The following is a 55,039-nucleotide window of genomic DNA, read 5'->3' as shown; positions in this document are numbered from 1 at the left end:
CCTGAGCGGACCACCTCACCCGACCGAGTTCGGGCGGGTAACGTTCCGGCCGGTCGGCCATTCTGAGTTCCGGTAGCCGGCCGAAGACGCCGGCAGAAGCTTGGTGCGCCCGCTGGGGCTCGAACCCAGGACCCCAAGATTAAAAGTCTCGTGCTCTACCGACTGAGCTACAGGCGCCCCGGAAATGTGCCTCGGAACCCGACCAATGGAAGGCCGGGCCCCGAAGGTCAAGCGGAGATCAGGCCACGCCCGCAGGGCGCATCTTCACGATCCGGTCCGGGTTCTGGACCGTGCCGGAACCGCCGGCGCCGCGCTTGATCTTGTCCACCAGCTCCATGCCCGAGGTCACGCGGCCGAAGATCGTGTACTGGCCGTCCAGGCTCGGATAGGGGCCGAACATGATGAAGAACTGGCTGTTGGCGCTGTTCGGGTTCTGGGTACGCGCCATGCCCAGGGTGCCGCGCTGGAAGCGGGCCTTGGCGGGAGGCGAGAACTCGGCGGGAAGGTCCGGCAGCTCGCTGCCGCCCGTGCCCGTGCCGGTCGGGTCGCCGCCCTGGGCCATGAAGCCCTCGATCACGCGGTGGAAGGGCGTGTTGTCGTAGAAGCCCTGGGCCGCGAGCGTCGTGATCCGCTCGACATGCTTGGGCGCGAGCTCGGGCAGCAGCTCGATGGTGACCGTGCCGTCCTTCAGCTCAAGCGTCAGCGTGTTTGCGGGCGCGTTCGCCGAGGTGTTCTCCTCGGGCGGAACGGCAGGCGTGGTCTCGTCGCTCATCTCTGGTCTCGGTTCCAAGTTCTCGGCCGGCGGGCAATGCCGCACCGGCCCGGTGGTTAGGAGTTGAGGCGGATCAGGCCGGTACGTCGGCCGCGACGCGCGCCCGCACGATCCGGTCGGGGCCCTGCACCATGCCGCTGCCACCGGCGCCCTTCTTGATCTTGTCCACGTTGTCCATGCCGGACAGGACGCGACCCCAAATCGTGTAGTTGCCGTCGAGCGAAGGCGCCGGCGCGAAGCAGATGAAGAACTGGCTGTTCGCCGTGTTCGGCGCCGCGGTCTTCGCCATGCCACAGGTCCCGCGCAGGAAGCGCGCGCGGGTGGCGGGCACGAACTCGTCGGGCAGATTCGGCAAAGGGCTGCCGCCCGTGCCGGTACCGGTCGGGTCGCCGCCCTGGGCCATGAAGCCATCGATCACGCGGTGGAACGGCGTGTTGTTGTAGAAGCCCTGGCGAGCCAGGACCTTGATCCGCTCGACATGCCGCGGAGCGAGGTCGGGACGCATCTCGATGACGACCTGGCCGTCCTTGAGATCCAGCAGCAGGGTGTTCTCGCGGTCCGCCTGGGCCAGGGCCGGCCGGCCGATCGCCACCAGCCCGAGCCCGGCCGTCGCCGCAAGTGGCGTCCCAAGAAGCGTGCGCCGACGCATCTGCATGTCCTGTCCCTTGTCCCGTTCCGGCAGCCTCACGCCCCGCGGCCGACCCGCTTCAGCGTGCGCTCGAGCGTCAATTGGGGCACGAAGGAGGAAATGTCTCCCCCCAGCCGCGCGATCTCCTTCACGAAGCGCGAGGATATGAACTGGTTCGTCTCGCTGGCCATGAGGAAGACCGTCTCCACCTCGTGGTCCAGCCGACGGTTCATCCCGGCCATCTGGATCTCGTAATCGAAGTCGGAAACGGCTCGCAGACCGCGGACAATCATCCCCGCCCCGTGCTCCCGCGCCAGGGTGACCAGTAGACCCTCGAAGGGGACCACCTCGATCGTGGCGCCGGTGCTGTGGGCGATGCTGCCCGTCTCGGCCCGGACCAGTTCCACCCGCTCCTCGATCGGGAAGATCGGCCCCTTCCCTGCATTCATCGCCACCCCGATCACGAGGCGATCCAGCAGGCGCGCCGCCCGATGGATCACGTCGATATGCCCGTTGGTGACGGGATCGAATGTGCCGGGATAAACGCCGACCCGCTCAGGCATCCGCATCCCCGATTTCCGATGAGCCGGCTTCGATCGCGCCAGCCCCGGTTGCACCCGCTTCGGTCGGAACGGCCTCGGCCGTGCTGCCGTCGTCCACCACTGGGAAGCAGGAGGTCACCGCCTCACCCTTGTCCAGGCGGAAGAGGGTGACGCCCGCAGCCCCACGGCCCATGACGCGCACCTGGTCGGCCGGCATGCGGATGAGGCGGCCGTTGTCAGTCACCAGCATCACGTCGTCGCCGTGCCGCACAGGGAAGGTGGCGACCACCGCATGCCCCTTGTTGCGGCCCAGCGGGATGCTGCCAACCCCCTGCCCGCCCCGGCCTGTGCGGCGGTACTCGAAGGCCGAGGTCCGCTTACCGAAGCCCGTATCGGTGACGACGAGGAGGATCTCCTCGGAATCAGCCAGTTCCTGTGTGCGCTCGGGGCTCAGCACAACCTCCTCGGTGCTCTCCTCAAGCTCCTCGGCGGCCGCGGTGGCCTCGGCGGCCTCCTCGGCCGTCACCTCGCCCTGGGCACGGCGGCGGGCGGCGGCGACCTTGAGATAAGCCGCGCGCTCATCGGGCGTCGCCGGCACCCGGCGCAGCACCGAGAGCGCGATCACCGCATCGCCCTTTCCAATCAGCCGGATGCCACGAACGCCCGTGGAATCACGCCCGGCGAAGACGCGCAGCACCCCCTCCTCCGCGGTGAAGCGGATGGCGCGGCCGAGGCGTGTGGCCAGCAGAATGTCGTCGCCCTCGCGGCAGGTCTGCACTCCGACCAGACTGTCGCCCTCGTCCAGCTTCATGGCGATGAGGCCGGCCGCGCGGACATTGCGGAAATCCGACAGCTTGTTGCGGCGGACATTGCCGAGCACCGTCGCGAAGACGAGGTGCAGGTTCTCCCACAGGCTCTCATCCTGCGGCAGCGGCAGCACCGCCGTGACGGTCTCGCCATCCTGCAGCTGCAACAGCTGGCGCAGCGACCGGCCGCGCGCAGTCGGCCCGGCCTCGGGAAGGCGCCACACCTTTTCGCGGAAGGCGATGCCGCGGCTGGTGAAGAACAGCACGTGCTGATGCGTATGCGCGTTGAAGCTGCGGATGACGACGTCATCTTCCCGCGTGCCCGCCGCGCTGCGGCCACGTCCGCCGCGGTTCTGGGCGCGGAAGGTCTCCAGCGGCGTGCGCTTCACATAGCCGTCGCGGGTGATCGTCACGACCATCAGCCCGGGCTCGATCAGGCTCTCGTCGTCCTGGTCGGCCAGCCCGTCCACGATCGCGGTCATGCGCGGCACGGCGATCTGCGCGCGCACCTCCGCCAGCTCCTGCGCCATCAGTTCCAGGCGCCGGGGACGGGAGGACAGGATCTCCAGCAGCTCGCGAATGCTGACCGCGATCTCGTCCAGTTCCTGGTTGATCTTATCGCGCTCGAGCCCGGTCAGGCGGCGGAGCGTCAGCTCCAAGATGCCGCGCGCCTGCGCCTCGGTCAGGCGGACCGTGTCCTCATGGACGATGTTACCGGCGTCGTCCACCAGCGCCAGCAGGCTGCCGATATCACCCGCCGGCCAATCCTTGGCCATCAGTGCCTCGCGCGCGGCGGCGGCGTCGTTGCTGGCGCGGATGACGCGGATGACCTCGTCGATATTGGCGACCGCGATCGCCAGACCGATCAGGATGTGGCCGCGATCGCGCGCCTTGTTCAGGCGGAACCGGCTGCGGCGGCTGATCACCTCCTCGCGGAAGCGGATGAACACCTGCAGCGCGTCGCGCAGGCCCATCTGGCGCGGCGTTCCGTCGTCCAGCGCCAGGAAATTCACAGGGAAGGATGTCTGGAGGTTCGTGAAGCGGTAGAGCTGGTTCAGCACCACCTCCGCCGTCGCGTCCTTCTTAATCTCGATGACGATCCGCATGCCGTCGCGGTCGCTCTCATCCCGCAGGTCGGAGATGCCCTCCACCTGCTTGGCCCGTGCCAGCTCGGCGATGCGCTCGATCAGCGTCGCCTTGTTCACCTGGTACGGCACTTCGGAGACGATGATGGCGGAACGCCCGCCGCGCATCTCCTCGATCTCGCAGCGTGCGCGTACGGGGATGGACCCGCGCCCGGTCTCGAAGGCGGCGCGGATGCCCGCGCGGCCGAGGATAAGGCCGCCCGTCGGGAAGTCCGGCCCCGGCATGATCTCCAGCAGCCGCTCCAGCGTCACATCCGGATCGGCGATCATGGCAAGCGTCGCGTCGATCACCTCGCCCGGGTTGTGCGGCGGGATGTTGGTCGCCATGCCGACGGCGATGCCGTTGGAGCCGTTGACCAGCAGGTTCGGATAGGCAGCCGGTAGGACGCGCGGCTCTTCCGCGCTCTCGTCGTAGTTCGGCTGGAAGTCGACCGTGTCCTCGTCGATCCCGGCGAGCAGCGCGGTCGCGGACTTCGCCAGCCGCGCCTCGGTGTAGCGCATAGCCGCGGCGGGATCGCCGTCCATGCTGCCGAAATTGCCCTGGCCGTCGATCAGCGGCACGCGCATGGAGAAGGGCTGCGCCATGCGGACCATGGCGTCATAGATCGCGCTGTCACCATGCGGGTGGTACTTACCCATCACGTCGCCGACCACGCGGGCCGACTTCTTGTAGGGCTTGTCGGCCGTGAAGCCGTTCTCGTTCATGGCGAAGAGGATGCGGCGGTGCACGGGCTTCAGCCCGTCCCGCGCATCCGGCAGCGCGCGCGCCACGATCACGCTCATCGCGTAATCGAGGTAGGAGCGCCGCATCTCCTCCTCGAGGGTCACCGGCTGTGTCTCGTCGAACGGCCGCTCGTCCTGCGGGCCGCCGCCTTCCGTCTCGCTCACTTATCTTCTTCCAATTCGATCAGAAACGGCCGGGTCGGGAGTGGCCGGCTCAGAACGGGATATCGTCGTCGAGGTCGGCCTTCGGCGCGTCCCAGCCGCCACCACCGCCGCCGCTACGGGGCTTGGCCGCTCCGCCGCCGGAGCGTGCACCGCCACCGTAGCCACCGCCCGAGGAGCCGCCGCGCTCGCCCCGGTCACCGCCGAAACTACCACCGCCCTCATCTCCGCCGCCACCGCCCTGGCTGCGGCCGCCGATCAGCGAGATCTCGCCGCGGAACTGCCTCAGCACGATCTCGGTGGTGTACTTCTCCACCCCGGCCTGATCGGTCCACTTCCGCGTCTCGAGCTGGCCTTCCAGATAAACCTGGTTGCCCTTCTTCAGGTAGCGCTCGGCGATCTCGCCCAGCTTCTCGTTGAAGATGGCCACCGAGTGCCACTCAGTGCGCTCCTGCTGGTTGCCCTCACGGTCCTTGTAGCGCTCCGAGGTGGCGACCCGCAGGTTCACCACCTTGCCGCCGTTCTGGAAGTTCCGCACCTCGGGGTCGCGCCCCAGCGTGCCGAGGATGATCACCTTGTTGACGCCGGCCATGCCACCCACATCCCTGTCCGGCCGGGAAGCGCCAGTCTTGGCGGCCCGGGCCGGAACCTCTCTATCACATGTGTCGGCGCCGCGTGCCCGGCACCTGGGGGGAGCCGCGCGAATCGCCATGGTCCGCCCGGGTTTCCCAGGCGGGTCGTGGAAACTACCCCCCGGGGGCCGGCGAGGCCACCCCCCGAGGGGCTGGGAGGAGGGCGCCCCCCGGCGACCTCTTCCCGTCACCATTATATGGTGGCACAACCTCGTGAACACAATGCGAACAAAAGGTCGGATTGCCCGTGCCTGACAGCTTGCCCGACAACCTGACCGAAACGACAGCCAATCGCCTGGCCAACCAAGGCGCCCTTGAAGTCGGCAGCGGCGGGTACATCCGCATCCGCGGCGCCCGGCAGCACAACCTCAAGAACATCGACCTCGACATCCCCAAGGGGACGCTGACGGTCATCACCGGCCTCTCCGGCTCCGGCAAGTCGTCGCTGGCCTTCGACACCATCTATGCCGAGGGCCAGCGCCGCTACGTGGAGAGCCTCTCGGCTTATGCGCGCCAGTTCCTGGAACTGCAGCAGAAGCCGGATGTGGACAGCATCGAGGGCCTATCGCCGGCCATCTCGATCGAGCAGAAGACCACCTCCCACAACCCCCGCTCCACCGTCGGCACGGTCACCGAGATTGCCGACTACATGCGCTTGCTCTGGGCGCGTGTGGGCATCCCCTACTCCCCCACCACCGGCCTGCCGATCGAGGCCCAGACCGTCTCCCAGATGGTGGACCGGACCCTGGCCATGCCCGAGGGATCCCGCCTTCTGGTGTTGGCGCCCATCGCCCGCGGAAAGAAGGGCGAGTGGAAGAAGGAAATCGCCGAGCTCCAGCGCCGAGGCTTCGAGCGGGTGAAGGTGAACGGCACCCTCTACCGGATTGAGGAGGTGCCCGCCCTCGACAAGAAGAAGAAGCATGACATCGAGGCGGTGGTGGACCGCGTCGTTGTCCGCGAAGGCGCCCAGCAGCGCCTAGCCGACAGCTTCGAGACCGCCCTCGGCCTCTCGGACGGCGTGGTCTACTTGGAGGGTGCCGATAACGGGGAACGGACGGTATTCTCCTCCCGCTTCGCCTGCCCGGAATCCGGCTTCACCATCGAGGAGATCGAGCCCCGGCTTTTCTCCTTCAACTCGCCTCAGGGCGCCTGCCCGGAATGCGACGGGCTCGGCACCGAGACCTTCTTCGACGCCGCCCTGGTGGTACCGGATGACGAGAAGACCATCGCCGAAGGCGCCGTCGCGGCCTGGGCCGGCGGCTCCTCCTCGCCCTATTACGACCAGACGCTCGAAAGCCTGGCCCGGCACTTCAAGGTCTCCGCGAACACGCCCTGGGCCGATCTTACCAAGCTGGTCCGCGAGGCTATCCTGCATGGCACCAGCGATGTGGTGACCCTGAAGTACAAGGACGGCCTGCGCTCCTATGAGGTGAAGAAGGCCTTTGAGGGCGTTATCCCCAATCTCGAGCGGCGTCTGCGCGAGACGGACAACCCCTGGGTCCGCGAGGACCTGACCCGCTATCAGTCCAACCGCCCCTGCCATGTGTGCAACGGCGCCCGGCTGAAGCCAGAGGCGCTCGCCGTGAAGGTGGCGGGGCTGAACATCGCCCAGTCCTCCGACCTCTCCATCCGCAAGGCCATGGAGTGGTTCGCTACCGTCTTTGACCAGCTCTCCCCGCAGCGACAGGAGATCGCACGCCGTATCCTGCGCGAGATCAACGACCGCCTGCGATTTCTTGTCGACGTAGGGCTGGACTACCTCTCCCTTGCCCGCGGCTCCGCCAGCCTGTCCGGCGGTGAGAGCCAGCGCATCCGGCTGGCCTCCCAGATCGGCTCGGGCCTGACCGGTGTGCTCTATGTGCTGGATGAGCCCTCCATCGGCCTGCACCAGCGCGACAACGAGCGCCTGCTCGGCACCCTTCGTCGCCTGCGGGACATCGGCAATACCGTGCTGGTCGTGGAGCACGACGAGGACGCGATCCGCGCGGCCGACTTCCTGGTGGATATCGGCCCCGCTGCCGGCGCCGGGGGTGGCCGCATCATCGCCCAGGGCACGCCGGAAGAGGTGGCCGCCAACCCCGACAGCATAACGGGCGCCTACATGTCAGGCCGCCGATCGGTCCCGATCCCGGCTGAGCGACGCAGGCCCGATCCGAAGCGAATGCTGAAGGTAGTTGGTGCCTCCGGGAACAACCTGAAGGCGGTCGATGCCAGCCTGCCGCTAGGCACCTTTACCTGCGTTACAGGCGTCTCCGGCGGCGGTAAGTCCACGCTGGTGATCGAGACCCTCTACAAGGCGGCCGCGCGCCGCCTGATGGGCGCGGGCACGGTCCCGTCCCCCTATGAGCGGCTGGAGGGACTAGAGCATCTCGATAAGATCATCGACATTGACCAGTCGCCGATCGGCCGAACCCCACGCTCCAACCCGGCAACCTATACTGGCCTATTCGCGCCCATCCGCGACTGGTTCTCCGAACTGCCCGACTCACGGGCGCGCGGCTACAAGGCTGGCCGCTTCTCATTCAATGTGAAGGGTGGCCGCTGCGAGGCCTGCCAGGGTGACGGTCTCATCAAGATCGAGATGCACTTCCTGCCGGACGTCTACGTCACCTGCGACACCTGCAAGGGCAAGCGGTACAATCGCGAGACGCTGGAGGTGAAGTTCCGCGGCAAGTCCATCTCCGACGTGCTGGAGATGACGGTGGATGAGGGCCTGGAGTTCTTCTCCGCCGTGCCCTCCATCCGTGACAAGCTGAGGGTGCTGACCGAGGTTGGCCTAGGCTATATCCATCTCGGCCAGCAAGCGACGACGCTCTCGGGCGGCGAGGCGCAGCGCATCAAGCTCTCCAAGGAACTGGCCCGCCGGGCCACCGGCCGCACCCTCTACATCCTCGACGAGCCGACCACCGGCCTGCACTTCGAGGACGTCCGCAAGCTGCTGGAAGTGCTGCACGCCCTGGTCGCCCAGGGCAACACGGTGGTGGTGATCGAGCACAACCTGGAGGTCATCAAGACCGCTGATTGGCTGCTCGACATGGGCCCGGAGGGCGGCGATGGGGGCGGGCGCATCGTGGCCGAGGGCACGCCGGAGCAGGTGGCCGCCAGCCCCGAGAGCCACACCGGTCGCTTCCTCGCGCCGCTCCTGGCAGGACGGGCGATCGCGGCGCCCGTGAAGAAGCGTAAGAAGGCCTGACGGGCGCGCGGCCGGTTCAGACCCGGCCGCGCCACCCCGCCCAGGCGACTGCCAGCCGGTCGCCCAGGCCGCGAGATCCGGGGATGGTGGCGGGGCTCCAGCCGGGCGCCAGAACACGGCGCAGGTCACGCTCGGCGAGCACGGCCGGCAGGGCCGCGGCCACGGCCTGCCTCGGCAAGCCTGCCAGGTCCTGGCGCCCCTCCTTTAAGAGCGACAGGCCCTCCCCGGCCAGCCGCCTTGCCTCATCGACCGCCCCCGGGCCTTGCGGCAGGGGATCACGCCCCTGTGCAGCCAGTACCCCTGCACTTCGCAGCGTGCCGCCCAGGCCATACGCGGTCCCGACCTGCCGCAGCGCCTCCATCGCGCTCTCCGGCGCGCCCAGCACCCGGCCTATCTCGGCGGCCAATCCGCCCGCCGTACCCCGCAGCCGCTGAGCGAGCGGCACGGCATCCGCCCCGCCCTCATCAACCTCGCGCGCCTCGATCATTGCCTCAAGTGCCGCGGGATCCAGCCGGCCCGAGCGGATGACCGCGGAAAGCGGCGTGGCGACCTCGTGCCGCCGCGCAGGGGCGCCGGCGGCAGCCTCCTCGACCACTTCGCGCCACCACTGCAAGCGGATCAGCGCCATCATGGGCTCGCGCACGGCTTCGCGCGCACGGGCCAGCTCATGGTTGAAGGCGATCAGCGCGAAAACGGCATCCCGCAGCTCTGCCGGCGCGAACAGCGCGCAGAGAAAACGGTCCGGATCATTCTGCCGGACCAGCCCCGCAATGTCGGGGAGCGCATTCGCCTCGGTCATCGTCGCCCCTTGGACCGGCCGCGCCGGGCTGGCAAGCGCGCCCGCGCCCGCATCCGTCTCGCGGCGGATTGAGACCTCGCACCCTTGGCCGCGCCCCCGAGAGGCACGACATTGCGCTGCGAATCACCGCTAGGAGACGCCTCATGGCCTTCAGCCTGCCCCCCCTGCCCTATGATCCCGGCGCCCTCGCCGCCCGTGGCATGCAGCAGGAGACGCTGGAGCTGCACCACGGCAAGCACCACCAGGCCTATGTCACCGCGCTGAACGGACTGATCGAGAGCAAGGGCCTGCAGGGCAAAACGCTCGAGCAGATCGTGGCCGAGGCCGGCAAGGCGGGCGCTGACGGCACCCCCGTGCTGAACCAGGCCGGCCAACACTGGAACCACCTGCTGTTCTGGCAGGTGATGTCTCCCAATGGTGGCGACGACAAGATCCCCGGCGCGCTTGCCTCCAAGATCGAGACCGACCTCGGCGGGCTGCAGAAGTTCAAGGACGATTTCAAGCTGGCCGGCGTGACCCAGTTCGGCTCGGGCTGGGCCTGGCTGATCCAGGATGCCTCCGGCAAGCTGAAGATCACCAAGACCCCGAACGGCTCCAACCCTCTCGCAACCGGTGAGGGCACGCCGCTGCTCGGCGTCGATGTGTGGGAGCACTCCTACTATCTCGACTTCCGCAACCGCCGTCCGGACTACCTGACCAACTGGCTCGACAAGCTGGTGAACTGGGAGTTCGTGGCCTCCCTGCTCGACAAGGGCATGACCTCCGGCCAGACGGCCTGATTCGGGGATCGCGTAGCGATCCTCCAAAAAGGGCCGTCCATTGGGGTGGCCCCTCAACGAAAAAGGGCGCCGCGGGTCCTCCCCGCGGCGCCCTTCTCATTTCCGACGTGCCGGATCAGCCCTTGGCGGGTGTGACGTCGTTCGCGGGCGTCGGGCGGATCACGCTGCCAATCGTGGTGCGCACGAGGGTCACGCGCACATTCGGCGCGATCTCGGCCTCGATCTCGTCCGAGCCCTCCTTCACATTGGTGATTTTGGCGACCAGGCCGCCACCGGTCACCACGCGGTCGCCCCGCTTGAGCTGGCCGAGCATGTCCCGGTGCTCCTTCATCTTCCGCTGCTGCGGGCGGATGAGGATGAAATAGAACACCACGAAAATGAGGATCAGCGGTGCGAACTGCATGATTATGCCGGTCGCGCCGCCGGCGGCCGCATCCTGGGCGTAGGCCGGGGAGATGAACATTGGGGCTGGGCTTCCGTCCGCGCGTTGTGGGGTGGCGCGTAACCACCCAGGGCCATCTGGCCGCCGGCGCCGGTCACGCGCTCAGTTGACAAGCTGAAGCGGGCAACGCTTCACGGGGCGGAAACTAGCTGCCCGCCCCCCCGCGTCAAGTTGAGGCGGAAGGGCACCCCAGAGCGCTGCCAGGAAACACCGATGGACGAAGCCCTGCTGACCCGCATCGCGGAGGCGCTGGAGCGCATCGCTCCCGCCACCCATGCCGTGCCCAGGCTGGACGGCGCGGACGCCTTCATCTGGCACCCCTCCCCCCATTCCACCAACGGCGCCCGCCTCGCCCCTGTCCGCCGCGTCTCGGCGGTGGACATCTCTCTTCTGCAGGGTGTGGAAGCGCAGAAGACCCTGCTGCTGGAAAACACACTCCGCTTCGCCCGCGGCCTGCCGGCAAACAACGCCATGCTCTGGGGCGCCCGCGGCATGGGCAAGTCCTCCCTGGTGAAGGCGGCCCATGCCCAGGCCAATGCCGAGATCCCCGGCAGCCTCGCCCTAATCGAGATCGCACGGGAGGACATTACCACCCTGCCCGAGCTGCTGGAGATCCTGCGAGAGCAGCCCCGCCGCGTCCTCGTCTTCTGCGACGACCTCTCCTTCGAACGGGAGGATGCCGACTACAAGGCGCTGAAATCGGTGCTGGACGGTGGCATCGCCGGGCGCCCGCAGAACGTGGTATTCTACGCCACCTCGAACCGCCGCCACCTGATGCCGCGGGACATGATAGAGAACGAGCAGCAGAAGGCGATCCACGCAAGCGAGTCGGTGGAGGAAAAGGTCTCGCTTTCCGATCGCTTCGGCCTATGGATCGGCTTCCACAACTGCGACCAGCCCACCTACTTCGCCATGGTCGAGGGCTACGCGAGGGCGCTCGGCCTGCCAATCGAGCGCGATGCACTGCTGGCCCGCGCGAAGGAATGGACCATCACCCGCGGCGCGCGCTCCGGCCGCGTCGCTTGGCAGTTCGCGCTCGACATGGCCGGCGAGTTGGGCGTGAAGGTGAAGGCTTGAGCCGGGAGGGCGCCCGGCGCGGCCCGGACGGCCGGTTCCTGAACCCGGACGGCCGTCCGTCCGGCAACTCGCTCGGCGAGGTCTGGCGCATGATGCGCGAGGGTTCCGGCACACCCTGGCCCCGTCACGTCGTCGACGCGCCCGAACCGATGCCGGCCGAGCCCCCGCCCGGCCATGCCGCCATCACCTTTATCGGCCATGCCACCTTCCTCATCCGCATCGCCGGCGGCCCGACCCTGCTAGCGGACCCGATCTGGTCCGAGCGCTGCAGCCCCGTTTCATTTCTCGGTCCCCGCCGCGCCCGCGCACCGGGGCTGGCGCTAGAAGCGCTGCCGCCGATCGATGCGGTCCTGCTTTCCCACAACCACTACGATCACCTGGATGTCCCGACCCTCCGGCGGCTGGCAGTTCCTCGCATCATCACCGGCCTGAACAACGCGCCCATCCTCGCCCGCAACGGTATTCCTGGGGCAGAGGAGCTGGACTGGTGGGGCGAGACCACCATCGGCGACACCGCCATCACCTACATCCCCGCGCATCATTTCTCCGCCCGCGGCATACACGACCGCGGCCGCGCCCTGTGGGGCGGCTTTGCCATCCGCGGCGCGGCGGGCTCGATCCTCTTCGCGGGGGACACAGCGTATGGCGCCCATCTCTCCGGAATCGGGAAGGAACTGGGCCCTTTCTCAATCGGTTTGATCCCGATCGGCGCCTACGAGCCGAACTGGTTCATGCGATCGGTCCACATGAATCCGGGGGAGGCGGTGCGGGCCCGGTCCGATCTCCGCGTCCGCACCGCAATCGCCATGCATTTCGGCACGTTCAAGCTGACTCAGGAGGGCATCGACGAGCCCCCGCGCGCCCTGGTGGCGGCCTGTCACGAAGCAGGGCTGGCAATGGGCGACTTCATCGTCCCGCGCTTTGGCGAGACGATCACTCTGCCGCTCTGAGGAGCTAGCGGGCGGTTCCGAAAATCCGCTGCTCCACCTTGTCGCCCACCCGCAGGCCCAGCCGCTCCGCCGTGCCGGCCGCCAGTTCCAGCGTTGCCCGCACCGGGCCGTTCGAGCTGACCGTGGCCAGGCTGCGCGGTACGGTCCGCTCCGCGATCCGCAGGATCACGCCGGACTGTGTGATGAACACCATGTCGAGCGAGGTGATGGTGTTGCGCATCCACATGCTGCTCTCGCGCGGCTGTCCCCAATCGAACAGCATGCCCTCTTTCTCGCCAACGGAGGGGCGGAACATCAGCCCGACCATTTGCTGCTGTGGGTCGAGCGCCATTTCCACCTGGAACTCATGCCGCTTGCCGTCGCGGGTGACGATGACCAGCGGCTCGGTCGGCAACTTGGGCTGAGGCCCGTCCTGCGCCAGGGCAGCGGCGGGGGCGAGGGCCAGGAGGCCGAGAAGAAGGCGGCGGTTCATCGCTGGGGCATCCCCTCAGGCACCACGGTTTTCACCAGGGTCTGATCCAGCGCCTCGTATTCGTGATAGCCGATTGCCTCGTAGAGCTGGGTGCGGGTCTGCATTCGCTCCACCATGCCCTGGGTGCCACCGTCGCGATTGATGGCGGCATAAAGCTCCTCCATCGCGCGGTTCGCGACCCGGGTGGCCGAGACCGGCCAGATCACCATGGAGTACCCCATCTCCTCGAACTCCTTGTCTGTGAAGAAGGGGGTGCGGCCGAACTCGGTCATGTTGGCCAGCAGCTTCACTCCTGGCATCCGGCGGGCGAACTCGCGGAACATCTCGGCGGTGTTCAGCGCTTCGGGGAAGATCGCATCGGCGCCGGCCTCCAGGTACAGTTTGGCCCGGGCCACCGCCCCGTCCATTCCCTCGCTCGCCGCCGCATCGGTCCGGGCAATGACCACAAGGTGCCGCCGCGCCTTGCGGGCGGCTGCCACCTTGGCCGCCATGTCATGCGCATCGGCCAGCTTCTTGTCGTTCAGATGCCCGCACTTCTTGGGCAGCAGCTGGTCCTCGAGATGCACGGCGCCCGCCCCCGCCTCCTCGAAGGCGCGGACCATGTGCATGACGTTCAGGGCCTCGCCATAACCCGTGTCGCCATCCACCAGCACCGGGAGGGCGGAGGCACGGGCCACCTGGCGGATATGCCAGCATACGTCGTCCACCGTGATCATTCCGAGATCCGGCAGGCCCATCCCAGCGGACATCGCCGCGCCAGACATATAAAGCGCCTCGAACCCCGCCCGCTTGGCCAGAAGAGCCGCCATCCCCGTCTGCGCGCCCGGCAGGCGCAGGATGCCCGGGCGCTCCAGCAGGGCACGGAAGCGGGTGCCGGCCGGGGCATCCGGCAGGTCGTCACCGATCACATAGGGCATGCTCTTCTCCCGGGATGGGTCTCGCGGGCGAACGGGCGACGCCCCGACCGCATAGTCTGAAGCTACCACCCGGCTTTTGAAGCGGCCAGATACGTCCGGTCGTCCCTGCCGCGACTGCCCTCCGCCCCGCGAGGCCTTTCCCACGCGCCGCCCTGCGCCTAGGTTGCGCCGCGAGGTGGAACAGCGCTGCGGCGCGCCACGGCACGAGAACGATGGAGCAGCACGCATGGACATGACGGGCAGCCGCCGCATCGAGGCGCCGCGCCAGCGGGTCTGGGAAGCGCTGAACGACCCCGCCATGCTCCAGGCCTCGATCCCCGGCTGCGAGTCGGTCGAGCGCACGGGGCCCGATAGCTTTCAAGCAAAGGTGGCCGTGCGGATCGGCCCGATGTCCGCCAAGTTCGGCGGCAAGGTGACGCTCATTAACGTCAACCCGCCGGCCGGCTACACCATCACCGGCGAGGGCTCGGGCGGCGCCATGGGCTTTGCCCGCGGTGGGGCCGATGTCTCGCTCGTGGAGGAAGGCCCCTCCACCACCACGCTCAACTACAATGTGAAGGCTCAGGTGGGCGGCAAGATGGCCCAGCTGGGCGCCCGGCTCGTTGACAGCACAGCGCGCCAGATGGCCGACCAGTTCTTCGACCGCTTCGCCGCCCAGCTCGCACCCGCAACCCCGACCACCACGGACACCATGGCTGCTACTGACACCGTTCCCAGCGTTCCCGGCACGATGGTGCCCGAGCCGGAGCCCGGCACCCGGCGCCCCGGCACCAGCGTCAACTCCACACCGCAGACGGCCATGGCTTCGGTGCGGGACGGCGGCATCGGCGCTATGCTCGCCGCCATCCCGCGCGAGCCCTACGGTCTCCCGATCACCCTGTGGATCGGCACTGTGGTCTGGCTGGGCATCATGGCGCTGCTCTTCGTCCTTGGCTGACGCGTCACCCGTGGCGGGGCCCCCGGCCGACGTCTCCGCCACCCAGGCCCTCCTCGAGGCCGGCGGCTACGTCGCCGACAGGGCGCTCGCGACCACAGTGCACCTCGCCCTGGCGATGGGTCGCCCCATCCTGCTGGAGGGCGAGCCCGGCACTGGCAAGACCGAGATCGCCAAGGTCCTGGCCGCCCAGCTGCCGCGGCGACTGGTGCGGCTGCAATGCCATGATGGCATGGACCTGGCCTCTGCAGCCTATGAGTGGAACCACGCCCGCCAGCTGATGGCGATCCGCCTGGCCGAGACCTCAGACGAGGCCGATCGCGCCACACTGGAGCGCGGGCTGTATGACCGCCGCTTCCTCGAACCGCGCCCGCTGCTGCAGGCAATCGAGGGCAGCCCTGCCTTGCTCCTGATCGACGAGTTGGACCGGGCGGACGAGCCCTTCGAGGCCTTTCTCCTTGAAGTCCTGGCTGACTTCCAGATTACCGTCCCCGAACTCGGCACCATCCGCGCCGAGACACCTCCCGTGGTGGTCATCACATCGAACCGCACGCGGGAGGTGCACGACGCCATCCGCCGGCGCTGCCTCTATCACTGGGTGGATTACCCCGACGCCGCGCGCGAACGTGCCATCCTAGCCCGACGCGCGCCGGAGGTGCCTGCGGCACTTTCCGCCCAGGTGGTCGCCTTTGTGCAGGGCCTGCGGAGCGGAGACGCCTTCTTCAAGCCGCCCGGGGTCGCCGAGACGGTGGACTGGGCCCGTGCCCTCACCGCCCTGGACCGGCGCGAGCTGGAACCGGCCACGGCCGAGGCCACGCTGGGCGTGTTGCTGAAGTACCAGGACGATATCGCCAAGCTGCGCGGGGCCGAACTGGCCCGCCGGGTGGAGGAGGCGCGCGAGGCGACGGCGTGAACGCCCTTGCGCCCAATCTGATGGCCTTCGGCCGGGTGTTGCGCCGAGCCGGACTGCCTGTCGGCCCTGCAGAGGGCCTCTCCGCCGCGGTAGCCCTCGCCCATATCCCACTTTCTGACCGCGAGGCGTTCCGCGCTGCCCTGCGCGCGACCATGGTCCATCGGCGCGACCACTTCGAGGTTTTCGACGCCGCTTTCGACTTGTTCTGGCGCAACCCGGATGCTCCCATCCGCGCCTCCTCACCCGACGACGAGCCGCCGGACGGTATCCCTCCCGTTGCTCGCCGGGTGTCTGATGCCATGCCTGGCGCGAGCCCGCCCCAGCCTGGTGGCGAGCCCGAACGGCGCGAAGACTCCGCCCTCACGGTCAGTGACGCCGAACGGCTGAACCGGCTTGATTTTGAAGCAATGACGGCCGAGGATCTGGAGGCGGCCAAGCGCGAGATCCGCCGCCTGTCCCTCCCCCTCGAGGAACGTCCAACGCGACGTTTCCGGCCAGACCCGTCCGGCCCACGCGTGGACTTACGTGCAACCATTCGCGCCTCAATGCGGCTCGGGGGCGAGATCGCCACCATCTCCCGCCGCCGCCGGGTTACTCGCCCGCCGCCACTGGTCCTGCTGTGCGACGTGTCGGGAAGTATGGCCCGTTACGCACAGATTTTGCTGCATTTTATGCATGCGGTAGAGAACCATCGAAGCCGTGTCCACAGCTTCGTCTTCGGCACGCGTCTGACCAATATCACTCGCGCTTTGCGGAACCGGGATCCGGAGGTCGCCTTCCAGGCCGTCTCCCACATCCTGCCGGACTGGTCGGGCGGAACCCGGATCGGCGAGGCGCTCGACCGCTTCAACCACCTTTGGGCCCGTCGCGTGCTCGGCCAGGGTGCAGTGGTGCTGCTGATCACCGATGGGCTGGATCGCGGCGGTGCCGAGGGGCTGTCGGAGGCGGCCGAACGCCTCTCCCACTCCTGCCGACGGCTGATCTGGCTGAACCCGCTCCTGCGATATGCCGGGTTCCAGCCCCGCGCCGCCGGCATACGCGCCCTCCTCCCGCATGTGCACGAGCATCGCCAAGTGCATAACCTGAACAGCCTGCGCACCCTGGTCGCCACGCTTTCGGCCGATGGGGAGCGCAACAGGAGGCCCCGATGAGCGGAACCGAGGATATCCTGGAAACCGCCCGCGCATGGCGCGCGGAAGGAGAGCGGGTGGCGCTGGCCACCGTGGTGGAAACCTGGGGCTCCTCCCCACGCCCAGCCGGCTCACGCCTCGCGGTCACCGAGACCGGCCGCCTTGCCGGCTCTGTCTCCGGCGGATGTATCGAGGGGGCGGTGGCCGATATCGCCCGGCAAGTGATGAAGGACGGCAAGCCCCAACTGCTCGATTTCGGCATCACTGACGAGCGCGCCTGGGAAGTCGGCCTCGCTTGCGGCGGCAAGCTGAAGGTTTTTGTGGAACCGCTGGCGTGACACCTGACACCCTCGAGGTTCTGCAGGCTGCCCGCACAGCCCGCCGCCCCGTCGCTTTGCTCACGCGAATGCCGGACGGCGCGCAGAGCCTCTACCCCGACCAGCCTGCCCTTCCCGCCCTGGCCGACGCCGCCGAAGCCGCCCTGCGGGACGACAAGGCCGGGCCGGTAACGGTTGAGGGCGAGACCTGGTTCGTTCAGCCCCAGACCCCACCGCCCCGGCTGATCATCGTCGGCGCGGTGCATGTCGCCCAGGCGCTGGTGCCCATGGCGGCCATGGTGGGCCTGGCGGTCACGGTGGTGGACCCCCGCCGCGCCTTCGCTACCGAGGAACGTTTTACCGCCGACGCGACGCTGATGGATGAGTGGCCGGATGACGCGCTGACGGCGCTCAAGCCCGATCTCCGCACCGCCATCGTCACCCTGACCCACGACCCCAAGCTGGACGATCCGGCGCTCGACGTGGCCTTGCGCTCTGACGCCTTTTACATCGGCGCCCTCGGCAGCCGCCGAACCCATGCCAAGCGTGTGGAGCGCCTGGCCGAGGCCGGTCATTCCGCCGAGGCGATTGCCCGCATCCGCGCGCCGGTTGGGCTCGATATCGGCGCGGTCACTGCACCGGAGATCGCCCTTTCCGTCATTGCCCAGGTCGTCGCGGCCCGGCGCGGTAAGCCGCTATGATCTTCGGCCCCACCCGGCTGGAGGAGGCGCGCGGTGCCGTCCTCGCCCACACCCTCCGCCTGCCCGGACGCGTGCTGAAGAAGGGCACGGTACTGGATGCAGAGGCCATCGAGGCCTTGCGCGCCGGAGGTCATCCGGAGGTCATCGCTGCCCGGCTCGAATCCGGCGACGTGCCGGAGGACGAGGCGGCGGACCGGATGGCCAATGCCATCCTTCGTCCCCTTATCGCCCGCACCCGTGCCGCCACGGGCCGTGTGAACCTCGTTGCCGAGACCCAGGGCCTGCTGCGCGTGGACGCGGCCATGGTGGACCGGCTGAACGCGCTGGATGAGAGCCTCACCCTCGCTACCCTGGCCGACTTCACGGTGGTGCAGCCCAAGGACATGCTGGCGACACTAAAGGTCATCCCCTTCGCCGTTCCCGCCGGCGCGCTGCAGGTGGCCGAGGCCATGCTGCGCGGCGCCCCCGCTCTCTCGCTCCATCCCTTCCGCCCGCTGAAGGTCGGCTTGGTCAGCTCTGAGCTGCCGGGAATGAAGGAAGCGGTGATCGAGAACGGCATCGACGCCACCCGCACCCGCATCGAGGCGTTGGCCGGCACGCTGCTGGCGCCCGAGCGCTGCGCCCATGACACCGCCGCCGTCGCCGAAGCCCTAGCCCGGCTGCGCAAGGCCGGGGCCGAACTGCTGCTGGTAATGGGCGCCTCCGCCGTGGTGGACAGGCGGGACGTGGCACCGGCTGCCATCATCCGGGCCGGCGGCGTGATCGAGCATTTCGGCATGCCCGTGGACCCCGGGAACCTTCTCTGCCTGGGACGGATCGGGGAAATCCCGGCCATGGTCCTGCCGGGCTGCGCCCGCAGCCCGAAGGTGAACGGCTTCGACTGGGTGCTTGAACGGCTGTTTGCGGGCATTCCCGTCACCCCGAAAGCCATTATGCGGATGGGCGTAGGCGGTCTTTTGAAGGAGATCGAAACGCGTCCCCTTCCCCGCGGAGAGGCCCCGCGCAGCGCCCCTGTGGTTCCGCCACGCCGCCCGCGGAAGGTGGCGGCGCTGATTCTCGCGGCCGGCCGGTCACGCCGGATGGCGCCGCTGAACAAGCTGATGGTCACCGACAAGGCAGGCCAAGCGATGATCGCGCGGGTGGTGGACAACGCTCTCGCCAGCCGCGCCCGCCCGGTTCTCGTCGTCACCGGCCACGAGCACGAGAAGGTGGAGGAGGCGCTCTCCGGCCGCCCCGTTTTGATGACCCATGCCGAGGGATACGCCGAAGGGCTTTCAGCCTCCCTCAAAGCCGGCATCGCGGCCCTGCCGTCGGATGTGGAAGGGGTGCTGGTGATGCTCGGCGACATGCCCCTGGTCAGCACAGCCATGCTGGACCGCATCATTGCTGGCTTCGACCCAGAGGAGGGCCGCGCGATCGTCCAGCCGACCTTCCGCGGCAAGCAGGGGAATCCCGTACTCTGGTCGCGCGAGTTCTTCGGGGAGATCCTCTCCATTTCAGGCGATGTCGGCGCCCGCCACCTGACCGGCCGCCATGCCGACCGGCTGCACAACGTGGAGATGGCGGATGACGGCGTGCTGCGCGACTTCGACACCGCGGACACGCTGAAGGGGTTGTAACGCGGTCAAGACCTGACGTTCTGGCAGCGGCATCCCACCTGATCGGGAATGCCGACCGCTCTCGCCATTCCCTTCACCCCGGACGCCACTCCCGCCGTTGCGCCCCGTGCCCTCCTTCGTGCGTGGGACATGGCGCGGGACGCCGCGACGGCCGCGCTGGAAGGCCCACCGCGCTACTTCCGCTTCAAGGGCCGCAACGCCACCGACCCCGCGCTCGACCTCGTGCTGGAGGACCGCGATGCCTGCTGCTGGGCCGAGGCGCTGGATCGCCGCATCGGACTCGACCATGCCGAGGGCGTGGCTATCCTCCTTCGCCTCCTTGCCCTGCTGGAGGTAATGGGCCGAGCCCCCTGGATGCGGGGAATGTTCGACATCGGGCGGGAGGGAACGGTGCTTCATCCCGATCTTCTGCGCGCCGCCGCCACGCAGCCCCTGGACGAGGCCGCCCGCTTCGATGAAGAGGGATTGCGCCACCGCCTCGCGCGGCCGCGCCTGACGACGTCAGCCCTGGCGAAAAACGAGCCCACCGGAGCAACGCCCGCATGAAACCCCTGCCCTTCGCGCTGCTCCCCCTTCTGATGGCGGCTTGTGCCGGGCCAGCACCCCAGGCCGCCGGCGGCGGCGGGGCGCAAGGCGCCCGCGCCGGTGTGAGCGCCGCCTGCACCGCCGAGGCCGAGCGCGTGGTGCGCTACCGCGACCGCGGCCAGTTGATGCGGCAGGACGACTACAACGCCCGGATCGGAACGAGCTCTTATCTGGGCCCGCAGGTCATCACCGACCAGATCGCCCAGGTCTATGACCGCGACCGGATGGCGGCCGAATGCTCGCGCAACACGGGCGTGGCCGACCCGTCTCGCCCCGCGGCCGCCAGCCCTGCCGCGGCCACGCCCGAATCGAGCTCTGCTCCTGCCAGCGGAGGTCGGCGGAGGCGCTGAGGCGCCTTGCCCTCCCCCCTTTCCAGAATTGTTGCCGGCCCGCTCAGCCGGGCGCTCGCTACCCGGAACGCGCGCATCTTCTTCGGCGCCAGCCTTGGCGCCTGGACCGGGCTCTGGATGCACCGGATCGGCGTCGCCTGGCTGGCCTGGGAGCTGACGCGCAGCGCCGCCTGGGTCGGGCTGATCGCCTTTGCCGACCTGGCACCGGCCGTGCTGGTCAGCCCCGTCGCCGGTGCCGTGGCGGATCGGGTGGACCGGGTTCGGCTCACCATGCTGTCCCAGGGCGTGATCGGCCTCGAGGCGTTGACCGTCGCTGCCCTTGCCGCCACCGGCCAGATCTCCATCGGCCTGCTTTTCGCGCTTGAAATGGTCAGCGGCACCGCCGCTTGCTTCACCCAGCCAGCACGTCAGACCCTCATTCCCGCCCTCGTCGCGCGGGAGGACCTGCCCGCCGCGGTCGCGGCCAACAGCCTTCTGTTCAATGTGGCGCGCTTCGTCGGGCCGGGTCTGGCGGGGCCGATCATCGCCGGATGGGGCGTCGCGCCCGCCATCCTCTGCAACGCGATCGGCCAGGGATACGCCGTTCTCTCCATGCCCTGGCTGCGGGTGGACCCGGACCAGCGGCGCGGACACCCAGCCACCACTTCGCTCCTCGCCGAAACGGTCGAGGGCCTGCGCTACGCCGCCCGGCATCCCGGCCTGGGTCCGATCATGGCCTTTTCAGCCGTCTCCTCGATCCTGCTGCGCGGGGTGCAGGAGATCCTGCCTCCGTATGTCGAGCGGCTGTTCGGCCGTGGCGCTGAGTCGATGGCGATGCTCACGGCGTCATTCGCAGTGGGCGCTTTGGTCTCGGGGATCGCGGTCGCTTCGCGCGGGCGGCTGACGGGCACGACCCGGATTGCCGTGCTCGGGATCCTTGCCCAGGCTGCCGCGACAGCAGGCTTCGTGGCGACCGGCCATTTCGGCTTTGCGCTGCTCTGCGGCGCAGCCATCGGGGCCAGCGCCTCCGCGCACGGGATTTCCGTGCAGATCCTGGCCCAGACCGCGGCGGCACCGTCGATGCGCGGGCGGGTGATGTCGCTTTGGGCATTGGTCACGCGCGCCTGCCCGGCAATTGGCGCGCTCGCGCTCGGCCTTGCTGGCGAGGCGCTGGGGCTTCGCCTGCCCACCCTTGTGGCGGTCGGGCTCGCCCTGATCGTCTTTGCATGGGGCGTTTCCCGCATTGGCCGGATCGCGGCCTCGCTGGAATCTCCCGCCGCCAGAAAAGCCGAGGAGGCGCTGTGATGCTGAATGCCGCACTGATCGGGATGGGACGTTGGGGGCAGACCCTGGTGAACAGCGTGCAGGGGCGGAACGGGGCGGGCATCCGCTTCGTCGCCGGCGCCACGCGCACGCCGGAGAAGGCGCAGAGCTGGGCTGCGGAGAAGGGCTTGGATCTTTTGCCCGACTTCAACGCGGTGCTGGCTGACCCACGCGTTCAGGCGGTGGTGCTCGCCACGCCTCATGGCCAGCATGCCGAGCAGGTGATCTCCGCCGCCCGCGCGGGAAAGCACGTCTTTGTCGAAAAGCCCTTCACGCTGTCCAAGGCCAGCGCGGAAGCCGCGGTGGAGGCCTGCCAGAACGCCGGCGTAGTGCTGGCGCTCGGCCACAACCGCCGCTTCCTGCCTGCCGTCGCCGAGATGAAGCGCCTGCTGGCCGAGGGCGCCCTGGGCACCCTACTGCATCTGGAAGGCCAGATCAGCGGCGCCAATGCCGATAGCTGGAAGCCCGGCATGTGGCGAGCCGACCCGCATCAGAGCCCGCTTGGCGGCATGGGCGCGATGGGCATCCACATGATCGACATGCTGATCAATCTCGCCGGCCCGATCGAGCGCGTCTCGGTCATCAGCCAGGCCCAGGTACTCACTAATGGGCTGGACGACACCACCGCCATGCTCTGCCGCTTCCGGGCCGGACCCACGGGCCTGTTCGCCACCCTCGCCTCCGCCCCGCGGGTCTGGCGGGTGGCGCTGTTCGGCAGCCAGGGACGGGTGGAGCAGCGGGATCCCGAAACCCTCGTCTTCCAGCCAAGAGACGGCCAGGGCTGGGAGCGCCGGTTCGAGTCGACCGACATTGAGCGCTCTGAATTGGAAGCCTTTGCAGCCGCCGTGGCCGGCGGGCCGGCTTATCCGCTTCCGCTGGATGAGGCCGTCCATGGAGTCAGCGTCTTCGAGACAATGATCCACGCGAATGCCAGCGGAGGGCCGGCGCTGGTTGCTTGATAGAGCTGCGGCGACCGCCCTTGGGTTGCAGCCTCTTTGTAGGACCTGAGGCGTGGACAGGTCTGGCAGGTGCTAGGGGAGGCGGGTGCGAGCACACCATAGCCTTACCCCAAGTAGCGGCTCGAACGGCAATTCCCGCAGCTGGCAGTTCCGCCCTGCCCCGATCCGCTCTAGAAGCCCCGCGCCATTCCGGCCTCGGAGCTTTCAAACATGAGCGCGATCCTTCGCAAGGGCGTCGGCCCGGTCCTCTCGACCTCGGTCGAGTATCACGGCTTCGTCTACCTCGCCGGCATCACCGCCGATGACCTGTCCCAGGACGTGTCCGGCCAGACCCAGCAGATCCTGAACAAGATCGACGCCGCGCTCGAGGAGCACGGCACCGATAAGACGCGCCTGCTCCAGGCCCAGGTGTGGCTCAAGGACATTCGCGACCGCGACGCGCTGAACAAGCTTTGGGTGAGCTGGCTCCCCGAGGGCGGCGCCCCCGTGCGCGCCTGCGTTGAGGCGAACATGGCGGATCCGCGCCATCTCGTTGAGATTATGGTCTCTGCCTGCCGCTGAGGCTGAAAGGAATGACGCCGGATTCCGGCGTCATTCCACCTGCCGCCTGTGTCTGATCGGCCGCAACACTGTGGCATGCTCCTGCTGCTTGGCGTTTCAGTAGGAATGCCATCCCGATCGCGTTTCCATGAGTGGGCTCCTCCAGCCGAATCACACCTCGTTGCGACCTGAAACACAGGCGAAGGTTGTCCGGGTTTCACCACCCAAGGATAACACGTCCGTGACAACGCCAGTGATGGCGGCGCCGGCCAAACCGGCCAGAGGGGTACGGGCTTGATCCTGGGGGACTACATGCAGGCAAAAAGCACTGCCGTTGCGATCTTCGCCGCTTGCGGCCTGGTCCTCGCACCGCAGCTGAGCTCCACGGCCGAGGCCTCCTCTCCTAGCCGGGGTGGTGCGAAGCACGTTTCCGCTTCCCGCTCTGCCGCGCCGACGGCCCGCCGCGTTGAAGCGTCCCGGGCCGAGCCCGTCCGGGCCCAACGCGCCAGCACCAAGGCCTTCGCTTTCCGCCACGGCGCCAGCCGGCGCGAGGCACCCAGCCAGGCCGCGTCCTATAGCGGCGGCAGCATCTCCTGCGTTCCCTATGTGCGCATGGTCACCGGCATGCAGGTGACCGGCAACGGCGGTACTTGGTGGAACAATGCCGCCGGCATGTACCAGCGCGGACAGCGCCCTGAGGCCGGCTCGGTCCTGGTTTTCCGCTCGTCGGGCGGCATGCGGTCCGGCCATGTGGCCGTGGTAGAGCGCCAGGTGAGCGCCCGCGAGATCCGCATTCACCATGCGAACTGGGAGGGCCCCGGCATCCGGAAGGGCACCGTGACCCAGAACATCTCCGTCGTGGACGTCTCGGACTCCAATGACTGGACCGCAGTTCGGGTACAGGTCGGGCATGACTCCGACACCTACGGCCGGACCTATCCAACCTACGGCTTCATCTTCAACCGCCCCGAGGGCGCCGCGGCGCCGCGTGGCCCGATGATGGTGCGCGGCGGCCGCGATATGCAGGAGGTGGCCGAGGCGCCCGCGCCCAGCTCCCACCTCCGGTTCATCAACACCTCGGTCGGTGGACTTGGGGTCGAGAGCAGCCGCTGAACGGCGGTCCTGTCAGGGGGACAGGCAAAAGGGGTGGCGGACCACGGTCCGCCACCCCTTTTCGATTCCGGCTACCCGAGGGTGCGGGCGGGCGCTTCAGGCTTCGCTGCGAACCCAGTCGGCAGCATCGGCAAGCTCCACGCGGTTCCGGCCGTTCGCCTTGGCCCGATAGAGCGCGAGGTCAGCGGTGGCGGCCAGTTCGTCCACGGTGCAATCCGGCACCGCGACGGCAACGCCGATGCTGATGCTGATCTCGAGTGAGCGGTCGCCCACCTGAACCGGGGTGTCGCAGATCGAGAGACGAAGCCGCTCCGCCACCATCTCGGCGTCGTCGGCGGGCTGCGGTGCCATGGCGACGACGAACTCCTCACCCCCGAAGCGCGCCACCACGTCCACGGCGCGCAGATGCAGGCGTAGGCGCTCGGCCACCTCCCGGAGTACGGCATCACCGAAAGCGTGGCCGTAGGTGTCGTTAACCGATTTGAAGCGGTCCACGTCGATTAGCAGAAGGGTGGCGCCGCCGGCGCGTAGCAGACCTTCCAGATGGCGAGTGACGTAGCGGCGGTTCCGCAGCCCCGTCAGGCTGTCCGTTACCGCCATTTCCAGGCTGCGTTGCAGGTCTGCCCGCAGCCGCTCCTGGTAGCGCTTGCGGCGGATCTGGTTTCGGGCACGGGCGCGCAGCTCGTTGGCGTCCACCGGGCGCAGCACGTGGTCGTTCGCGCCCAGATCAAATCCGCGCAGCACCTGGTTCCGTTGGTCGGCATCAGCCACCAACAGCACGGGCACCTCGCGCATGGAGGTCTGAGCGCGCATGCGGGAGGCGAGGCGCAGCCCCTCGCCATCATCCAGCCAGAGGCTGAGAACAGCCAGGTCGAAATCCTCGTGCAGCAGCCGTTCCCAGGCGACGTTCACATCGGCCGCGCGCGTTACCACGATGCCGTCCTGAGCCAGGATGCTGGCGAGCGCGACGGCCTCGGAATCGTCCTCGGTCGCGAGCAGGGCGTGCGATCCGGCAACACTGCGCGCGGGGTCGGGCATCGGCTCGAAGCCGAGGTCCTTGGCCGTCTCGGCCCGGAGCCGGAAGGCGTCCAGCACCTGCTTGGTGCGGAGCAGGGCCCGGAGCCGCGCGAAGAGGGTGGCATGATCAACGGGCTTGGAAAGAAAATCGTCGGCCCCTGCCTCAAGGCCACGGACGCGTTCCGCCTGATCGACGAGCGCGGTGATCATCACTACCGGGATATGGACGGTGAGCGGTGAGGCCTTCAGAAGCCGGCAAACCTCGTAGCCATCCATCCCGGGCATCATGACGTCCAACAGGATAACGTCCGGGCCCCAGGACTGGGCGAGACGCAGGGCTTCAGCCCCGGAATTGGCCAGGGACACCTCATAATACTCGGCGTTCAGCCGGGCCTCGAGGAGCTTCAGATTGGCAGCAATATCGTCGACGACCAGAACACGGGCGGTCATTGTCCGGCTATCCCGCTTTGATCGAAACAGGCACGTATGTAGACGTCCTGTGTCAGGATAGCCCTGTAACCCATTGTTTTTGCGGCCATTAAGAAGAGGAAGCCATCAGGATAGGACGACTCCCGCACCATCGAACGCCCAGCCTGTTCTCGTGAACATCGATACACAAGACTTCCGCCGAGAGAAATGGGATTCGCGGTACTGATGCAACGACCCGGTTCCCTATCGAGCGATGCGGAATATCCGGGCTTGTCGGTCGCGGCGCTCCGTCCTCCGTCAGCGTCGGTTGAACTGCGTCGCGCCGAAAAGGTTATCGCGCTCGGTCGCCGACATCGGCCCCTGCCGCTGCCGATCCGCCAGCACGGCAAGCCCGCGCTGCACAGCTGGGCGAGAGGCGATCGCGTCGAGCCATCTGCCGACAGCCGGGAATTCGGCGATGTCGATGCCGCGGCGATCAGGGGTGCGGACCCATGGGAAGCTGGCGATGTCGGCGATCGAGTATTCTTCGCCCGCTAGGTAGGTCGCTTCCGACAGCCGCTTCTCGAGCACTCCGTACAGCCTGCGAACCTCCTTGGAATACCGGTCCACGGCATAGGGGATCTTCTCCGGCGCGTAATTGGCGAAGTGGTTCCACTGGCCGAACATCGGCCCGATGCCGCCCATCTGGAACATCAGCCACTGCAAGCACGCGGCCCGCCCGATCGGGTCGGCGGGGATCAGCCGACCCGCCTTCTCGGCGAGGTGGATGAGGATGGCCCCGGACTCGAAGAGATAAAGCGGCCGCCCGTCCGGGCCGTCCGGGTCCACGATCGCGGGGATGCGATGATTGGGCGTGATCGCCAGGAAGTCAGGGCTGAACTGCTCGCCTGCCCCGATGTTCACCGGAGCGACGCGGTAGGGCAGCCCGAGCTCCTCGAGGGCGATATGCACCTTGTGGCCGTTCGGGGTGGGCCAGCTCCAGACCTCGATGGTCATACACGAACTCCGCATTGATCTTCCCGGACTGTCCGGCGTGGGACAGGCAGGGGCAAGCCCGCCGGTCCCCGGCTCAACCGACTGTCAGGACCGCTGCCTCAGGCATTGCCGGAGAGATAGTCCATCGCCGCATCCACGCCGCCTGACTGATGCGGCACCCCGGCCACCCGCAGCCCCATCTCCACCCCGCCCAGCGTGCCGAGTAGCGAGAGGTCGTTGAAGGCACCGAGATGGCCGATACGGAAGATCCGGTCGTTCAACCGGCCCAGGCCATTGCCCAGCGACATGTCGAACCGCTCCAGGATCGCCGCGCGAAGACCGTTAGCCGAATGGCCTTCGGGCACCCGCACGGCGGTGAGGGCGGAGGAGAAGTGGCGGGGCTCGGTGCACTGCACCTCCAAGCCCCAGGCACGGACGGCCCGGCGCGTCGCCTCAGCGTGGCGGTCGTGGCGGGCATAGACGTTGGACAGTCCCTCCTCGGCCAACATGTCGAGCGCGGTGTCCAGCGCGTAAAGCATGTTGGTGGCCGGGGTATAGGGAAAGTAGCCGGTGGCGTTGGAGGCCAGCATCGGCTTCCAGTCCCAGAAAGCGCGGGCAAGCCTGGCCGTCTCGCTCGCCTTCAGAGCCTTCTCAGACACCGCATTGAAGGACAAACCGGGGGGCAGCATCAGCCCCTTCTGGCTACCTGACACGGTGACATCCACGCCCCAGTCGTCGTGCCGGAACTCGATGGAGCCGAGGGAGGAGATGGTGTCCACCAGCAGCAGCGCCGGATGGCCCGCCGCATCCATCGCGCGCCGGACCTCATCGATGCGGGAGGTGCAGCCGGTGCTCGTCTCATTGTGGACGACGCAAACGGCCTTGATCTCGTGGCTCTTGTCGGAGCGCAGCGCGGCCTCGATGGCCGGAACGTCGGCGGCCTGACGCCAATCGGTTTCCAGCAGTCGGGGCTTGAGCGAGAGGCGCTCGGCCATCTCGCGCCAGAGATGGGCGAACCAGCCCGTCTCGCACATGAGCACCGTATCACCGGGGGAAAGGGTGTTCACCAGCGCCGCTTCCCAGGCGCCGGTGCCTGAGGATGGGAAGATGATAACCGGGCCGTGAGTGCCGAAGACGGGCTTCAGCTTTTCCAGCACACGCTTGCCGAGCACGCCAAAATCCGGGCCGCGATGGTCCATGGTCGGGTTGTCGAGTGCCCGCAGCACGCGGTCCGGCACGTTGGTCGGGCCGGGGATCTGCAGGAAGTGCCGGCCGTTCTCGGGCCGTGAGGTGTAGTAGGCCATGGGCGTCCTCCGCGTCTTCCGCCCGGTCTAGCGCCCTGCCCCGCGCAGCGCCAATGAGTTCGGCAGGTTCCATTGATGAGGATTATGGATGCGACGTCCCGGGCCGGCTCGGCTAAATTGCCGCCCGCAGGAGACGCCCGAATGAATGCCATCACACGGTCCCGCATCGCCCCCGGCGACAGCCGCCTTGCCGCCCGTCTGAAGCGGGAGACGGAAGGCGAGGTCCTGTTCGGCGCCGGCGACCGCGGCCGCTACGCGACGGATGCCAGCATCTACCAGGTCGAACCCGTGGGCGTGCTGGTCCCCCGCACGGTCGAGGACGTGGCCGCCGCCATGGCGATCTGCCGGGAGGAGGGCGTGCCCGTGCTGCCGCGTGGCGGCGGGACCAGCCAGTGCGGGCAGACGGTGAACCGGGCGCTTGTGCTGGATTGCAGCCGTCACCTGCGGAACCTGGTCTTGGTGGACAAGGCGGCGATGCGGGCCACGGTGCAGCCCGGCATTGCTCTCGGTGCGCTGAACGACGCGCTGAAGAAGGATGGGCTGTTCTTCCCCGTCGATCCCTCCACCTGGGCGCGCTGCACCATTGGCGGCATGGCCGCGAACAACTCCTGCGGCTCGAAGTCGATCCGCTACGGCCTGATGGCAGATAACGTGCTGGCCATCGACGCCCTGCTGCCCGGGGGCGAGCGCTTCACCTTCGGCGATCCGCCCGAGAACCTTGGCGAGGGCGTGCCGGGCGGCGTGGCGGAGATTGTGAACCGGTTACGCGCGCTCGGCGCGGCTGAGGCGGCCGAGATAGCGGCGCGCTTCCCCAAGGTCCTGCGCCGGGTCGGCGGATACAACCTGGAAGCGCTCACGCCCGAGGCGCGCGCAGGCGGCCGCGGCAATCTCGCCCGCATCCTGGTAGGCAGTGAAGGTACGCTGGCCTTCTCCGCAGGGCTCGATCTCAAGCTCTGGCCGATCAAGCCGCGCAAGGCGCTCGGCATCTGCCAATTCCCGACCTTCCGTGCCGCCATGGCCGCCTCGCAGCACCTCGTCACCCTCAACCCCGAGGCGGTGGAGCTGGTGGATCGGACGATGATCGATCTTGGACGCTCTATCGACATCTACCGCCCGACCATCGATCGCATGGTGAAGGGCGAGCCGGACAGCCTACTCATTGTCGAGTTCCACGGGCATGAGGACGCGGCCCTCGCCCGCGATCTCAAGCGCCTGGAGGAGATGATGGCCGATCTCGGCTATCCCGGCGCCCTGGTGGAGTGCATCGACCCCGGCTTCCAGGCCGCAGTCGCCGAGGTGCGCGAGGCCGGGCTGAATATCATGATGTCCATGAAGGGCGATGGGAAACCTGTTTCCTTTATCGAGGACACCGCCGTGCCGCTGGAGGATCTGGCCGACTACACCGAGCGGCTGAACGAGGTGTTCGAGCGCCACGGCACCAAGGGCACCTGGTACGCCCACGCCTCGGTCGGCTGCCTGCATGTCCGCCCCGTGCTGAACATGAAGGATGGCGAGGACGTGCGCCGGATGCGAACCATCGCCGAGGAGTGCTTCGCCCTCGTCCGCGAGTACAAGGGCAGCCACTCCGGCGAGCACGGCGACGGCATCGTCCGCTCCGAGTTCCACGAGGAGATGTACGGCCCGCGCATCGTCCGCGCCTTCGAGGCGGTGAAGGACGCCTTCGATCCGGCCGGGCTGATGAACCCGGGCCGCGTGGTGCGCGCGCCCGCCATGGATGACCGGACCCTGTTCCGCTACCCGCCGGACTACGGAGCCGATCCCGCGGTGACGCCGGTGCTGGACTGGTCTGCCTGGCCCGGGCCGCAGGGCGGTTTCCTGGCAGCCGTTGAGATGTGCAACAACAACGGCACCTGCCGTAAGTTCGACGCCAATGTCATGTGCCCGAGCTTCCGCGCCACGCGGAACGAGCGGGACCTGACGCGCGGCCGCGCGAACACGTTGCGCCTGGCGCTGACCGGGCAGCTCGGCGCCGATGCGCTGGCCTCCGACGAGGTCGCGGAGGCGATGTCCCTCTGCGTCTCCTGCAAGGGCTGCAAGCGGGAGTGCCCGACGGGCGTCGATATGGCGAAGATGAAGATCGAGGTGCAGTACGCCCGCGCAAAGAAGCACGGTGTCTCGGCCAAGGACCGCCTCATCGCCGCCCTGCCGCGTTGGGCGCCGATGGCGTCGCACGCGCCCTTCCTGGCGAATGCGCGGGAATGGGTGCCAGGCGCGCGAGCGATCGGGGAGCGGGTTCTGGGGTTCTCGAAAGACCGCGCCCTGCCCCGCTTCGCGTCCCGCCCCTTCCGGGACGTGGCGGAAGACGCCCCTGCCCCGCGCGGCGATGTGCTGCTGCTCGCCGACACCTTCAATCGCTATTTCGAGCCAGAGAATCTGCACGCCGCGCGCCGCGTGCTGCGGGCCGCCGGCTACCGCGCCGTCTCACCGCGCGCCGCGGACAGCACGCGGCCGCTCTGCTGCGGCCGTACCTATCTCGCCGCGGGCATGGTGGACGAGGCGCGCGCCGAGGCGCGGCGGACGATAGATGCGCTCTCGGGGTCAGACCTGCCGGTGGTGGGACTGGAGCCCTCATGCCTCCTCACGCTGCGCGACGAGTTCAAGTCGCTGCTGCCCGGGGAGGCCGCGGACCGGCTCGCTGATCGCGCGCTGCTGCTCTCGGAGTTCCTGATGCGCGAGAAGGCGGAGTTGCCGCTGAAGCAGGTGGCCCCCGCGGCCCACATCCACGGCCACTGCCATCAGAAGGCCTTCGGTGCCTTCCCCGAGGCCGTGAAGGTGCTGCGCTCGGTGCCGGGACTCGATGTGAAGCCCATCACCTCGTCCTGCTGCGGCATGGCCGGGGCCTTCGGCTATGACGCGCGTCGGGTTGAAGCGTCGAAGGCAATGGGTGAGCTGTCCCTTGCGCCGGCGGTCCGCGCTGCGCCCGGGGAGGACTTGATCGTGGCCGATGGCACGTCCTGCCGCCATCAGATCGCGGATCTCACGGGGCGCGAGGCACTGCACAGCGTCCGTGTGCTCGACATGGCGATCGCGTCCGGCCGCTAGCGGCCGGGCTGGCCTTCAGCTGCTCCGGCCTTGCGATCTGTTGCAGCGCAGCAACAGCGTTGAAGCGCAGACCGGGATGGTCTCGGGGCCCATACCGGAATGTCGGCAACCGAGGGTAGAGAGGGTGCAAGCCGCAACCACGGCGCGAATCCACGAAGGATCTTGGACGTATGTCTCGCCTCCGCACCGCCCTCCTCGCAACCACGATCCTGGCTGTGCCTGCCGCAGTTCAGGCACAGCCGGTTTCCGGGCTCTATATCGCGGGGGGCGCCGGCTACAACTATCTGCAGGGCACCGAGGACGACCTGGGCGGCAGCGCCGGCGCGTCCGCCCGCGCCGCGGGCCTTCCGACTCGCTCCGAGGTCAACTGGGATAACGGCTTTGTCGGCGCCGCTTCGATCGGTTGGGGCTTCGGCAACGGCCTGCGGACGGAGATCGAGGGCTTTTATCGCCAGAACGACTTCCACAGCGCCCTTGCTGCGGGCCGTTTCAGCCGCATAAACGAGGGCAAGCTCTGGCAGGCCGGCGCCATGGTGAACGTGCTGTTCGACATGGACCTGCGGCGCTTCGGTTGGGCCGAGCCGATCTTCACCCCCTATATCGGCGGTGGTGTGGGCTGGTCCCATGTGAATCAGGACAATGTGCGCGCGGACTTCCGCCCGAGCCGCTCCCAGATCGCGCGCGTCGACGACTCCGACGACGTGTTCGCCTTCCAGGGCATCGCTGGCGCGGCCTTTCCGCTCGGCGTTCCGGGGCTGAGCCTGACCGCCGAGTACCGCTTCTTCGGCACGACCGAGCCGCGCTTCAACGGCACGCAGACGCAGACCCTCACGGGCCGGGTGACGCGCACCAGCGCATCGATGGAGAACTTCAACCACTCGGCGATGCTGGGCCTGCGCTACGCTTTTAACCAGCCGCGCCCGGCGCCTGTCGCCGCCTTCGCTCCGGCGCCCGCTGCAGCCGCCCCGGCCCCGGCCCGCACCTACCTGGTGTTCTTCGACTTCGACCGCGCTGACCTGACGGACCGCGCCCGCCAGATCATCGCCGAGGCCGCCCAGGCGGTGAACTCCACCGGCACGACGCGCATCGAAGTGGCTGGCCACGCCGACCGCTCGGGCACGCCGCAGTACAACCAGCGCCTGTCGCAGCGCCGCGCCGAGGCAGTTGCCGCCGAGCTGACGCGTCAGGGTGTTGGCCGTGGCCAGATCTCTGTGCAGGCCTTTGGCGAGAGCCGTCCGCTGGTCGCGACCGCCGATGGCGTGCGCGAGCCGCAGAATCGCCGCGTCGAGATCGTCCTGCGCTAAGAGGCACGACCTCTCGCAAGGGAACTGGATGGGAACGGGGCCGAAAGGTCCCGCCCCCTTCTTCAGTTCGGGTTCGCAAAGAAACTGTGGCTTCCCCGTCACAGAGGTATTCTATGACAAGAGTGTGCGTTGCAGGACCAAACCCGTGACGGCATTTCGGCTTCTGGTCGTGCCGTCCAAATCGCGGCTCGTCCCCACACGAAGGATGTTTCTGATGTCGTTCCGCAAGGCCCTTATGGCCGCCACCGTCCTCGCGATGCCGGCGACCGCGATGGCCCAGGCCCCGTTCCAGCCCGTTTCGGGCCTCTACATTGCCGGCGGCGCCGGCGTGAACTTCCTGATGGACCGCGACCTCGAAGGTCAGGGCGGCAACCGCAACTACTTCAACCGTATCGGCACCAGCTCCTACGGTGAGACGCGGCAGGAGATCGGCTGGGGTGGGGTTGCCTCGCTCGGCTGGGGCTTCGGCAATGGCGTCCGCGCTGAGATCGAGGGCAACTACCGCCAGAACGAAGTCGACAAGATCGGTGGCTTCGGCAGCGCCAACACCACGCGCGCCTTCCGCAACACGGACGGCACCATCCGCCAGTACGGCGTGATGGCGAACGCCTTCTACGACTTCGTCATCCCCGGCTTCCCTGTGCAGCCCTACATCGGCGCCGGCGCCGGTTACGTCTGGACCGAGTATGACGGCGTGCGCGCCACTCGCCTCCCGGCCGGCGCCAACTCCGTGCTGATCGACGACACGGCCGGCAAGTTCGCCTACCAGGGCATCGCGGGCCTCGCCCTGCCGATCTCTGCGGCTCCCGGCCTCGCGCTGACCCTCGAGTATCGCTACATGGGCACGCTTGAGCCGAAGCTGGATGGCCGTGTCGTGACGCCGAGCGGCGCCACCGTTCCGGAAGGCCGCGGTCGCTTCAAGGCTGACGGTGCCGAGAACCACTCGATCTTCCTCGGCCTGCGCTACGCCTTTAACCAGCCGCGCCCGGCGCCGGTCGCCGCCTTTGCTCCGGCGCCTGCCGCTCAGCCGGCACCGGCGCGCACCTACCTGGTGTTCTTCGACTTCGATCGCGCTGACCTGACGGACCGCGCCCGCCAGATCATCGCCGAAGCCGCCCAGGCGGTGAACTCCACCGGCACGACGCGCATCGAAGTGGCCGGCCATGCCGACCGCTCGGGCACGCCGCAGTACAACCAGCGCCTGTCGCAGCGCCGCGCCGAGGCGGTTGCCGCCGAGCTCGCCCGCCGCGGCATCGGCCGTGGCCAGATCTCTGTGCAGGCCTTCGGCGAGAGCCGTCCGCTGGTCGCGACCGCCGATGGCGTGCGCGAGCCGCAGAACCGCCGCGTCGAGATCGTCCTGCGCTAAGCAGCACGACCTCCCGCGAGGGAACTGGATGGGGCGGGGCCGAAAGGTCCCGCCCCTTTCTGCTTTTCGTACTGACAAGCGACTGGAACTGTCGCCCGAACGGCACAGCGCCTTCCCGGAAAAGAGTGAATTCGGGCTGGTCTAAACGCAGGTGAATGTTCGGACAGGGCCCAGGGCTCAACTAGGCGCCGCCCGCCTCTGACTACCCATCAATTCTAAGGATTTTGCACATGTCGCTCCGCAAGGGCCTCCTCGCCGCGACTATCCTCGCCATGCCAGTGGCTGCGCAGGCTCAGCCTGTTTCCGGCCTCTACATCGGCGTCGGCGCCGGCGCGAACTGGCTGCAGGAGTCCAACATCGCGGCCACCGGCCCACTCGCCGAAGAACTCCGCGTCCGCGGCGTCAACCCGCGCGGCAAGGTCGGCTTCGAGACCGGTTGGGCCGTCGTCGGCAGCCTCGGCTGGGGCTTCGGCAATGGCCTGCGCGCCGAGGTCGAGGGCAACTACCGCGAGAACGACGTGGACAAGATCCGCGGCTTCAACGGGATCACCACCAGCCGCGTCGAGGGCACCTCGCGCAGCTACGGCGTGATGGGCAACCTGTTCTACGACCTCGACCTGGCCCAGTTCGGCGTGCCGAGCTACGTCCAGCCCTATATCGGTGCCGGCATCGGCTACATCTGGCGCGAGTTCGAGAATGTGGGCCTGACCTTCCCAGGTGCCGGTGGCGCCCGCATCCGCGACAGCGGCACAGACGGACGCTTCGCCTATCAGGGCATTGCGGGCCTTGCCTTTCCGCTCACCCGCTTTGGCGTGCCTGGCCTGACGCTGACGACCGAGTACCGCTTCCTCGGCACGCTCGAGCACAGCATCGACACGACCAGCAGTGGCGGCAGCTTCACGGTCGGCCGTGGCGGTACGCGCTCCGAGAACTATAACCACTCCGCCCTGATCGGCCTGCGCTACGCCTTCAACCAGCCGCGCCCGGCGCCTGTCGCCGCCTTCGCTCCGGCGCCCGCTGCAGCCGCCCCGGCCCCGGCCCGCACCTACCTGGTGTTCTTCGACTTCGACCGCGCTGACCTGACGGACCGCGCCCGCCAGATCATCGCCGAGGCCGCCCAGGCGGTGAACTCCACCGGCACGACGCGCATCGAAGTGGCTGGCCACGCCGACCGCTCGGGCACGCCGCAGTACAACCAGCGCCTGTCGCAGCGCCGCGCCGAGGCAGTTGCGGCCGAGCTGACCCGGCAGGGTGTTGGCCGTGGCCAGATCTCTGTGCAGGCCTTCGGCGAGAGCCGTCCGCTGGTCGCGACCGCCGATGGCGTGCGCGAGCCGCAGAACCGCCGCGTCGAGATCGTCCTGCGCTAAGAGGCACGACCTCCCGCGAGGGAACTGGATGGGGGCGGGGCCGAAGGGTCCCGCCCCTTTTTCGATGGCGGTTCCCCTGGCCGCACAACGCGCGTAACCCGTGCCCATGACATCCCGACCTGACCACGCGGCCATCGAGGCCGAGATCCTGCGACAACTCGCTGCTCAGCCGCCGGGGCGCAGCATTTCACCCGGTGACGTCGCCCAGGCGCTGCAGCCCGAGGGATGGCAGTCCATTCTCGGCCCGATCCGCAAGGCTGCCGTGGTCCTTGCGCGCGAGGGCCGCATCGAGGTGCTGCGCAAGGGCAAACCCGCCGAGCTGGACGCAGTGCGCGGCGTGATCCGCCTGCGCGCACCCACAGCGCCGCCTGCAGAGGGCTGAGGAGCCTGCTGGGCGCCCATTGACCGAGCCCGGCCTCAGGGGACACTCACCGGCCAGAACCGAGCCGGATCCCCGCCGATGCGAAACTCCCTCGCCGCCATCCGCGACGCCTGGGCGCTCTCCCGCCCCTTCTGGAATGGTGAGCACCGCTGGGCCGCCCGCGGGCTGCTGGCCGTGGTCGTGGTGCTGAACCTCGGGCTCGTCGCGATGAACGTGCTCCTCACCTACTGGCAGCGCGGCTTCTACAACACGCTCGAGACGAAGGACTGGGGTGGGTTCATCAACCTTCTCCTCCTCGGCGCGCCGACGGACGATATCGGCTTCATGCCAGGCTTCAGCATCATCGCTGCGCTCTACATTCTCGTCGCGGTCTATGCCCTGTACCTGAAGCAGGCGCTGCAGATTCGCTGGCGCGCCTGGCTGACGGACTCGCTGATGCGGCGCTGGATGGGCCATCACGCCTATTACCGCCTCTCGCTCCGTGACCGCGGGGCGGACAATCCAGACCAGCGCATCGCGGACGACGCGCGGCTGTTCGTAGACAGCACGCTGACGCTCGGCCTCGGTCTGATGCGGGCAGTCGTGACGCTGATGTCCTTCATTGTGGTGCTCTGGGGCTTGTCGGAGGGCATCACCGTCTTCGGGATGCAGATCCCCGGTTACCTCGTCTGGGTGGCGCTGGCCTATTCACTCGTTGGCACGCTCATCACGCATCTCATCGGCCGCAAGCTCATCCCGCTGAACTTCCTACAGGAAAAGGTGGAGGCCGATTTCCGCTACGCGCTGGTTCGCGTGCGCGACAACGTGGAGGGCATTGCGCTCCATCGCGGCGAAGAGGAGGAGCGGCGTGGGCTGACTGACCGTTTCGGCGCTGTCATCGGCAACTGGCGCGCAATGATGAACGCGACGAAGCAGGTGTCCTTCTTCACTGCAGGGTTTGGGCAGGTGGCGAGCATCTTTCCACTCGTCGTCGCTGCACCGAACTTCTTCGCCGGGCGCATCCCTCTGGGCGCGCTGATCCAGACCTCCTCCGCCTTCGGCTCGGTGCAGGAATCCCTCTCTTGGCTGGTGACGAACTACACAGAAGTCGCGTCCTGGAGGGCGACGGTACAGCGCCTGACCGGCTTCGAGGCCGCCATAGCCACAGCGGAAGCCACGACGCGGGAAGGTCCCGTAGTCGCCTCTTACGCCGAAGATGGGCTTTCGGCGCGCAATCTCGACCTGTCCCTGCCCGACGGCCGTCCACTGCTGGACAATGGGGCGCTCACGGTCGCGCCTGGCGAGGCCGTGCTGGTCACGGGCGCGTCCGGCAGCGGCAAGTCGACCCTGTTCCGTGCGCTGGCCGGGCTGTGGCCTTACGGAGCCGGGCAGATCTCGGTGCCGGAAGGACGACCTGCCCTGTTCCTGCCGCAGCGCCCCTACCTGCCGCTCGGGACCTTGCGCCGGAACCTAGCCTATCCGGACTCCGGGGCGACCTTCGACGACACGACGCTTCGGGGCGTGCTGGATGATGTCGGCCTCTCGCATCTCGCGCCGCGGCTGGACGAGGCGGATGGCTGGGAGCGGGTTCTCTCGGGCGGCGAACAGCAGCGCCTGGCGATCGCCCGTGCCCTGTTGCACCGGCCGGCCTGGCTGTTCCTGGACGAGGCGACGGCGAGCCTAGATCCCGCGGCCGAGGAGCAGCTCTACCGATTGCTGCGCGAGAGGTTGCCCGGCACCTCGATTGTCTCGATTGCCCACCGTCCGGCGGTCGCGGCCTTCCATGATCGCGCGCTGCGGCTGCAGGACCGGCATCTCGTGCCGGCCTGAGCGCCGGACATAAGAAAGGCCGGGGGATCGCTCCCCCGGCCCCTTCGGCACCCCTTGGGGATGCTGTTCAGTGGTCCTGGTCGGGCGCCGCATCGGAGTTGAGAAGGGTGTAGCGCTCCTCTCCGATCTTCTCGATCAGGGTGAACTGGGCGTGCAGGAAGTCTTCGTGCTTCTCCTCGTCTGCAAGGATCTTGAGGAGCAGGTCACGGGAGACGTAGTCCCGCACGGCCTCGCAATGGGCGATGCCGTCCTTCAGGTCGGCGATGGCCTTCTGCTCGAGCCGGGAGTCGCATTCCAGCACCTCCTTCACGGACTGGCCGATCAGGATCTGGTTCAGGCGCTGGACGTTGGGTAGGCCGTCAAGGAACAGGATGCGCTTGATGAGCCAGTCGGCGTGGCGCATTTCCTCGATCGATTCCTCGTACTCATGCTTGCCCAGCTTGGTCACACCCCAGTGGCCGAGGATGCGGGCGTGCAGGAAGTACTGGTTGATCGCCGTCAGCTCGTTGGTGAGCTGGGTATTGAGGTATTCGATGACCTTCGGGTCGCCAGGCATGGTTCGGGTCTCCGCGTGCTCTGACACACCGGATGGAACCGCGCCGGGCTGAGGTCAAGTGTTTGTTTTAGAAGGCCTTTGCGACTAATTCGCGGTTGGCGCGTGCTGATGCGAAGCACTCTGACCTTTGCCACCATGGTCGCGCAGCATGCATAGGATGCTAGCTGTGCAGGACCCACATTGGGCGCGGCAGTTGCAGGCGGAATAAACGTCATGGGTCCGGCCAGCACCGCCCGAGATGGCGGACTGAATTTGGGTATCGGTCAGGCCGTTGCAGATGCAGACATACATGCGGAGCCGCTCTCCCCTGCCCCCCCGGGGCCCCGATGGTTCTACCAGTTGCGAAGGCTCATGCAAGTCATTCTCATCAGCGGGTGGCCGATCCGGACCTATCGATCTTGAGGTGCCCGTAGCCAGGTGGAGGTGGCGTGGGCACAGGGCTTCTCCTGCCCCTCCCCGCGCATCCAGACCTCGGCATAGAGGCTGCTCCTGCCGCGGCGGACGATCCGCACCTCCGCCAACACCCCGGCGGCACCGGCCGGGCGAAGGAAGGAGATCTGAAGCTGGGCAGTGCGGGTATCGTCCCCTCCCCCGGTCGCAACCAGCAGCGGCACCCAAATCCCAACATCGGCCAGGGTCATCAGCGCGGGTCCGGATGCTGTGCCGCCCGGCCGCAGCGACAGGGCGGAGGGCGGCATCCGCAAGACGGCCTCCTCCGGCCCGGCGCTCAGCACCTCGATGCCCAGCGCGCCGGCGAGCGGCACCCCGTCGCGCACCCGCGCGGTCAGCTCATCCACCGTCACACCCTCTCTCCCCTGGCCCGCCCCCAACGCGCCGGATAGAACCACCCTAGCACGACAAAGGGGAGCCGCCTGGCCATGAAGACCCGCGCCGCCGTCGCCTGGGAGGCAAACAAGCCGCTCAGCATCGAGACCGTGGACCTCGAAGGCCCGAAGCCCGGCGAGGTTCTGTTGGAGATCATGGCAACGGGCGTCTGCCACACCGACGCCTACACGCTGTCCGGCCTGGATTCCGAGGGCAAGTTCCCCTGCATCCTCGGCCATGAGGGCGCGGGCATCGTGCGCGAGGTGGGAGCCGGCGTGACCAGCGTCCGCCCGGGCGACCACGTGATCCCGCTCTACACGCCCGAATGCCGCAACTGCAAAACCTGCCTGTCCCAGCGCAGCAACCTCTGCACAGCCATCCGCGGCACCCAGGGCCAGGGCCTGATGCCGGACGGCACCTCGCGCTTCTCCTGCGAGAACCCGAACAAGCCGATGTGGCATTACATGGGCTGCAGCACCTTCTCGAACTTCACGGTGCTGCCGGAGATCGCGGTGGCGAAGGTCCGTGAGGACGCGCCCTTCGACAAGATCTGCTACATCGGCTGCGGCGTGACCACCGGCATCGGTGCCGTGATCTACACGGCGAAGGTGCGGCCCGGCTCCAACGTGGTGGTGTTCGGCTTGGGCGGCATCGGGCTTAACGTGATCCAGGGCGCGCGGATGGTGGGCGCGGACCGGATCATCGGCGTCGATCTCAACCCCGGTAAGGTCGAGATGGCCAGGAAGTTCGGCATGACGCATTTCGTCAACCCGGACGAGGTCGGCCGCGACAAGGTGGTGCAGGCCATTCAGGACCTCACCGACGGCGGCGCCGACTACTCCTTTGAATGCGTCGGCAACATCCACACCATGCGGCAGGCGCTGGAATGCTGCCATCGCGGCTGGGGCGAGAGCATCATCATCGGCGTCGCGCCTTCAGGCACCGAGATCTCCACCCGCCCCTTCCAGCTCGTCACCGGCCGGGTCTGGAAGGGCTCCGCCTTCGGCGGCGCGCGCGGGCGCACGGACGTGCCGAAGATCGTGGACTGGTACATGGAGGGGAAGATCGACATCGACAGCCTGATCACCCACACCATGCCGCTCGACCGCATCAACGACGCCTTCGACCTCATGCATGAGGGCAAGTCGATCCGGAGCGTGGTGACCTTCTAGTCCGGCGTCCGGCCCCGCTCTTCCCTCGCCCGCGCGGCTGCCAGCCGCCGGGCGAGGCGTGGATCGTCGGGCAGAGGCGGCTTCGGCGCGAAATCCGCGAAAGCGCGCGCCATCTCGGTGTAGCTGCGGTCCATGCCGCCGCCGCTTATGGTCACATGGCCGAAGTTCAGCCCGCGGTTACCCCAGCTCATCAGGCGCTGGACGAGGGATGGCGGATGCGCCGAGGGATCCTTCAGCCAGACTGTCACGTAATCGCTCATGAGGTAGCGTCGCCGCTGCCAGCGCTCCACCGCGTCCCAGGGAATGGTCTGCTCCGACCATCGGCTCCAGGTCACCCCGGCCTCGTCGACGATCAGGAGGGGCCGGCTCTGCAGCGCGAGTCGCAGATTGATGGCCATCCACGCCAGCAGTGGGGTCACCACCAGCACCGCAAAAATCTTCAGTCCGAGCGGCGAGGCTGGATGGACGATCAGCGCGGCAGTGATGGCTGAGATCAGCGGTGCCAAGCCGGCGATCAGCACTATGCTTCCGCGGCGGTTCGGATAGGCGACGAAGGGTGGGCGGTGCGGCTGCATCGGGCGGTTCACCAACTGTAGCGCAGGGCAGAGTGGAAAAGGCCCACGCAGGCCACTGCCGACACCGCGCAGAGAAGCACCGTGGCGACATTCTTCAGCCATTCATGCCGGCTCTGGTCCTCGCCGACATACCATTCCGTAGCCCGCCGCAGCGAAGGCTGCGCGAGCGCCCAAACTCCGTACAGCCCCGCGAGGATGACGGCCCCGATCTCCTTCTGCTCCAGCTGGCTCCAATCGGACGGCGCGAGAAAGCCCATGGCGGCCCCGCCCACGGTGCAGAGAATGAGCACAAAGCCGACGCCAATCCCGCGCCAGTCCGAGAGGTCGCGTTCCGTCATCCCCATGGCATCGGCAAGGAATGCGGCCGAAATGGGAACGGCCCGATCACGAGGCCGCGCGTGGGCGGCCGCGGCTCAGCCAGGCACGCAGCCTGCCGGCAGCGCGGCCGCATGGTCAAAGATGGCGCCTGACGTGGTGATCCACACCGCGTCGCGCTGCGAAGCCAGATGGGCGAGAGCTTGCCGGAGTGCCCGCATCCGATAGGGCTGCCCTACGATATAGGGATGCAGCGCAATGCCCATGACCTGGGCGAGGCCGTCTCGGGTCTGGCGCAGCCGCTCCTCGAAGTCCTCCACGATCATCTCCGCAAACTGCGCCGCGCCATCCTTGCGTGCGACGATGGAGGGAATGTCGTTCACCTCTTGAGGGTACGGGATGGCCAACAGCGGGCCATGCTTCGTTCTGTGCCAGATCGGCTGGTCGTCGCTGCACCAGTTCAGGGTGTAGCGGTACCCTGCCTCGGCCAGCAGGTCGGGTGTCGCATGGCTCTCGGCGATCCACGGCGAAAGCCAGCCGCGCGGTGCCACTCCTTCCTTGGCCGCCATCTTGGCCGTGGCACCCGCGATCATGGCGCGCTCCTCAGCCTCGGGCATGGTGGACTGGCGCTCGGAATTCGTGCGTCCGTGACCGGCCATCTCGTCGCCCCGGGCACGGTGCGCGGCCACCAGTTCCGGCGCGTGATCGTAGATGGCGCTGTTCAGCAGCACGGTGCAGGGCAGAGAGAGTTCGTCCAGCGTCTCCAGCAACCGCCAGGCACCCACGCGATTGCCGTAGTCGCGCCAGGCATGGTTCAGCACGTCCGGTTGCGGCCCGCCGGGCGCCAGCTCGGCACCCAGTCCCTCCCCATAGGCGAAGTGCTCAAGGTTCACCCCAAGGTACACGGCCAGCCGCGGCCCGCCCGGCCAATGCCATTGCGGGCGGCCACGCCAGGGGTGGTAGCCGTGCCGGCCATGGGTCGGGAGCATGGGGGAACCTCGTCGCGAAAGGGCAGGAGGTGAATGCAGATGCCGTGCCGCATTCCGCCGGCCGCCTGTTTGCCCTAGAACACCGGCCATGCCTCCCCGCGCCGGCCAAGACCCCCGCCGTGACCCTGGCCGTGCCCTACTTTCCGCCGCTGCGCGAGAGGGGCGGTCGGCCCTGATGCCGCCGATCCTGCTCGGGCTGGCCGGAACCGCCTGCGGCATCGCGCAGGCCTGGCTGCTGGCCACCCTTCTCGCCGCGCTGCTCGGCCTGGATGCTGCAGGTTGGGGAACGCTGGCCGGCGCCGCAGGCCTTGCCTTGCTGCAGGTGGCCCTGAATGTCGCGCAGGAGGCCATGGCAGCCCGGGCCGGCGAGGCTGCCCGCGCCACCCTACGCCGCCGCCTGTTCGGCCGCCTCCTTGCCGAGCCGCCTTCCAGCCGCCCTGCCGGAGAGGGCGCCGCGCTCGTCGTCGATCGCGTCGAGGCGATGGAGGGCTATTTCGCGCGCTGGATCCCGGCCGCTGCCCTCGCCTTCGCGGCCCCGCTCGCCGTCGCCCTTTCCGCGGCGGCGGCCGATACGCTGAGCGGCATCATCCTAATGGCCGCTGGGCTGATGGTGCCCGTCGGCATGGCCCTGTCCGGCATCGGCGCCGCCGTCGCCAGCCGCCGGCAGTTCGATTCCCTGCAGCAGCTTTCCGGCCGTTTCCTCGATCGCATGCGCGGCCTGCCCACCCTTGTGCTGTTCCGGCGGCAGGAAGCGGAGGCGCGCGCGCTGGATGCCGCCGCGCAGGAACTGCGGGCACGCACCATGCGCGTCCTGCGCCTCGCTTTCCTCTCCACCGGCGCGCTGGAGCTGATCGCAGCCGCCGTTCTGGGCTGCCTGGCCTGGCGTCACGGCAACCTGGCGGCCGCCGGCCACCCGGCGCCGGTTGCGGCACTGTTCTGCCTGCTCCTGGTCCCTGCCTTCTTCGCGCCGTTCCGCGCCTTCTCCACCGCCTATCACGAGCGCATGTCGGCCCAGGGCGCCGCCTCCGCCCTCGCCCCCATCCTGGCCGCGGAGCCGCCGGCCGGACTGAAGCTCGAGGAGGTGCCGCCGAGCGTGACGCTGGTGGTGGATCACCTCTCCCACCGCCCGGACCCGGCGCGGCCCATGGCGCTGGACGACGTCTCCTTCCGCGTGCTGCCCGGCGAGACGCTCGTGCTCTCCGGCCCCTCTGGCGCGGGCAAGTCCACGCTCCTGAAATTGCTGATGGGCTTCTCGGCCCCGGATGCCGGGCGGATCGCGCTGAATGGTCGGGACGGCCTGGCCCTGGCGCCTGCCGAGCGCCGGCGTCTGATCGCCTACCTGCCCCAGCGCCCGGTGCTGCTTCGCGCCACCATCCGCGAGAACATCCGCCTCGCCCGACCCGATGCAGATGACGCTGCGGTCGACGCCGCTGCGCGCGCCGCGCAGGTCAGCAGCTTTACGGACGAGTTGCCGGCTGGGCTGGACACCGTGGTGGGCGAAGGCGGGCATGGCCTGTCAGGCGGCCAGCGCCTTCGTGTGGCCCTTGCCCGTGCCTTCCTGCGCGACGCCCCGATGGTGCTTCTGGACGAACCAACGGCCCATCTCGATCCCGCCACCGAGGCGCTGGTTCTGGACAGCCTGCTTCGCCTCTGCACGGGCCGCACAGCCGTGATCGCCAGCCATTCCGCGGCTCTGCGCGCCCGCTTCTCCAAGGTCCTGGAGTTGCGTGAAGGGCGCGTGGTGCCACAGCGCCGGGCGGCCAACATATGAGCGCCGCCCGCGATCTCCTCCGCATTCTCGGCCTGTGGCGGTCCCGCGGGGGCTGGCTCACCCTTGGGGCGCTGGTGGCCTGCGCCTCGGCGTTAGCCGGTCTCGCCCTGCTGGCCCTGGCCGGCCAGGGCGTGTCGGAGGGCCTCGCGACCGGCACCCTTGCCGGCGCCGGGTCGCTCCTGCTGCTGCGCCCGCTCATCCTGATCCGCCCGCTGCTGCGCTGGGCCGAGCGTATGGCGACCCATGAGGCGACCTTTCGCGCCCTGGCTGACACCCGCACCTGGTTCTTCCGCCGCCTCTCCGCGCGCCTCTCCGCCGGGCCGGGGCTGACGCGCTCGGGCGACCTGTTAGGCCGGCTGGTGTCGGATGTGGAAGCACTGGACGGGCTCTACCTCCGCGCTCTCGTGCCCATGGCAGCGGCGTCGGCCGTGGTTCTGGCGGTGGCCGTGATCCTTGGTCGCCTCTCGCCGGTGCTGGCCGCGATCGTTGCCGTCCCTCTGGCACTCGCCCTGCTGCTCCCTGTACTGATTGCTCCCTTCGCGGCCCGTGCCGCGGCCACCGCAGCCAATGCGACCGGCGCCCTGCGCGCCGAAGCGGTCGAACCCTTGATCGCGATGGAGGACATCCTCGCCGCGAATGCCGAGCCTCGTGCCCTGGCACGGGTCGAGAACGCCGCGGCCGGAATGGACGCGGCGCGGCGCCGACTGACCCGGGCGGGCTCCCTCGGAGCCGCGACCGGCTCGCTCCTCACCCAGGCTGCACTGCTCGGTGCCCTGGCCTGGGGACTTGCGACCGGTGGCACGCAGGCGGGCGCAGTGGTCGTTGCGCTATTCCTGGTCCTTGCGGCCACCGACGCACTGGGCGCGCTGCCCCGCGCCGGCGCCGCCCTGGCGCTTGCCGGCGCCGGCGCCCGGCGCCTGCTCGAGGCGGCGGACGAGCCAGTGCCGGTGCCCGACCCGCCCGCCTCTCTGCAGGTGGACGCGCCGAAGAGCCACGCCATCGCCATTCGCGGGCTGCGCTTCGCCTGGGCGCCGGATCGTGCGCCGGTCTTCGACAACCTCGCGCTCGATCTTCCCGAAGGCGGCCGCATCGCCCTTCTCGGCCCGTCCGGCGCGGGCAAATCCACACTGGCCGCGCTGCTCCTCAAGCTGGCCGCGCCGCAGGCGGGGCAAATCACCCTGGGTGGCGTCGATTACATGAACCTCACGGCCGACGACGTGCGCATGAGCATCGCCTGCCTGACCCAGGACGCGACGCTGTTCGACGACAGCATTGCGGCCAACCTTCGCGTTGCGGCCCCAGAGGCGCCGGATGCCAGCCTGTGGGATGCGCTGGAGCGCGCCCGAATTGCAGACCTGATCCGCGCCCTTCCGGAGGGCCTGGATACCCGCTGCGGTGAGGCCGGCGCCCGCTTCTCCGGCGGCCAGGCCCGGCGGTTCGCCCTAGCCCGTGCCCTGCTCTCCCCCGCCTCAGTCATCATCCTCGACGAACCCACCGCAGGGTTGGACGCCGCGACCGAGCGCGCCTTCCTGGAGACACTGGACACTGCCCTGGGCGGGCGCAGCGCTATCCTCATCACCCATCGCCTAATCGGGGTGGAGCGGCCAATGCGGATCCTGCGCCTCGCCGGCGGGCAGGCCCTGCCGGCCATGTCCTGAAAGGACATCCCTCGGCCGCAACAGGAAGGTCAACACCCGCGCTCGTTGCGCGGGCGTGCCCTGTCGCGGCGCCCCTCGCTGCCCCATCTGATCGCAACACCATGCACCGCCCCAACCACAATGCCGTGTCCCTTCCGGAACGGATTGACCGAATCTTCGCGCGCTCCGCATTCGTGGCCCGTCACCGCCATGAGGCCTCTCCCGATGCGTCGCTCGTTCCTCGCGCTCTTTGCGCTGCCTCTGCTGTCCGCCTGCATGGGGGACAACCTGCCGGAACAGCCCCGGCGCGTGGTCTTCTTCACGGATACGAGCACGCAGCTGGACGGGGCGGCGCAGGCGGTTGTGGCGGATGCAGCGGCGCTGGCGAACCGCAATCCCATGGTTCCCGTGCGGGTGACAGGTTTCGCCGATCCGGACGGAAACCGAGTGCGGAACGAGGCGCTTTCTCAGGCCCGCGCGCAGAACGTCGCGTCGGCCCTGCGCGCGAACGGGGTGGCGCCGGCCCGCATTGCGGTCGCCGGGCTTGGCGAGGTGGCAATCCCAGGTGGGCCGACCGGCAGCCGCCGGGTCGAGATCCAAGTCGGGCCGTAAGCCCTTCCTCGGGATGCGCGGCGGGTCGGCCATGAGCGCCGATCCCCGCGCCGTCCTGCACGATGTCTTCGGGTTCAGCGACTTCCGCGGTCGCCAGGCGGAGATCGTGGAGCACGTCACCTCCGGCGGCTCCGGCCTCGTGCTGATGCCGACCGGTGGCGGCAAGTCGCTCTGCTACCAGGTGCCGGCGCTGTGTCGCCCAGGGCTCGGCGTTGTCATCTCGCCCCTGATCGCGTTGATGGAGGATCAGGTCGCTGCGCTGCGTCAGCAGGGCGTGGCCGCCGCCGCCCTGCACTCGGGTCTGGACGAGGAGGAGCGGCGTCAGGTCTCGCTCGACCTCGCTAATGGACGCCTGAAGCTTCTCTACGTCTCGCCCGAGCGGCTTGCGGTGGAAGGCACGGCGGAGCGGCTGGCGCGGCGCGACCTCGCGCTGTTCGCGGTGGACGAGGCGCATTGCATCTCCGCCTGGGGCCATAACTTCCGGCCGGAATACCGGATGCTCAGCATGCTGGCCGAGCGCTTCCCCGAGGTGCCGCGCGTAGCCCTGACCGCGACCGCGGACGCCCGGACCGTGGACGACATCCGGGAGCGCCTTTCCCTCACCCACGCGCCGGTCTTCCGCGGCAGCTTCGACCGCCCGAACATCCGCATTGAGGTTGCCCCGCGCGACAACGCGATCGCCCAGATCTCCGGCTTCATGGATGAGGCTGATGACGGGCGCGGTGCGGGCATCATCTACTGCCCCAGTCGGGCCGAGACCGAGCGCACCGCCGCACGCCTGAAGAAGGAGGGCTTCGACGCGCTCCACTACCACGCCGGCATGGAGGCGTCGGATCGCCGCGCGGCTGAGCGCCGCTTCTCCTCGGGCGATCCCGTGGTGATGGCAGCCACTATCGCCTTCGGCATGGGCATCGACCGCCCCGATGTTCGCTGGGTGGCCCATCTCGCGCTGCCGGGCGGGCCGGAGAGCTGGTACCAGGAGATCGGCCGCGCCGGCCGCGACGGAGCCCCGGCCCGCGCCATGCTGCTCTACGGCGCCGAGGACATTGCGGTGGCCCGCCGCCGTATTGCTGAAAGCCCTGCCGCCGACACGCAGAAGCGGCTGGACCATGAGCGGCTCGATCGCCTTGTCGCCATCGTCGAGAGCGCCACCTGCCGCCGCCGCCTGCTGCTGCGCTGTTTCGGCGACGACCTGCCCCAGGACTGCGGGAACTGCGACGCCTGCCTCAACCCTCCACGGCTGGTGGACGCCACCGAGGCCGCCCGGAAACTGCTCTCTGCCGTGCACCGGACCGGAGGGCGCTTTGGCCTGGGCCATGTGGTGGATGTGCTTCGCGGGAAGGAGACCGAGAAGGTCGGTTCCTTCGGACATGACAAGCTGACCGTCTTTGGCATTGGGCGCGACGTGGCAGAGGGCGCGTGGCGCAACATCGCGCGCCACCTGCTAGCCCGCGGCGCGCTGGAGATGGCGAGCGACACCAACCTGCCAATCTATCAGGCTACCGAGGCCGCACGCCCCATCCTGCGCGGGGAGGTGCCGGTGATGCTGCAAGAATCGGCCCTGCGCGAAGCCGCCCGGGCCTCCCGCCGCCCGCGCCAGGGCCGCGCCGCTTCGGTCGCCGCCGCGGGCTTCACGGGCAGTTCTGCAGAGGCTGGGGTGTTCGAGGCCCTGCGGAATTGGCGAAAGGAGGAGGCGACGCGGCAGTCCGTTCCGGCCTATGTCATCTTCCCCGACCGGACCCTTGCCGACATTGCGGCACAGCGCCCGCGCTCGCTGGACGACCTGGCCGATGTCCACGGCGTCGGCGCGTCGAAGCTCGACCGCTACGGGCTGGATGTTCTGCGGGTATTGCGGGACGCCTGACGAACCCGGCGAAGGTGGCGCACCCTGAGGGACTTGAACCCCCAACCAACCGGGTAGAAGCCGGTTGCTCTATCCAGTTGAGCTAAGGGTGCCTGGCCGGCCCAGGGGCCAGCTCAACGCGTATGGCGGTTCAATGTGTCCAGTTCTCGGGACGGTCCGTGCGAAAGTTGTCCGCGTATGACTTCGGGCGCAGCGCCGGACGCTGGCGGCGAGCTTCCACCTCATAGGGAATGCCCTGGCCCTTCGCATAGGCAATGGCATCGTCCAGCGTGTCGAAGCGAAGGCTCACCTGACGCTGCGTGTCGCCCGAACCCCACCACCCCGTCAGCGGGTCGATCCGATTGGGCTCGCCAGGGGCGAATTGCAGCACCCACTCGTCCGTGCGGGCCTGGCCGGAGGACATGGCGCTCTTTGGCGGCGAATAGATGCGGGCGATGCCCATGCTCGGCACTCCAGTCAGCCTTTCCGCCGGCCATGGGGCCGGGGGACGTCTTGTCAATTCGGGGCGGCGGGATTCGAACCCACGGCCTCCTGTACCCAAAACAGGCGCGCTACCAGGCTGCGCCACACCCCGTGAGACCCGGCGCAACCTATTGGGGCGGCGGCCCGGGCGCAATGCCCGGGAAGCCGGCCGCGGCACAGCTCACGCGGCCGGGATCGCCTCCAGCCCGCCCATGAAGGGCCGCAGCACCGGAGGGACCACAATCGATCCATCCGCCTGCTGGTGCGTCTCCATCACAGCGATCAGCGCGCGACCAACCGCGACGCCCGAGCCATTCAGCGTGTGCAGGAACTGGTTACCCTTCCCCTCCCGCGGCTTATAGCGGGCGTTCATCCGGCGTGCCTGGAAGTCCCGGCAGTTGGAGCAGGAGGAAATTTCCCGCCAAGCTCCCTGCCCCGGCAGCCAAACCTCCAGGTCATAGGTCTTTGCCGCGCCGAAGCCGGTGTCGCCGGCGCAGAGCACAATCCGGCGCCAGATCAGCCCCAGCTCCGTCAGCACCCGCTCGGCGCAGCGGGTCATCCGCTCGTGCTCTTCGGATGAGGCGTCCGGGGCGGTGATGGCCACCATCTCCACTTTGGCGAACTGGTGCTGGCGGATCATTCCACGCGTGTCGCGGCCGGCCGAGCCCGCCTCGGAACGGAAGCAGGGCGAAAGGGCGGCGAGTCGAAGAGGCAGCGCGGCCTCGGGCAGGATTTCGTCCCGCACGGTGTTGGTCAGTGGCACCTCGGCCGTCGGGATCAGCCAGCGGTCATCGGTCGTGCGGAACAGGTCATCGGCGAATTTCGGCAGCTGGCCCGTGCCGTACATGCTGGCATCGTTCACCAGAAGCGGCACCACCGTCTCGGTGTAACCGTGCTCTTCCACATGCAGATTGAGCATGTACTGGCCGATGGCGCGCTCAAGCCGGGCGAGATGGCCACGCAGGACGGTAAATCGACTGCCGGCCAGCTTCACGGCCGTGGCGAAGTCCATTCCCCTCAGCGCCTCGCCCAGTTCGAAATGCTGCTTGGGCGTGAAAGGTAAGTCCGGCACTTGGCCGTGCTGGTGGAGCACGACATTGGCGCTCTCGTCAGCGCCTTCCGGCACATCGGCGTCCAGCAGGTTGGGAAGGGCTTCCAGGATGCGGGTCTGTGCTTCCTCGGCGGCCTTCGCCTCCGAGTCCAGACCTTCCATGCGGGTGCGCAGCTCTGTCGCCTCGGCCTCAAGGTCGGTCGTGTCGCCGCCGGCCCGCTTGCCCTGCCCGATTTCCTTGGCCAGCGCGTTCCGGCGGGCCTGGGCCTCCTGTGCCGTGGTCTGAGCCGCGCGGCGCGCGGTATCGAGGCTCAGCAGCTCCGCGGAGACGGGCGCGAGGCCGCGGCGTGCGAGCGCGGCGTCAAACGCCGCCGGATCGGCGCGGACGGCGCGGATATCATGCATGAGAGAAGCCTCAGGTGACGGGCGGCTTGGGCTTTGGGTTCATCCACACGGCCGCCAGGATCGACAGCTCGTAGAGGATGATCAGAGGCACGGCGAGGCCGACCTGGCTAATGATGTCGGGCGGCGTCAGCACGGCCGCCGCCACGAACATCCCCACGATGGCGTAGCGCCGGCCGCGCCGGAGCTGGTCCACGCTGACGATACCGACGCGGGCCATCAGCGTCAGCCCCACCGGCAGCTGGAAGGCGACGCCGAAGGCCAGGATCATGTGCATGACGAGCGAAAGGTATTCTGAGACCTTCGCCTCGAGCTGCACGGGCAGGCCGCCGCCGCCAGTGGGTGTCTCGAAGGAGATGAAGAACTTCCAGGCCAGCGGGAAGATGAAGTAGTAGGCCAGCGCCGCGCCCATCACGAACAGCACCGGCGAGGCGATGAGGAAGGGCGTGATGACCTTCTTCTCGGACTTGTAGAGGCCGGGCGCGATGAACAGCCATAGCTGCGTCGCCCACACCGGAAAGCTGAAGAACACTGCGCCGAAGAACGCCACCTTCAGGTAGGTGAAGAAGGCCTCGTAGAGCGCGGTGAAGATCATCCGCCGCTCGCCGCCGCCCTGCTGCATCAGGATCTCGGCCAAGGGGCGTGCCAGGAAGCCGTAGATCGCCGTGGAGAAGTAGTAGCAGACCGCGAAGGCGATCCCGAAGGCGGCGATCGACCACAGAAGCCGCGTGCGCAGCTCAAGCAGGTGGTCGATCAACGGCATGGGCTTGTCGTCGATCGTGTCGTCAGCTTCGCGGGGCACTGGGGATGCGGCTCTTTATCAGGCGGTGTGGTTGGCGGAACGCGTGGGTGCTGCGGCGGCGACAGGCCCCGCGGGCGGCAGGACCGGCTCGGTGACGACAGCCGGCTCTGCGGGAATAGCGGCCGGCATGTCGGTCTCGGCCGTTGTGGCGGACACAGAGTCTGCCTCCGCCGGCTGCGGCCCTGGCGGGGTCGCGTCGGGCGTGTCTGCCGCGGCGCTCACCGCCGTCACTTCAGGCGCGGGGGTGGTGGCGTCCACCGGCGGCGCGCCATCAGGGAAAGACGACTCGGTGCCCGCAGCTGGCGCAGCATCCGAGGTAGGCGGTGGCGGAGCGCGGAACGGATCGTCACGGAAGGTGCGGGTGATCTCGCCATCCGCATCCACGTGCTTCTCAATCGTGGACTTCAGGTCGAAGTTCCGGATGTCGCGGATCTGGTCGCGTACATCCTCCAGCTTCGCCTCGCGCACCACCTCATCCAGGTGCCCCTGGAACTCGCCGGCCATGCGGCGCAGCTTCTGGATACCACGGGCGACGCCGCGGACGGCGTCCGGAAGGTCCTTCGGACCGATCACCACCACCGCCACGACGGCGATCAGCGCGATCTCGGACCAGGCGAGGTCGAACATGTCTCTCCGATCACCCGGGCCGGGGAGGCCGGCGCCCTGGGATGGGCATCGGCCGGTCCCGCGCGGGGCCGTCTCCGTTAGCAGAACTCGCCCGCACGACAAATGGGGCGGAACCGCAAGATGGGGCCGCAAGGGGCGGTATGGAAGCGGAGTAACCGTCCGTCGCACGGGCCGGCGACCGGACGGGACGACTCAGCGGGCGACTGGGGCGGGTTCCGGCAAGGGCAGCCCCGGCTCGGGCATCAGCTCCTCTCGGCGCGGGAGATCCCGCAGAGAGGCCAGGCCGAACTGCTCCAGAAAGCGAGGGGTGGTGGCCCAGAGAGTCGGCCGGCCCGGAGCCTCCTTTTTCCCGCGGGGCGCGACCAGCCCATTCTCAAGAAGTGTCTCTAGGGTGGTCTGCGAGAGGGCGGTGCCGCGAATCTCCTCGATTTCGGCGCGGGTCACCGGCTGGTGCCAGGCGATGATGGCCAGCGCCTCCATGGCCACGCGGGGCAGCCGGCGGGGCACCTCCACCACGCGGGTCAGGGCGGGGGCAAGGTCCTCGGCGGTGCGGAAAGCGTAGCCGCCGGCCACGTTCACAAGTTGCACCCCCCGGCCCTCATAGGTCTGGGCGAGAGCTGCCAGCGTTGCTGCGGCCTCCACCCCGGGCGGCAGGAGCGGCGCGAGACGTGCGGCGGTGACGGGAGTTGCCGAAGCGAAGACCAGCGCCTCGGCGATGCGAAGCGCCTCAGGCGAGGGGGGCGCGCCCGGGAGGGTGTCCTCGCTCTCACCAGGTCTGGGCATCGCTGCAAGATCGCCTCCCGAGGCGTCCTCATTGGCGGTGCCTAAATCACCGAAACTTCCTTCCAAGGCGTCGTTCTCGGCGGTGCCGCCCAGATCTTCCGCGACACCCTCGTCTCCGGCCGAAACCTCGTCCGACTCCTCTGCCGCCCTCAAGGCAGGTTCGTCAGCCTCGGCTGCGCCCATAGGCGTCCCCGACGCAGAGTCGATCTCGTTCGGCGGCTCCGCCGCTTCGGCCATCACTGCCTCCCCATGCAGCGGCACCGTCTCGGCTTCAGCCGTTACGGGTTCCTCGGGATCAGGCGGCGTCGGCATCGCGGCTCTCCGGGGGGCTGGGGGCGCCGCTCGGCGGGCGCAGCATGATCGGTGAGAACGGGGCGTCCTGGCGCAGCTCGGCCAACCCCGTCTTCGCCATCTCGAGCCCTGCGATCAGCGTGCTGGCCAGGGCGGCCCGGCGCTCCACCGGATCCATCTCGGCCTCGGGCAGGAAGCCGGAGAGCTCGGCCCATTCCGGGATCCGGCCGACCAGCCCACGCAGGCGAGAGAGGGCGTCCTGAACGGTCCAGAGCCGGCGTGGTCGGGGGCGGTACGGGCGACGGGCAGCGGCGCGGCGCAGCACGTCGGAATAGGCACGCAGCAAGCCCGGCAGATCCGCGGCCAGGGCTGAGCGGTCCTCCAGCACCAGGCTCTCGGGCGCGCCGCGCGCCATGACGTCGCGGCCGAGAAAGGGGCGCCCGGCGAGCCACGCAGCGGCCTCGCGCATCCGTTCCAGCTCACGCAGCCGTTCGGCCAGCGCCTCGGCGAGCGACTCCGCGTCCTCCTCCGCCTCCGGGTCGTCCGGCAGCAGCAGGCGAGACTTCAGCCAGGCGAGCCACGCGGCCATGACCAGCCAGTCCGCCGCCAACTCCAGCCGCACGCGCCGCGCACCCTCGATCACGGCCAGGTACTGATCCACGAGGGAAAGGATGGAGATCTTGGCGATGTCCACCTTCTGCGAGCGGGCGAGGTCCAGCAGCAGGTCGAGCGGCCCCTCGAAACCCTCCAGCGTGACGACGAGTGCAGGCCCCTCCCCGCTCATCCGCCATGCCCGGTGAGGCTGAGAATCAGGCGAGCGGCTGGAAGGGCGACGCTGCTGACAAGCGAGCGCAGCGGGTCGAAGCCCGGCACGGCCATGGGCAGCACGAAGATCAGCCCCAGCACGATGAACAGTCCGAAGCGCTCAAGCCGCAGGTAAGGGATGCCGACTGCGGGCGGTAGTAGCCCGCCAACGATCCGCCCGCCGTCGAGCGGCGGTACTGGCAGGAGATTGAAGGCAGCCAGCACAAGATTGCCGATGAGGGACAGGATGAGGAAGCTTTCCAGCCAGTCCAGCAAGTTGTCGCCGCCCAACCCCTGCAACGGGTGCAACAGCAGGGCTGCGGCGAAGGCAAGGACGATGTTCATCGCCGGTCCCGCGGCGGCCACCAGCACCATGCCGAAGCGCGGGTTGCGCAGCTGCCGGATGTCCACCGGCACCGGCTTGGCCCAGCCGAACATCACGTCCACCCGGCCGGTCAGCGTGAGCTGGGAGATGAGGAGGATCGCCGGCACCAGCAGAGTGCCGATCGGGTCCACATGTCGCAGCGGGTTCAACGAGAGGCGACCCATCCGGGCTGCGGTGTCGTCCCCCAGCGACCGCGCGGCATAGCCGTGCGCGGCCTCATGCAGGGTGATGGCGAAGATCGCGGCCAGGGCCGCGGCCGCGAAGTCCGGGAGCCAGTCCATGCGCCCGTCAGGCGTCCGTCAGGGTGTGCGGCGCTGCGGAGGCGGGCCTTGCGGCCGCGGCGGCGCGGGCTGGCGGACGGGCAGCGAGGGCAGCTGTCCGCGCCGCCTGCATCCGTTCCTCGGTGCGTTCAGTCAGGGCTGGGCAATCGCGCAGGAGAGCCGCCGTGTCGGCCAGCACGCCGTTGCAGTGAAGGACCAGGTCGCAGCCCGCCGTCAGCGAAGCTTCGGCCAGGTTGCCCGCGAAGCCGCCCAGCGCGCCCATGACAAGGTCGTCGGAGACCAGCACGCCATCGAAGCCGACCTCGCCCCGGATGGTGCCCTTGATGAGACGCCGGGACAGGGTGGCGGGCAGGTCCGGGTCGATGGCGGTGTATGTGACATGGGCCGTCATCGCCCAAAGGTGCCGGCCGGCATTACGTGCGCAGACCGTGCGGAAAGGCGCGATGTCCGCGGACAGCGTCGCGGCGTCAGCCTCGACTCGCGGCAAAGCGAAGTGGCTGTCCGAATCGGCGCGGCCATGGCCGGGGATGTGCTTGATCACGGGGGTGCAGCCGGCGGCCATCAGCCCCTCGATCCAGGCTTCGCCCAGCCTTGATACCTCGGCAGCGTCGGCTGAAAAAGCGCGATCGCCGATGACATCGTGCGCGCCGGGCACCCGAAGATCGAGGCAAGGGGCGCAGACCACGTCCAACCCCATGGCGGCGCAATGAGCCCCGAGCAACGCGGCGCTGGCGCCGGCGCGAGCCTCAGGCTCGCCCTCGAATAGCGCGGGCGGTGGGAAGGCGGGCCAGTAGGGCGGGCGCAGGCGAGCAACACGGCCGCCCTCCTGGTCCACCAGGATGGGCGCCCTCTCCCCCAGGATCTCCCGGATGGCCATGGTCAGCCCCGAGAGCTGCATCGGGTTGTCGACATTGCGGCGGAACAGGATCACGCCGACGGGCGGGGTGGCGCGCAGCAGCGCCGCCTCCTCCACTGTCAATGACAGGCCCGACAGGCCCGTGACGGCCGCGCGCGCCCTCATCCGCCGATCACGGCGCAGGGCGCACCCTTGGCCTTGGCCGAGACGCAGAGGGCCTCAGCCGATTTGGCGTCGGGCAGGCCGCTGGTGCGGATGCGCCACATCGGCGGCAGGTCGCCGCGATCGACACGGCTGATCTGGGGCTGGCGACCCGCCAGCTCGGGGATGCGGCTCTGCAGCCGTGCCCACTCGCCCTGAGCCGCCTCCTCCGTTGTAACGGCCCCGAGCTGCACGACGAAGCGGCCACCGCGGACGGGCGCGTTGGACGGCAGGGCCGGTGGGGTGATCGCCGGCACCTG

The 55,039-nt window shown here is 68.6% G+C and carries 55 protein-coding genes and 3 tRNA genes (2 of these 58 cut by a window edge); 28 read left to right on the top strand and 30 right to left on the bottom strand.

The annotated features are described in order from the left end of the window. Positions 1-5: the final stretch of a chloride channel protein gene (locus ACVBD7_RS07405; protein WP_458096847.1), read on the top strand. It extends 1,762 nt beyond the left edge of the window; 5 of the gene's 1,767 nt are visible here — the last part of the coding sequence; the start codon falls outside the window, past its left edge; the stop codon is at positions 3-5. 96 nt (positions 6-101) lie between these two features. On the opposite strand, the gene ACVBD7_RS07400 is transcribed toward ACVBD7_RS07405, so the two are convergent. From ACVBD7_RS07400 to ssb, 6 genes are all read right to left on the bottom strand, one after another. Beyond that, positions 102-177 (bottom strand) — tRNA-Lys (locus ACVBD7_RS07400). 61 nt (positions 178-238) lie between these two features. After that, on the bottom strand, positions 239-772 hold the full coding sequence (locus ACVBD7_RS07395) for a peptidylprolyl isomerase (RefSeq protein WP_458096846.1): 534 nt from the start codon (positions 770-772) through the stop codon (positions 239-241). Between the two features lie 73 nt (positions 773-845). Next, entirely contained in the window at positions 846-1,421 is a 576-nt protein-coding gene (locus ACVBD7_RS07390) for a peptidylprolyl isomerase (protein WP_458096845.1), read from the bottom strand. Between the two features lie 35 nt (positions 1,422-1,456). Beyond that, complete coding sequence (gene coaD / locus ACVBD7_RS07385) at positions 1,457-1,963, bottom strand: pantetheine-phosphate adenylyltransferase (RefSeq protein WP_458097657.1); 507 nt, start codon at positions 1,961-1,963, stop codon at positions 1,457-1,459. Next, positions 1,956-4,703: a DNA gyrase subunit A gene (gene gyrA / locus ACVBD7_RS07380; RefSeq protein WP_458097656.1), complete on the bottom strand. Its 2,748-nt coding sequence runs from the start codon at positions 4,701-4,703 to the stop codon at positions 1,956-1,958. The genes coaD and gyrA overlap by 8 nt, the downstream gene beginning before the upstream one ends. Positions 4,704-4,830: 127 nt before the next feature. Then, positions 4,831-5,370 carry a single-stranded DNA-binding protein gene (ssb, locus tag ACVBD7_RS07375; RefSeq protein WP_458096844.1) on the bottom strand — a complete coding sequence of 180 codons (540 nt, stop codon included), beginning with the start codon at positions 5,368-5,370 and terminating at the stop codon, positions 4,831-4,833. Between the two features lie 335 nt (positions 5,371-5,705). Here ssb and uvrA point away from each other — a divergent pair, with 335 nt between their 5' ends. Beyond that, a complete protein-coding gene (gene uvrA, locus ACVBD7_RS07370; protein WP_458097655.1) occupies positions 5,706-8,603 on the top strand; it encodes an excinuclease ABC subunit UvrA in 2,898 nt (965 codons plus the stop codon). Between the two features lie 16 nt (positions 8,604-8,619). On the opposite strand, the gene ACVBD7_RS07365 is transcribed toward uvrA, so the two are convergent. After that, a complete protein-coding gene (locus ACVBD7_RS07365; protein WP_458096843.1) occupies positions 8,620-9,402 on the bottom strand; it encodes a squalene/phytoene synthase family protein in 783 nt (260 codons plus the stop codon). A 143-nt stretch (positions 9,403-9,545) separates the two neighbouring features. On the opposite strand from ACVBD7_RS07365, the gene ACVBD7_RS07360 reads away from it, so the two are divergent. After that, positions 9,546-10,181 carry a superoxide dismutase gene (locus ACVBD7_RS07360; RefSeq protein ID WP_458096842.1) on the top strand — a complete coding sequence of 212 codons (636 nt, stop codon included), beginning with the start codon at positions 9,546-9,548 and terminating at the stop codon, positions 10,179-10,181. Between the two features lie 115 nt (positions 10,182-10,296). Here the strand turns inward: ACVBD7_RS07360 and yajC are convergent, their stop codons facing one another. After that, the gene (gene yajC / locus ACVBD7_RS07355) at positions 10,297-10,644 is read right to left on the bottom strand and encodes a preprotein translocase subunit YajC (RefSeq protein WP_458096841.1); all 348 of its coding nucleotides are present in this window, start codon (positions 10,642-10,644) and stop codon (positions 10,297-10,299) included. A gap of 192 nt (positions 10,645-10,836) precedes the next feature. On the opposite strand from yajC, the gene ACVBD7_RS07350 reads away from it, so the two are divergent. Further along, complete coding sequence (locus tag ACVBD7_RS07350; protein WP_458096840.1) at positions 10,837-11,700, top strand: ATP-binding protein; 864 nt, start codon at positions 10,837-10,839, stop codon at positions 11,698-11,700. Then, positions 11,697-12,650, top strand: coding sequence for an MBL fold metallo-hydrolase (locus ACVBD7_RS07345; RefSeq protein WP_458096839.1), 954 nt, complete (start codon positions 11,697-11,699; stop codon positions 12,648-12,650). The genes ACVBD7_RS07350 and ACVBD7_RS07345 overlap by 4 nt, the downstream gene beginning before the upstream one ends. Positions 12,651-12,654: 4 nt before the next feature. On the opposite strand, the gene ACVBD7_RS07340 is transcribed toward ACVBD7_RS07345, so the two are convergent. Continuing rightward, the gene (locus tag ACVBD7_RS07340; protein WP_458096838.1) at positions 12,655-13,122 is read right to left on the bottom strand and encodes a DUF192 domain-containing protein; all 468 of its coding nucleotides are present in this window, start codon (positions 13,120-13,122) and stop codon (positions 12,655-12,657) included. Further along, the gene (gene prpB, locus ACVBD7_RS07335) at positions 13,119-14,039 is read right to left on the bottom strand and encodes a methylisocitrate lyase (protein ID WP_458096837.1); all 921 of its coding nucleotides are present in this window, start codon (positions 14,037-14,039) and stop codon (positions 13,119-13,121) included. Before prpB ends, ACVBD7_RS07340 begins: the two co-directional genes overlap by 4 nt. A gap of 226 nt (positions 14,040-14,265) precedes the next feature. Here prpB and ACVBD7_RS07330 point away from each other — a divergent pair, with 226 nt between their 5' ends. From ACVBD7_RS07330 to ACVBD7_RS07275, 12 genes are all read left to right on the top strand, one after another. After that, positions 14,266-14,976 carry a CoxG family protein gene (locus ACVBD7_RS07330; RefSeq protein ID WP_458096836.1) on the top strand — a complete coding sequence of 237 codons (711 nt, stop codon included), beginning with the start codon at positions 14,266-14,268 and terminating at the stop codon, positions 14,974-14,976. Positions 14,977-14,986: 10 nt separating this feature from the next. Beyond that, entirely contained in the window at positions 14,987-15,886 is a 900-nt protein-coding gene (locus tag ACVBD7_RS07325; RefSeq protein WP_458096835.1) for an AAA family ATPase, read from the top strand. Beyond that, a complete protein-coding gene (locus ACVBD7_RS07320; RefSeq protein WP_458096834.1) occupies positions 15,883-17,037 on the top strand; it encodes a vWA domain-containing protein in 1,155 nt (384 codons plus the stop codon). The genes ACVBD7_RS07325 and ACVBD7_RS07320 overlap by 4 nt, the downstream gene beginning before the upstream one ends. Further along, positions 17,034-17,354, top strand: coding sequence for an XdhC family protein (locus ACVBD7_RS07315; RefSeq protein ID WP_458096833.1), 321 nt, complete (start codon positions 17,034-17,036; stop codon positions 17,352-17,354). The genes ACVBD7_RS07320 and ACVBD7_RS07315 overlap by 4 nt, the downstream gene beginning before the upstream one ends. Continuing rightward, positions 17,351-18,034, top strand: coding sequence for an XdhC family protein (locus ACVBD7_RS07310; RefSeq protein ID WP_458096832.1), 684 nt, complete (start codon positions 17,351-17,353; stop codon positions 18,032-18,034). Before ACVBD7_RS07315 ends, ACVBD7_RS07310 begins: the two co-directional genes overlap by 4 nt. Continuing rightward, on the top strand, positions 18,031-19,653 hold the full coding sequence (locus tag ACVBD7_RS07305; protein ID WP_458096831.1) for an NTP transferase domain-containing protein: 1,623 nt from the start codon (positions 18,031-18,033) through the stop codon (positions 19,651-19,653). Before ACVBD7_RS07310 ends, ACVBD7_RS07305 begins: the two co-directional genes overlap by 4 nt. 48 nt (positions 19,654-19,701) lie before the next feature. Beyond that, positions 19,702-20,199, top strand: coding sequence for a hypothetical protein (locus ACVBD7_RS07300; protein ID WP_458096830.1), 498 nt, complete (start codon positions 19,702-19,704; stop codon positions 20,197-20,199). Continuing rightward, positions 20,196-20,588: a hypothetical protein gene (locus ACVBD7_RS07295; RefSeq protein WP_458096829.1), complete on the top strand. Its 393-nt coding sequence runs from the start codon at positions 20,196-20,198 to the stop codon at positions 20,586-20,588. Before ACVBD7_RS07300 ends, ACVBD7_RS07295 begins: the two co-directional genes overlap by 4 nt. A gap of 6 nt (positions 20,589-20,594) precedes the next feature. Next, positions 20,595-21,872, top strand: a complete 1,278-nt coding sequence (locus ACVBD7_RS07290; RefSeq protein WP_458096828.1) for an MFS transporter — start codon at positions 20,595-20,597, stop codon at positions 21,870-21,872. Further along, complete coding sequence (locus ACVBD7_RS07285; RefSeq protein ID WP_458096827.1) at positions 21,872-22,849, top strand: Gfo/Idh/MocA family protein; 978 nt, start codon at positions 21,872-21,874, stop codon at positions 22,847-22,849. Before ACVBD7_RS07290 ends, ACVBD7_RS07285 begins: the two co-directional genes overlap by 1 nt. A gap of 210 nt (positions 22,850-23,059) precedes the next feature. Continuing rightward, entirely contained in the window at positions 23,060-23,410 is a 351-nt protein-coding gene (locus ACVBD7_RS07280) for a RidA family protein (protein ID WP_458096826.1), read from the top strand. Positions 23,411-23,683: 273 nt separating this feature from the next. Next, entirely contained in the window at positions 23,684-24,502 is an 819-nt protein-coding gene (locus tag ACVBD7_RS07275; RefSeq protein ID WP_458096825.1) for a CHAP domain-containing protein, read from the top strand. Between the two features lie 96 nt (positions 24,503-24,598). On the opposite strand, the gene ACVBD7_RS07270 is transcribed toward ACVBD7_RS07275, so the two are convergent. From ACVBD7_RS07270 to ACVBD7_RS07260, 3 genes are all read right to left on the bottom strand, one after another. Beyond that, on the bottom strand, positions 24,599-25,969 hold the full coding sequence (locus ACVBD7_RS07270; RefSeq protein WP_458096824.1) for a PleD family two-component system response regulator: 1,371 nt from the start codon (positions 25,967-25,969) through the stop codon (positions 24,599-24,601). Positions 25,970-26,245: 276 nt separating this feature from the next. Next, positions 26,246-26,944 (bottom strand): glutathione binding-like protein, encoded by a 699-nt coding sequence (locus ACVBD7_RS07265; protein WP_458096823.1) that lies wholly within the window; start codon positions 26,942-26,944, stop codon positions 26,246-26,248. Positions 26,945-27,042: 98 nt separating this feature from the next. Next, positions 27,043-28,227, bottom strand: coding sequence for a pyridoxal-phosphate-dependent aminotransferase family protein (locus tag ACVBD7_RS07260; RefSeq protein WP_458096822.1), 1,185 nt, complete (start codon positions 28,225-28,227; stop codon positions 27,043-27,045). Between the two features lie 141 nt (positions 28,228-28,368). On the opposite strand from ACVBD7_RS07260, the gene ACVBD7_RS07255 reads away from it, so the two are divergent. The 6 genes from ACVBD7_RS07255 to ACVBD7_RS07230 all read left to right on the top strand — a co-directional run bounded on the left by ACVBD7_RS07255 (position 28,369) and on the right by ACVBD7_RS07230 (position 37,518). Beyond that, entirely contained in the window at positions 28,369-31,290 is a 2,922-nt protein-coding gene (locus ACVBD7_RS07255; RefSeq protein ID WP_458096821.1) for an FAD-binding and (Fe-S)-binding domain-containing protein, read from the top strand. A 170-nt stretch (positions 31,291-31,460) separates the two neighbouring features. Then, positions 31,461-32,594, top strand: coding sequence for an OmpA family protein (locus tag ACVBD7_RS07250; protein WP_458096820.1), 1,134 nt, complete (start codon positions 31,461-31,463; stop codon positions 32,592-32,594). Between the two features lie 214 nt (positions 32,595-32,808). Then, positions 32,809-33,960 (top strand): OmpA family protein, encoded by a 1,152-nt coding sequence (locus ACVBD7_RS07245; protein ID WP_458096819.1) that lies wholly within the window; start codon positions 32,809-32,811, stop codon positions 33,958-33,960. Positions 33,961-34,190: 230 nt separating this feature from the next. After that, positions 34,191-35,327: an OmpA family protein gene (locus ACVBD7_RS07240; RefSeq protein WP_458096818.1), complete on the top strand. Its 1,137-nt coding sequence runs from the start codon at positions 34,191-34,193 to the stop codon at positions 35,325-35,327. 106 nt (positions 35,328-35,433) lie between these two features. After that, positions 35,434-35,709: a DUF3253 domain-containing protein gene (locus tag ACVBD7_RS07235; protein ID WP_458096817.1), complete on the top strand. Its 276-nt coding sequence runs from the start codon at positions 35,434-35,436 to the stop codon at positions 35,707-35,709. A gap of 78 nt (positions 35,710-35,787) precedes the next feature. Further along, positions 35,788-37,518, top strand: coding sequence for an ABC transporter ATP-binding protein/permease (locus ACVBD7_RS07230; protein ID WP_458096816.1), 1,731 nt, complete (start codon positions 35,788-35,790; stop codon positions 37,516-37,518). A gap of 67 nt (positions 37,519-37,585) precedes the next feature. Here ACVBD7_RS07230 and bfr read toward each other — a convergent pair whose 3' ends face one another. From bfr to ACVBD7_RS07215, 3 genes are all read right to left on the bottom strand, one after another. After that, positions 37,586-38,074, bottom strand: coding sequence for a bacterioferritin (gene bfr, locus ACVBD7_RS07225; protein ID WP_458096815.1), 489 nt, complete (start codon positions 38,072-38,074; stop codon positions 37,586-37,588). Between the two features lie 84 nt (positions 38,075-38,158). Beyond that, complete coding sequence (locus tag ACVBD7_RS07220) at positions 38,159-38,365, bottom strand: (2Fe-2S)-binding protein (protein ID WP_458096814.1); 207 nt, start codon at positions 38,363-38,365, stop codon at positions 38,159-38,161. 98 nt (positions 38,366-38,463) lie between these two features. After that, complete coding sequence (locus ACVBD7_RS07215) at positions 38,464-38,871, bottom strand: PaaI family thioesterase (RefSeq protein WP_458096813.1); 408 nt, start codon at positions 38,869-38,871, stop codon at positions 38,464-38,466. An 81-nt stretch (positions 38,872-38,952) separates the two neighbouring features. Between ACVBD7_RS07215 and ACVBD7_RS07210 the strand changes: the two genes are divergently transcribed. Then, positions 38,953-40,071 carry an S-(hydroxymethyl)glutathione dehydrogenase/class III alcohol dehydrogenase gene (locus ACVBD7_RS07210; RefSeq protein ID WP_458096812.1) on the top strand — a complete coding sequence of 373 codons (1,119 nt, stop codon included), beginning with the start codon at positions 38,953-38,955 and terminating at the stop codon, positions 40,069-40,071. Here ACVBD7_RS07210 and ACVBD7_RS07205 read toward each other — a convergent pair. The 3 genes from ACVBD7_RS07205 to ACVBD7_RS07195 form a co-directional block, all read right to left on the bottom strand. Further along, positions 40,068-40,592 (bottom strand): hypothetical protein, encoded by a 525-nt coding sequence (locus tag ACVBD7_RS07205; protein WP_458096811.1) that lies wholly within the window; start codon positions 40,590-40,592, stop codon positions 40,068-40,070. The two genes, ACVBD7_RS07210 and ACVBD7_RS07205, sit on opposite strands and share 4 nt — an antisense overlap. 62 nt (positions 40,593-40,654) lie before the next feature. Next, positions 40,655-40,984, bottom strand: a complete 330-nt coding sequence (locus ACVBD7_RS07200; RefSeq protein ID WP_458096810.1) for a hypothetical protein — start codon at positions 40,982-40,984, stop codon at positions 40,655-40,657. Between the two features lie 75 nt (positions 40,985-41,059). Next, positions 41,060-41,950, bottom strand: a complete 891-nt coding sequence (locus tag ACVBD7_RS07195) for a polysaccharide deacetylase family protein (protein ID WP_458096809.1) — start codon at positions 41,948-41,950, stop codon at positions 41,060-41,062. Between the two features lie 175 nt (positions 41,951-42,125). Here ACVBD7_RS07195 and cydD point away from each other — a divergent pair, with 175 nt between their 5' ends. The 4 genes from cydD to recQ all read left to right on the top strand — a co-directional run bounded on the left by cydD (position 42,126) and on the right by recQ (position 47,834). Then, the gene (gene cydD, locus ACVBD7_RS07190) at positions 42,126-43,721 is read left to right on the top strand and encodes a thiol reductant ABC exporter subunit CydD (RefSeq protein ID WP_458096808.1); all 1,596 of its coding nucleotides are present in this window, start codon (positions 42,126-42,128) and stop codon (positions 43,719-43,721) included. After that, positions 43,718-45,379: a thiol reductant ABC exporter subunit CydC gene (gene cydC, locus ACVBD7_RS07185; protein WP_458096807.1), complete on the top strand. Its 1,662-nt coding sequence runs from the start codon at positions 43,718-43,720 to the stop codon at positions 45,377-45,379. Before cydD ends, cydC begins: the two co-directional genes overlap by 4 nt. 204 nt (positions 45,380-45,583) lie before the next feature. After that, on the top strand, positions 45,584-45,970 hold the full coding sequence (locus tag ACVBD7_RS07180; RefSeq protein WP_458096806.1) for an OmpA family protein: 387 nt from the start codon (positions 45,584-45,586) through the stop codon (positions 45,968-45,970). Between the two features lie 31 nt (positions 45,971-46,001). Further along, on the top strand, positions 46,002-47,834 hold the full coding sequence (recQ, locus tag ACVBD7_RS07175; RefSeq protein ID WP_458096805.1) for a DNA helicase RecQ: 1,833 nt from the start codon (positions 46,002-46,004) through the stop codon (positions 47,832-47,834). Positions 47,835-47,849: 15 nt separating this feature from the next. Here recQ and ACVBD7_RS07170 read toward each other — a convergent pair. From ACVBD7_RS07170 to ACVBD7_RS07120, 11 genes are all read right to left on the bottom strand, one after another. Continuing rightward, a tRNA-Arg gene (locus ACVBD7_RS07170) sits at positions 47,850-47,926 on the bottom strand. 38 nt (positions 47,927-47,964) lie between these two features. After that, on the bottom strand, positions 47,965-48,276 hold the full coding sequence (locus ACVBD7_RS07165) for an ETC complex I subunit (protein WP_458096804.1): 312 nt from the start codon (positions 48,274-48,276) through the stop codon (positions 47,965-47,967). A 58-nt stretch (positions 48,277-48,334) separates the two neighbouring features. After that, positions 48,335-48,408: transfer RNA gene (locus ACVBD7_RS07160), tRNA-Pro, on the bottom strand. A gap of 69 nt (positions 48,409-48,477) precedes the next feature. Next, positions 48,478-49,752, bottom strand: coding sequence for a serine--tRNA ligase (gene serS, locus ACVBD7_RS07155; protein ID WP_458096803.1), 1,275 nt, complete (start codon positions 49,750-49,752; stop codon positions 48,478-48,480). 10 nt (positions 49,753-49,762) lie between these two features. Next, complete coding sequence (gene tatC, locus ACVBD7_RS07150; protein WP_458097654.1) at positions 49,763-50,512, bottom strand: twin-arginine translocase subunit TatC; 750 nt, start codon at positions 50,510-50,512, stop codon at positions 49,763-49,765. A gap of 57 nt (positions 50,513-50,569) precedes the next feature. Beyond that, on the bottom strand, positions 50,570-51,178 hold the full coding sequence (tatB, locus tag ACVBD7_RS07145) for a Sec-independent protein translocase protein TatB (RefSeq protein WP_458096802.1): 609 nt from the start codon (positions 51,176-51,178) through the stop codon (positions 50,570-50,572). Between the two features lie 192 nt (positions 51,179-51,370). Beyond that, a complete protein-coding gene (gene scpB / locus ACVBD7_RS07140) occupies positions 51,371-52,273 on the bottom strand; it encodes an SMC-Scp complex subunit ScpB (RefSeq protein WP_458096801.1) in 903 nt (300 codons plus the stop codon). Then, positions 52,257-53,036 (bottom strand): segregation and condensation protein A, encoded by a 780-nt coding sequence (locus tag ACVBD7_RS07135; protein ID WP_458096800.1) that lies wholly within the window; start codon positions 53,034-53,036, stop codon positions 52,257-52,259. The genes scpB and ACVBD7_RS07135 overlap by 17 nt, the downstream gene beginning before the upstream one ends. Continuing rightward, entirely contained in the window at positions 53,033-53,722 is a 690-nt protein-coding gene (locus tag ACVBD7_RS07130; RefSeq protein ID WP_458096799.1) for a site-2 protease family protein, read from the bottom strand. The genes ACVBD7_RS07135 and ACVBD7_RS07130 overlap by 4 nt, the downstream gene beginning before the upstream one ends. A gap of 7 nt (positions 53,723-53,729) precedes the next feature. Then, the gene (gene nagZ / locus ACVBD7_RS07125; protein ID WP_458096798.1) at positions 53,730-54,743 is read right to left on the bottom strand and encodes a beta-N-acetylhexosaminidase; all 1,014 of its coding nucleotides are present in this window, start codon (positions 54,741-54,743) and stop codon (positions 53,730-53,732) included. After that, positions 54,740-55,039, bottom strand: the final stretch of a protein-coding gene (locus ACVBD7_RS07120; protein WP_458096797.1) for an SPOR domain-containing protein. Its footprint extends 630 nt past the window's final position; 300 of the gene's 930 nt are visible here — the last part of the coding sequence; its start codon lies beyond the right edge, outside the window — the gene reads right to left on this strand; the stop codon is at positions 54,740-54,742. Before ACVBD7_RS07120 ends, nagZ begins: the two co-directional genes overlap by 4 nt.

The organism is Roseomonas sp. WA12 (assembly GCF_054165765.1).
This window is presented reverse-complemented; position numbering and strand designations above follow the sequence as displayed.

Excerpts from the sequence above, each read along its gene's own strand:
- gyrA (WP_458097656.1), bottom strand. The coding sequence starts at position 4,703 with ATGCGGCGCTCCTACCTCGATTACGCGATGAGCGTGATCGTGGCGCGC.
- ACVBD7_RS07195 (WP_458096809.1), bottom strand. The coding sequence starts at position 41,950 with ATGCTCCCGACCCATGGCCGGCACGGCTACCACCCCTGGCGTGGCCGC.
- ACVBD7_RS07305 (WP_458096831.1), top strand. The coding sequence starts at position 18,031 with ATGATCTTCGGCCCCACCCGGCTGGAGGAGGCGCGCGGTGCCGTCCTC.
- ACVBD7_RS07255 (WP_458096821.1), top strand. The coding sequence starts at position 28,369 with ATGAATGCCATCACACGGTCCCGCATCGCCCCCGGCGACAGCCGCCTT.
- cydD (WP_458096808.1), top strand. The coding sequence starts at position 42,126 with ATGCCGCCGATCCTGCTCGGGCTGGCCGGAACCGCCTGCGGCATCGCG.
- ACVBD7_RS07240 (WP_458096818.1), top strand. The coding sequence starts at position 34,191 with ATGTCGCTCCGCAAGGGCCTCCTCGCCGCGACTATCCTCGCCATGCCA.
- ACVBD7_RS07365 (WP_458096843.1), bottom strand. The coding sequence starts at position 9,402 with ATGACCGAGGCGAATGCGCTCCCCGACATTGCGGGGCTGGTCCGGCAG.
- ACVBD7_RS07395 (WP_458096846.1), bottom strand. The coding sequence starts at position 772 with ATGAGCGACGAGACCACGCCTGCCGTTCCGCCCGAGGAGAACACCTCG.
- serS (WP_458096803.1), bottom strand. The coding sequence starts at position 49,752 with ATGCATGATATCCGCGCCGTCCGCGCCGATCCGGCGGCGTTTGACGCC.
- nagZ (WP_458096798.1), bottom strand. The coding sequence starts at position 54,743 with ATGAGGGCGCGCGCGGCCGTCACGGGCCTGTCGGGCCTGTCATTGACA.
- ACVBD7_RS07245 (WP_458096819.1), top strand. The coding sequence starts at position 32,809 with ATGTCGTTCCGCAAGGCCCTTATGGCCGCCACCGTCCTCGCGATGCCG.
- ACVBD7_RS07295 (WP_458096829.1), top strand. The coding sequence starts at position 20,196 with ATGAAACCCCTGCCCTTCGCGCTGCTCCCCCTTCTGATGGCGGCTTGT.
- ACVBD7_RS07270 (WP_458096824.1), bottom strand. The coding sequence starts at position 25,969 with ATGACCGCCCGTGTTCTGGTCGTCGACGATATTGCTGCCAATCTGAAG.
- ACVBD7_RS07210 (WP_458096812.1), top strand. The coding sequence starts at position 38,953 with ATGAAGACCCGCGCCGCCGTCGCCTGGGAGGCAAACAAGCCGCTCAGC.
- ACVBD7_RS07350 (WP_458096840.1), top strand. The coding sequence starts at position 10,837 with ATGGACGAAGCCCTGCTGACCCGCATCGCGGAGGCGCTGGAGCGCATC.
- ACVBD7_RS07330 (WP_458096836.1), top strand. The coding sequence starts at position 14,266 with ATGGACATGACGGGCAGCCGCCGCATCGAGGCGCCGCGCCAGCGGGTC.
- tatC (WP_458097654.1), bottom strand. The coding sequence starts at position 50,512 with ATGCCGTTGATCGACCACCTGCTTGAGCTGCGCACGCGGCTTCTGTGG.
- ACVBD7_RS07135 (WP_458096800.1), bottom strand. The coding sequence starts at position 53,036 with ATGAGCGGGGAGGGGCCTGCACTCGTCGTCACGCTGGAGGGTTTCGAG.
- cydC (WP_458096807.1), top strand. The coding sequence starts at position 43,718 with ATGAGCGCCGCCCGCGATCTCCTCCGCATTCTCGGCCTGTGGCGGTCC.
- scpB (WP_458096801.1), bottom strand. The coding sequence starts at position 52,273 with ATGCCGACGCCGCCTGATCCCGAGGAACCCGTAACGGCTGAAGCCGAG.
- ACVBD7_RS07390 (WP_458096845.1), bottom strand. The coding sequence starts at position 1,421 with ATGCGTCGGCGCACGCTTCTTGGGACGCCACTTGCGGCGACGGCCGGG.
- coaD (WP_458097657.1), bottom strand. The coding sequence starts at position 1,963 with ATGCCTGAGCGGGTCGGCGTTTATCCCGGCACATTCGATCCCGTCACC.
- ACVBD7_RS07285 (WP_458096827.1), top strand. The coding sequence starts at position 21,872 with ATGCTGAATGCCGCACTGATCGGGATGGGACGTTGGGGGCAGACCCTG.
- ACVBD7_RS07220 (WP_458096814.1), bottom strand. The coding sequence starts at position 38,365 with ATGTATGTCTGCATCTGCAACGGCCTGACCGATACCCAAATTCAGTCC.
- ACVBD7_RS07165 (WP_458096804.1), bottom strand. The coding sequence starts at position 48,276 with ATGGGCATCGCCCGCATCTATTCGCCGCCAAAGAGCGCCATGTCCTCC.
- ACVBD7_RS07300 (WP_458096830.1), top strand. The coding sequence starts at position 19,702 with ATGCCGACCGCTCTCGCCATTCCCTTCACCCCGGACGCCACTCCCGCC.
- ACVBD7_RS07200 (WP_458096810.1), bottom strand. The coding sequence starts at position 40,984 with ATGACGGAACGCGACCTCTCGGACTGGCGCGGGATTGGCGTCGGCTTT.
- ACVBD7_RS07315 (WP_458096833.1), top strand. The coding sequence starts at position 17,034 with ATGAGCGGAACCGAGGATATCCTGGAAACCGCCCGCGCATGGCGCGCG.
- ACVBD7_RS07280 (WP_458096826.1), top strand. The coding sequence starts at position 23,060 with ATGAGCGCGATCCTTCGCAAGGGCGTCGGCCCGGTCCTCTCGACCTCG.
- ACVBD7_RS07265 (WP_458096823.1), bottom strand. The coding sequence starts at position 26,944 with ATGACCATCGAGGTCTGGAGCTGGCCCACCCCGAACGGCCACAAGGTG.
- recQ (WP_458096805.1), top strand. The coding sequence starts at position 46,002 with ATGAGCGCCGATCCCCGCGCCGTCCTGCACGATGTCTTCGGGTTCAGC.
- tatB (WP_458096802.1), bottom strand. The coding sequence starts at position 51,178 with ATGTTCGACCTCGCCTGGTCCGAGATCGCGCTGATCGCCGTCGTGGCG.
- yajC (WP_458096841.1), bottom strand. The coding sequence starts at position 10,644 with ATGTTCATCTCCCCGGCCTACGCCCAGGATGCGGCCGCCGGCGGCGCG.
- prpB (WP_458096837.1), bottom strand. The coding sequence starts at position 14,039 with ATGCCCTATGTGATCGGTGACGACCTGCCGGATGCCCCGGCCGGCACC.
- ACVBD7_RS07250 (WP_458096820.1), top strand. The coding sequence starts at position 31,461 with ATGTCTCGCCTCCGCACCGCCCTCCTCGCAACCACGATCCTGGCTGTG.
- bfr (WP_458096815.1), bottom strand. The coding sequence starts at position 38,074 with ATGCCTGGCGACCCGAAGGTCATCGAATACCTCAATACCCAGCTCACC.
- ACVBD7_RS07340 (WP_458096838.1), bottom strand. The coding sequence starts at position 13,122 with ATGAACCGCCGCCTTCTTCTCGGCCTCCTGGCCCTCGCCCCCGCCGCT.
- ACVBD7_RS07230 (WP_458096816.1), top strand. The coding sequence starts at position 35,788 with ATGCGAAACTCCCTCGCCGCCATCCGCGACGCCTGGGCGCTCTCCCGC.
- ACVBD7_RS07360 (WP_458096842.1), top strand. The coding sequence starts at position 9,546 with ATGGCCTTCAGCCTGCCCCCCCTGCCCTATGATCCCGGCGCCCTCGCC.
- ACVBD7_RS07260 (WP_458096822.1), bottom strand. The coding sequence starts at position 28,227 with ATGGCCTACTACACCTCACGGCCCGAGAACGGCCGGCACTTCCTGCAG.
- ssb (WP_458096844.1), bottom strand. The coding sequence starts at position 5,370 with ATGGCCGGCGTCAACAAGGTGATCATCCTCGGCACGCTGGGGCGCGAC.
- ACVBD7_RS07130 (WP_458096799.1), bottom strand. The coding sequence starts at position 53,722 with ATGGACTGGCTCCCGGACTTCGCGGCCGCGGCCCTGGCCGCGATCTTC.
- ACVBD7_RS07235 (WP_458096817.1), top strand. The coding sequence starts at position 35,434 with ATGACATCCCGACCTGACCACGCGGCCATCGAGGCCGAGATCCTGCGA.
- ACVBD7_RS07180 (WP_458096806.1), top strand. The coding sequence starts at position 45,584 with ATGCGTCGCTCGTTCCTCGCGCTCTTTGCGCTGCCTCTGCTGTCCGCC.